Below are 56,621 nucleotides of genomic sequence, written 5' to 3'. Positions count from 1 at the left end.
GGCGAATGGTTGCGCACCGGCTACGGCTGGGAGCGCGTACTCTCTTTTCTTCTAGAATAATTTCCCTTATTCTGTCTCAAATGACCATCTCCGATTGTCATATCGGGTAGAACCGACTTCAGGATAAGAGGTGCTGCATGGAATCCGAACCGAACCTAGCGTCATGGGATCAACTCGTCAAGCTGCATTACCATGCACCGGGGTTCCGCCAACCAAGGCGCTTTCTACTCCCTGGTCGGGCCGATACGCCCGAGTTTCGCCAACCAAGGCACTTTCGACTCCCTGGTCGGGTCGATGCACCGGGTTTCCGCCAACCAAGGCACTTTCAACTCTCTGGTCGGGTCGATGCACCGGGTTTCCGCCAACCAAGGCAATTTTAACTCCCTGGTCGGGTCGATACGCCCGAGTTTCGCCAACCAAGGCACTCTCAACTCCCTGGTTCAGTCGATGCACCGGAGGGCGGCCAACCAAGGCGCTTTCAACTCCCTGGTCGGGTCGATGCACCGGATTTTCGCCAACTAAGGCACTTTCAACTCCCTGGTCGGGTCGATGCACCGGATTTTCGCCAACTAAGGCACTTTCAACTCCCTGGTCGGGTCGATGCCCCGGAGTTTCGCCAACCAAGGCGCTTTCGCTTCCCTGGTCGCGACGAATTGGCCGGAGCGGCTGCTCGACTGCGCAGCCTTCGACCCGACCTGCTTGACCTTCGTCAGCGTGCTCGGCCTCAGCTACTACTTGCCGCAGGAGGCGTTTATCCGTCTGCTGCGGAAGCTGGCGAACCTGCTGCCTGCAGGCAGCGGCCTCGCGTACGACTACCCCGACGAGCTGACCTTCACGCCAAAGGCTGGCGAGCGCGCCCGCAAGCAGGTGATGATGGCGGCGCAGGCCGGCGAGCCGATGGTCTCCTCCTACTCCTCTGCCGAGCTGGAGTCGCTGCTGGAGGAGGCGGGACTGCTCGCGTACGAGCATCTGACGCCTGCTGTCATCGACGCCCGGCTGCTCGCTGCCTGCAACGCTAGCCGGACGGGCGAGCCGCTGGCCGCCTTCGACAACGTCCATTATTGCCTGGCGGTCAAGCGGTCCTGAGTTCTGCCTGATATGCGCCGCAGGCCGATGACGCCCCAACGGCAAAAAAGAGCTGCGGCATCTTGGCAGATGCGGCAGCTCCTTGCGTTGGTCGAGTCTCGCTCATGAAGGGATTGGAGGAGATCTTGTTGGTTATACCGGCGGAATCTGTGGGATCGGTGGGATCGGCGGAATCGGCGGGATCGGTGGAATTGGTGGGATCGGCGGAATCACTGGCGGAACCGTCAGCTCGACTACGCCTGCGCAAGAGGTCTGCTCCAGCACAGCTCCGGAAACATCCTTCCAAGCTCCCGGCTTGAGCGTCACAACGACGGTTTGACCTGATGCAAACGTCGCCTCGGGAAGCTGCACAAGGAAAGTGGAGGTCATGGAATCCCATATTACGAAGCTGGATTGAATCCAGCCCGGAGCCGATTCACCGCCGATGGAGATAGATTCCAGCAAATCAGCGGTATTTGTCAGGGAGGTCGTGTCGGCATGCAGTTCTCCGCTTGCACGAAGGCTCAACTGGCCTACACCGGCATGGAGCGGACCCAAAGTGACCTCAACGGCAGGTTCTGGAATGTAAACCGCCACAGCGTAACGGATAACGCGATTGTCTGCATCGGTGGCCGCCACCAGGATGAGCGGATGCTCTGTGTCGAGGTCAATGTCTTGGCCGGATGCATAATCGACGCCATCGAAAAAGGCTCCCGACGCCGGAGTATACACATTTTCCCCAACTGTGCGGATACGCCATTTCTCTGCGCCTACGCTGCTCGGGTTCACCAGCGTCAGCTTGGCCGTGCCGGGAACGGAACCTGCTGAAACATAGAATTGCGTATGCAGCAGCTGTTCTGCCGCCACACCGATCTGCGCGGCCGTCAGCGCGATGTCGCTGAACCGGACGACTGCGCCGGTGGAGGCGTTGACCTCATAGACGCCGATATGCTCGCCCTCATAGACGCCCCGAATATCGGCGCCCGTCTCATATTCGCTGCCGATCTCGGCCGCGGAGGATCCGACCTTCGGCGTCACGAACGGACCTGGCTGATGGACGAAACGCAGGCCGTTGCCCGAGACCGCTTCGTAGACGAGACGCACCGAGCCGGCTACCGTTCCGGATTCCACCGTAAGCCCCGTGATGGCTGGCGCCGGGGTCGGTGTCGGCGACGCGGTTGGCGTCGGTGTTGCCGTCGGTGTCGACGACGCGGTTGGCGTCGGCTGAACGGTCGGCGTTGCCGTCGATGTCGGCTCCGGCGTCGGCCACACGATAGGCGGCGCTGCGCTCGGCGTCGGGCTTGGACTTGGCGAGGCGCTCGGCGTCGGCGTCAGGCTCGGCGAAGGAGTCGGCGTTGGCGTGGCGCCACGCGGAACGTATTGCTCCTTCGCCTCATAAAGCGCCCAGCACGAGCAGATCGCGGGTCGCGTTGGAGCCTCCGCCGAATTTTCCGTCCGCGCCGTTGCTCAGCAGCTTCAGCTCCAGGGCGAGCTCGACGTAGCCTTTGGCCCAGTCCGAAACGGTCTGGTCGTCCACGCCGGGAGCCGACTTGGCGTCGTCATCCTTGCCAAGGCCCCTCACCAGGAACGTGGCGAGCTGCTCTTTCGTGACCTTTCCTGCCGGGTCGAACCTTCCGCCGCCATATCCTTCCGCGATGCCCGCGTTCTTGAGGGCCTCGATGTAAGGCAACGCATAGCCGTTTCCCTTGTCGTCCGGCTTGACGTCACTGAAGCTGGACATCTTCAGGCCCGAGTCGACCTTCAGGCCGAAAATCAGCGCAGCGACCTTGGCGAACTGGGCGCGGTTCATTTCGCTCTTCAAGTCGAACGTGTCCTGGCTCACGCCGTTGAACACGCCCGCGCTGAGCAGCGCGTCAATCTTCGCTTTCGTCGCGGCATCGAGATCCTGCAAGTCTTTGAAGTCAGCCGATGTTTTGGCCGCGAGCGCAGTCGTTCCCGGCAAGCTCAGCGCCAGGGCGAGCCCCAGGATCAGACTCCTGCTTTTCCTCATTCAGACTATTCCTCCCTTTTTTAAATCAAATCTTTCAAAGGGATCTATCGGCATAGGCCGGAGGTCTTATAAGAGGCGAGGCGAAATCATTCGCCGCCCCGCATCATCCGCCGCGAGCTCGACGACAGCCGGCCCAGATCCGCGGCGAGCATCCGGACCTGCTCGCGGAGCACGGGCGCTTCATCCGTGCCTTCCCAGAAGCGGCTGACGAAGTGCAGGAATACGTCTACTTTGCGGAGCTGCATCAGCAAAGGCACCGCTTCCATCTCCTCGCGGGACAGCCGGACGACGCCGCTGAAGCCGCGCCAGAACGCTTGCGCCGCCGCCTCTTCCTCCGGATGTCCGACGAGGCCGGAAAGAACGACCGCCGGCTCCATCGCCCGCAAGTCCCACGTGCAGAACTCGAAGTCGAGCAGCGCGGCTACCTGCCGGCGATCCGCCTGCCGCAGCAGCAGGTTCGACGCGTTCAGATCTCCGTGCACGAGCTGATGCGGCAGCCGCTCCAGCTCCGCCAGGCGACCGAAGATGTCTCCGCACGCCTCATATAGCGCCCCGAGCTCCGCAGCCAGATGGCGGAAAGGCTCGGGCGGATCGAAGCACAGCTCGCGCAGCGCTTCGTCAGTGCAAAGCGGATAGGCCGCTCTCAGCTCGTAATACGGGCGATACGCCGGAGACAAGCTCGGGCGGACGCCGGCAAGCGCCGCCGACAACAGGCCCGCCGCTTCGCCGAACGACGCCTCGTAGCCCGACTCCTCCTCCGCCGGGGAGTCGCCTTCGATATAGCGGAACAAGCAAGCGAGCTTGGAAGGGTCGTCCTCCGTCTCGGCCACGGTCGCCCCGTTCCGGGCCGGGATCGGCTGCGGCACCTGAAACGGCAAGGAGAGCTCCGCCAGCCGCTTCAGCACCTCGTGCTCGAACTCGATCTTGTCCCGGTCGCGATGCGTCTCGTAGATGCGCAGCACCGCGCGCCCGGCACTGCCTTCAACAAAATACGTGCTGTTGTTCCACCCGCCGCTCCGCCGCCGCAGCGTTCCGCTCCACTCCGGCCACAGCCGGCTCATCCAGGATTCCATCATCCGCATCGTTGTCGCTCCTTCATCCGGTCCGGGAGCCTTCATGCCAGCGCTGGCAGGATCCGGCTGAACGACTGGAAATTCTCCGGGCGGAATCCGGCCAAGCGGCAGAGCCTGAGGTAGCTGTAAGCGTATTTGCCGTAATGCCCGTGCCGGCTGTCCGCAAGGGCTTCTTCCCAATAAGACGGCTCCAGCGGATTACGCGCGCCGGCCACGGCGTTTGAAGCGGATTCCGTCTCTTCCTTTTCGAGCGCATTCGCATAAGCCAACAGGGCTGTTCTTTTGAAAAAAGACTGCTCCAGAATCGGCCCGTGCTCCTCCAGAGCCTCGGCACTCAAGGCCCGCTTCAGCTCCACGACGGCATGTCCGTGCGTCAGCAGATGGCCGAGCTGCATGTCTCCTCTCTCCATCCGTTCCGGTCTGGAGAAAGCATGGAACAGCTCCAGTACGGATGATGGAGCAAGCTCAGGCTGATTTTCCGCTTCCGGCACCTCGCCGGGTTGAACGACCGTATGGATGCCGTTGATCGTGACATAACCGGGACCGGAGTCGGCAAAGCCCTGCAGCATCGTCGCCATCGCGTCGAACAGCTCTTGCGTCGCCGGAATGCCGGAGCGCTCGATCAAGTCGAGCATGTAGGACGCGTAGATGGCATCGTGGCCAAGCGAGTTGTCTTTGCCGCCATTTCGAATCAACACGCGCAGCAGCTCCGGCCGAAAGCCGATCTTCGGCTCCCCTTCATCGTCATAGATGCCCTGGTTTCCCTTCTCCTTGACGATCTGATCGAGATTGCGGCGGACCAAAGGCTCCAGACCCCCGGGCAGAAGCTGCTCGTCCAGCAGCCGGGCCATGGAGAGGACCGCGCACGCCCAGTGGCCGTCCCATAGGTTCGACGAAGCCGACTCAATCATCTTTTGACAGGCCCACCTGCCGTAGAACGCTGACTTTTCCATTCTCCTCCCCCTCCTTAAAGGTTAAGCATAGCGGGAAAGGCGCGATTTGAACATGCCGGCGGCTCGTCCAGCAGGACAGCCAAAAGGCCTGCGCCAGCTGCCCCCTAGGCAGCCGTCACAGACCTCTGTGCTGACCTTCTCATCGACAAGCGTTCGCTGCGGAGCAGAGCCTACAGCGCCTCCACCAGCATGGAGACGCCTTGCCCGCCGCCGATGCAGAGCGAGGCGAGGCCGAGCCGGCCCTCGCGGCGGCGCAGCTCATGCAGCAGCGTGACGAGGATGCGGGCGCCGCTCGCGCCGATCGGATGCCCGAGCGCGATGGCGCCGCCGTTCACGTTGAGCTTCTCCGGCGGCAGCTCGAGCTCGCGGCCGACGGCGATCGCCTGCGCCGCGAACGCCTCGTTCATCTCGAACAAGTCGATGTCGCCCATCGACACTCCTGTCCGCTCCAGCAGCCGGCGCGTCGCGTGCACGGGGCCGAGCCCCATGAAGGCCGGGTCGAGCGCGGCGCTCGCGTAGCCGCGAATGGCGGCGAGCGGCTTCAGGCCGAGCGCGGCCGCCCGCTCCGCCGACATGACGACGAGCGCGGCCGCGCCGTCGTTCAGGCCGGACGCGTTGCCGGCCGTGACAGTGCCGCCCGCGCGGAACGCCGGGCGCAGCCGGCCGAGCGACTCCGCCGTCGTGCCGGCGCGCGGATGCTCGTCGGCGCCGACCGACAGCGGCTCGCCCTTGCGGCGAGGGACGGCCACCGGCACGATCTCCTCGGCGAAGCGGCCGGCCGCGATCGCCGCCTCGGCCTTTTGCTGGCTCCATGCCGCGAACTCGTCCTGCTCCTGGCGGCCGATGCCGTACTTGTCCGCGATGTTCTCGGCCGTCTCCCCCATATGGATGTCGCCCATCGCGCACCAGAGCCCGTCCCGGATCATCGAGTCGACGAGCTTGGCGTCGCCGAGGCGCAGGCCGGTCCGCCCGCCGGGCAGCAGGTAGGGAGACTGGCTCATCGATTCCATGCCGCCGGCCACGACGATCTCGGCGTCGCCGAGCCGGATCGCCTGCGCGGCCAGCATGACGGCCTTGAGGCCGGAGCCGCACACCTTGTTGACGGCCGCCGCTGGCACCGAGGACGAATAGCCGTTTTTCAGCCACGCCTGGCGAGCCGGATTTTGTCCCACTCCCGCCTGCAGCACGTGGCCGAGGATAACCTCGTCCACCTGCTCCTGGCCGACGCCCGCCCGGGCGAGCGCCTCCCGGATCGCCGCCGCGCCCAGCTCGGGCGCCGGCACCTCGGCGAGCGCCCCCTGAAAGCTGCCGATCGGCGTGCGGACGGCGCTGACGATGACCGCTTCATGCAAGCTCGACATCACGCTCTCCCCCTCTCCAATTCCGCTGCGACCGCGTAGCGGGCCTCGGTATGGTCCCGCACCTGCTCCAGCGTCGCGCCCTCCTGCAGCTCCACGAGCACCATTCCCTGCTCGGTGAAGTCGAATACGGCCAAGTCCGTGATGAGCCGGTCGACGACCCGCTGCCCGGTCAGCGGCAGCGTGCAGGCGGCCTTGACCTTGGACTCTCCGTGCTTGCTCATATGCTCCATGACGACGACGACGCGCCGCGCTCCGTGCACGAGATCCATCGCGCCGCCCATGCCCTTGACCATCTTGCCGGGAATCATCCAGTTGGCGAGGTCGCCCTGCTCCGACACCTCCATGCCGCCGAGGATCGCGAGCTCGACGTGGCCGCCCCGGATCATGGCGAACGACTCCGCGCTGTCGAAATAGGACGCGCCCGGCACGGCCGTCACCGTCTCCTTGCCCGCGTTGATGAGGTCGGGATCGGCCTCGCCCTCCAGCGGGTACGGCCCGATGCCGAGCAGCCCGTTCTCCGACTGCAGCAGCACCTGCATGCGGGCCGGAATATGGTTGGCGACCAGCGTCGGCATGCCGATGCCGAGATTGACGACCATGCCGTCCTGAATCTCCTGCACCGCCCGCATGACGATCGCGCTTCGGCTGCCGCTCATCGGCCTTCCCTCCCTTGGACTTGGACGCCTGCGCCGCGCACGGTCAAGCGCTCGATCCGCTTCTCATAGCCGAAGCCCTGGACAACCCGCTGCACGTAGACGCCCGGCGTATGGATCTCGTCCGGATCGAGCGCGCCTGCCGGCACGATCTCCTCGGCCTCCGCGATCGTGATCCGGCCCGCGGCTGCCGCGAGCGGATTGAAGTTGCGCGACGTCTTGCGGTAGACGAGGTTGCCGAGCGTATCCGCCTTCCACGCCTTGACGAGGGCGAAGTCGCCGACGATGCCTCGTTCGAGCAGGTAGGTCCGGCCGTCGAATTCCTTCTGCTCCTTGCCGTCCGCGACGACCGTGCCGACGCCGGTCGGCGTGTAGAAGCCGGGGATGCCCGCCCCTCCGGCGCGGATGCGCTCCGCGAGCGTCCCTTGCGGGACGAGCTCGACCTCCAGCTCCCCGCTCAGGTACTGGCTCTCGAACGTCTTGTTCTCCCCGACATAGGAGGAGACCATCTTGCGGATCTGCTTCGTCCGCAGCAGCAGCCCGAGCCCCCAGTCGTCGACGCCGCAGTTGTTGCTGACGGCCGTGAGGCCGCTCGTCCCCTGCTCGACCAGCGCCTGGATGAGCGTCTCGGGGATGCCGCATAGGCCGAATCCGCCGACGATCAGCGTCGATCCGTCCGGGATATCGCGCACGGCGTCCGCAGCCGAAGCCCATGTCTTGCTCATAAGTTCCATCCTTTCTGTTGTCGCGCCCCGGCCCTCCCGCTCTACTGCGCGGTGTAGCCGCCGTCGATCAGCAGCGTCGCGCCGGTGACGCCGCGCATCCGGTCCCCGGCGATGAGCGAGGCGAAGTCGGCGATCTCCTCCACGGAGAGCAGCCGCTTCTGCGGAATGAGCGAGTACAGCACGTCCTCCAGCACCCGCTCCAGCGGAACGCCGCGCGTGCGGGACAGGTCCTCGAGCTGCCCGCGCACGAGCGGCGTGTCGACGTAGCCCGGGCAGAGCGCGTTCACCGTGATGTTGTGGGCCGCGCCCTCGAGCGCCGCCACCTTGGTCAGGCCGATCAGGCCGTGCTTGGCGCTGTTGTAGGCCGCTTTGCCGGCGAAGCCGATGACGCCGTTGATCGACGCCATGTTGAGGATGCGGCCGTACTGCTGGCGCTTCATGATCGGGAACGCATGCTTGATGCCGATGAACGCCCCCGTCAGCATGACCCGCAGCATGAAGTCGAATTTCTCCACGGGGAATTCCTCGATCGGAGCGACATGCTGCAGGCCGGCGTTGTTGACGAGGATGTCCAGCCGGCCGTAGGCCGCCTCCGCGCGGGCGATCGCCTGCGCGTACTGGCCTTCGTCGGTGACGTCGCAGGCGAGGCCGAGGCACTCTCCGCCTACGTCCTGGAGCGAGGCGGCCGCCTGCTCCGCCGCCTCCCCGCGGATGTCGGTCAGCACGACCGCCGCTCCCTCCGCCGACAGCTTGCGGGCAATCTCGAGTCCGATGCCGCTGGCCGCGCCCGTGACGAGCGCGACCCTTCCTTTCATCTCCGGCTGCATATGGATTCAGGCCTCCATTCCTCTGATGCGATGAAGCGTTCTAGACGATGACGGTCAGCACCGCGGCGAGCGCGAATACGACGACCGTCTTGATGATCGTGATGGCGAAAATGTCCTTGTACGACTGGCGATGCGTCAGGCCGGTAATCGCGAGCAGCGTGATAACGGCGCCGTTATGCGGCAGCGTGTCCATGCCTCCGGACGCCATCGAGGCGATCCGGTGCAGCAGCTCGGGGCTGATGCCCATCGCGTTCGCCGCATCGAGATACGTCTTGCTCATGACCTCCAGCGCGATCGACAGGCCGCCGGAGGCGGAGCCGGTGATGCCGGCGAGCAGGTTGACCGAGACGGCTTCCGACAGCAGCGGCGCCCCGTTCATGCTGTGGATGCCGTTCTGGATCGCCTGGAAGCCGGGCAGCGTCTTGACGACGTTGCCGAAGCCGACCTCGGAGGCGGTGTTGAAGATCGCCAGCAGCGCGCCCATCGCGCCTGCCGTCAGGCCGGCGGCGAGCTTGCCCTTCACCTGGCGGACGTTGATGCAAAGCGCGGCGATGACGCCGACCGTCAGCGCGATGATGAGCGCCCAGATCGAGGAGACGGACTTGACGTTCGCGATGTTGAACGACTGGAGCAGCTCCTCGTCATACCACGTCGTGACGGTCAGCGCGCCGCGGCTCAGCAGGAAGTTCAGCACCAGCACGAGCGCCAGCGGCAGCAGCGCCAGCCACAGCTTCGGATAGTTCGTCTCCTCCGCCGCCTCGGGCTCGTTCTTGTGGTTGTCGCCGTAGCCCTCGCCGGCGAGCTCGGCCTGCTTGCGGCGGCGCTCCAGCCAGTACAGGCCGGCCGCGAAGATGAGCGCGCCGCCGATGATGCCGACGACCGGAGCCGCATAGGCGTCCGTCCCGAAGTAGGCGGTCGGGATGATGTTCTGGATCTGCGGCGTGCCGGGCAGCGCGTCCATCGTGAACGTGAACGCGCCGAGCGCGATCGTGCCGGGGATGAGCCGTTTCGGGATGTTGCCTTCCCGGAAGATGGCCGCCGCGAACGGATACACGGCAAAAGCGACGACGAACAGCGAGACGCCGCCGTACGTCAGCACGGCGCAGGCGAGGACGACCGCCAGCATCGCCCGCTTGCTGCCGAGCGACCTCACGATCGCGTGGGCGATCGACGAGGCCGCTCCGCTCAGCTCCATCGCCTTGCCGAAGATCGCGCCGAGCAGGAAGACCGGGAAATACGTCTTGATGTAGCTGGCCGCGTTGGTCATGTACACCTCGGTGTAGCTCGGCAGCAGCGCCTTGCCCGAGATGACGACAGCCAGCAGCGTGAAGATCGGCGCGAATACGATGACCGGGAACCCTCGATAGGCGAAAAACATGAGCAGGCCAAGCGCGAGCAGGATGGCGAAAACTTCTAGGAACATAGACATGGCTCCTCTGCCTCGGGTTGTAAAACGCTTTCATTTCGTTCCGTCTCAGTTTACAACCTGCTCGGCGAAAAGGTAAAATTCAGACATCGAATCATTGCCATTCCATAATTCTATGAATGGAGCTATTCGGCTTGGAACTTAGACATCTTTCCTACCTGCTGGAGATCGCCAAGCAGCAGAACATGACCAAAGCGGCCGAGACGCTCCATCTGTCCCAGCCGACGCTCAGCAAGATCGTCCGCTCGGTGGAGGACGAGCTCGGCGCTCCGGTGTTCGACCGCTCCGGCAAGCAGCTCAAGCTGACGGACTCCGGCGCCGCCGCCATCCGCCAGATCCCTGCCGTGCTGCGCGCCGTGCAGGATCTGCACACCGCCATGGACGACGTCGCGGAGCTCAAGACGGGCAGCATCGCGATCGGCCTGCCTCCCGTCATCGGCTCCGTCTTTTTCCCCCGCGTCATTCCTCCCTTTCAACGGGAATTCCCCAATGTGAGCTTCCAGGTGACCGAGGAGGGCGCGAAGAAGATCGAGTCGCTGCTGCTGAGCGGGGAGCTCGATATCGGAGTCGTCGTCGGCCCCGTGAACGCGCAGGCGTTCCACTCCGTGCCGTTCATCCGGCAGCGGCTCGCGCTGCTCGTGCACGAGGCGCATCCGCTCGCCGGCCGGGAAGCCGCGTCGATCCGGGAGCTCGAGCAGGAGCCGTTCATCCTGTTCTCGTACGGCTTCGCCGTGCGGCAGCTCGTGCTGCGCGCCTGCCAGGCGGCCGGCTACGAGCCGCAGATCCTTCATTCCAGCTCCCAGTGGGACCTCATGGCGGAGATGGTCGCGGCCGGCGTCGGCATCTCGATCGTGCCCGACGTCATCTGCAGCAAGATCACCGACCCGCGCATCCGCTTCGTTCAGCTGGACGATCCGGTCATTCCCTGGCAGCTGGACGTCATCTGGCCGAGGGACAATTACGTGCCGCATTCCGTGCGTTCGTTCATTAAGTTCATTCGATTGTCGGAAGGAATGAAAGAGTGAATCGGAGGCCCCGCAACCGGGAAAGATGACCAAAAGCGTGTCGAGCCGGCCACAATTGGCGGCGGAATGCGATGATTTTTCGAGGAAGCGAGGGATGTCTACTTGACAGTCATTCTCAACAAAATTAATATTAGATTGTAATCATTATAAAAAAACTCCAAGGAGGAACCATATCATGTCCCTGATCGGAACTGAAGTAAAACCTTTTAGCGCGAAAGCGTACCAGAACGGCAATTTCATCGACGTAACGGAGCAGAACTTCAAAGGCAAATGGAGCGTCGTCTGCTTCTACCCGGCCGACTTCACCTTCGTATGCCCGACCGAGCTCGGCGACCTGCAAGACCAATATGAAACGCTGAAATCGCTCGGCGTGGAAGTATATTCCGTCTCGACCGACACGCACTTCACGCACAAGGCTTGGCATGACAGCTCCGAGACGATCGGCAAGATCACGTACATCATGATCGGCGATCCGACGCACACGATCTCCCGCAACTTCGACGTGCTGATCGAAGCGGACGGCCTGGCCGACCGAGGCACGTTCATCATCGATCCGGACGGCGTCATCCAGACGGTCGAGATCAATGCCGGCGGCATCGGCCGCGACGCGAGCGCGCTCGTCAACAAGATCAAAGCCGCTCAATACGTGCGCAACAATCCAGGCGAAGTCTGCCCTGCGAAATGGCAAGAAGGCGGCACGACGCTGAAGCCTAGCCTTGACCTCGTAGGCAAGATCTAAGGGGCATTTCCAATGGTACTTGACGGAGATATCAAGGCACAGCTAGCCCAATACATGGGACTCATGGAAGGCGACGTGCATATCCAGGTCAGCGCGGGCACCGACGCGGTGTCGCAGGACATGCTCGGCCTGATGGACGAGATCGTCGCCATGAGCCCCCGCATCCGGGTGGAAAAAGCGGAGCTGCCGCGCACGCCGAGCTTCAGCGTGAACCGCCCGGGCGAGGATACGGGAATCGTCTTTGCCGGCATCCCGCTCGGCCATGAATTCACGTCCTTCGTGCTGGCGCTGCTGCAAGTCAGCGGCCGCGCGCCGAAGGTCGACCAGAGCGTCATCGATCTGATCAAGGGCATCAAGGGCGAGTACAAGTTCGAGACGTTCGTCAGCCTGAGCTGCCACAACTGTCCGGATGTCGTCCAAGCCCTCAACGTCATGAGCGTGCTCAATCCGGGCATCTCGCATACGATGATCGACGGCGCGGCGTTCAAGGATGAAGCGGAGGAGCGCGGCGTCATGGCCGTGCCGTCCGTCTACCTGAACGGCGAGGCGTTCGGCGGCGGCCGGATGTCGATCGAGGAGATTCTGGCCAAGATCGTCGAAGCTCCGAGCGCGGAGGAATTCAACGGCAAGGAGCCGTTCGACGTGCTCGTCGTCGGCGGCGGCCCGGCCGGCGCAAGCTCCGCGATCTATGCGGCCCGCAAAGGCATCCGCACCGGCATCGTCGCCGAGCGCTTCGGCGGCCAGATCATGGACACGGTCGGCATCGAGAACTTCATCAGCACGAAGTACACCGAAGGTCCGAAGCTGGCCGCGAGCCTCGAGGAGCATGTGAAGGAGTACAACGTCGACATCATGAAGCTTCAACGGGCGGTCCGCCTGGAGAAGAAGGATTATGTCGAGGTCGAGCTCGAGAACGGCGCCGTGCTGCGCAGCAAGACGGTCATCCTGTCGACCGGAGCGCGCTGGCGCAACGTCGGCGTGCCGGGCGAAGCCGAGTTCAAGAACAAGGGCGTGGCGTACTGCCCGCACTGTGACGGACCTCTGTTCGCCGGCAAGGATGTCGCGGTCATCGGCGGAGGCAACTCCGGCGTCGAAGCGGCGATCGACCTGGCCGGCATCGTGAAGCATGTGACCGTGCTGGAGTTCAACACCGAGCTCAAGGCCGACTCCGTGCTGCAGGACCGCCTGTACTCGCTTCCGAACGTCACGGTCATCACGAATGTCGCGACCAAGGAATTCACCGGCACGGACAAGCTCAGCGGAATCACGTTCACCGACCGCGAGACCGGCGAGGACCGCCACATCGAGCTGCAGGGCGTATTCGTGCAGATCGGCCTCGTGCCGAACACCGAATGGCTCGGAGGCGCGGTGGAGCGCAACCGGATGGGCGAGATCATCGTCGACGCGCGCGGCGCGACGTCGCTGCCCGGCGTGTTCGCGGCAGGCGACTGCACGAACAGCCCGTTCAAGCAGATCATCATCTCGATGGGCTCGGGCGCGACCGCGGCGCTCGGCGCGTTCGACTATCTGATCCGCAACTAATAAGAACCGTTTCTCGGCAGAGGGGAGCCTGATCGCTCCTCTCGACCCGGGGAGCGGTTTTTTTCGTCATGCACGATAAAAGGACAGCACCCAACAGACCCCGTTCCGGTCGGAGACGATGGCCAGCAGGCCGTTGAACGGAGCCTCGTACAGCTCCGTGACGATCGCCCCGCCGGAAGCGAGGGCTCCATAGACGCGGCGGAACTCCTCCTCCGTGCCGAGCTTGAGGAAGATCCGGACATAGTCGCCCTTCTGCACCGGCTTCGCCGCTTGAACGTCGGCGAACTTGAGGGCGACTCCATCTACGTGCAGATCCGCGTTCAGGACCGTCTCCCCCTGCCTTCGCAGAATCTCGACCTCTCCTCCAAAGACGCCTTGATAAAATCGGATTTCCTCCGCGCAATTCTCCACGACGACAAACGGAGCTGCAGCCAGCATCGTCATCCTCCTCCTTGGTTTGAAAAAGCCAGGTTCTTCAGCAGGCGGACCTTCGCCTCTACAGCCCGGTCAAGTTGCCGAGCACCGTCTTCAGCAGACGGATGAACGTGGCGTACTCCGCTTCGTCGATGCCTTCGGCGGTCTTGCTGCGAACGCGGTTCAGCGCTTCCTGAACCTGGGGCGCGACCTCTCGTCCCGCCTCCGTCAAATAAAGCAGCTGAAAGCGCTGATCCGCAGGATCCGCTTCCCTTCGGACATACCCTTCCGCCTCGAGCTTGGCGATCGCCTTGGCCGTCGTCGTCTTGTCGACCAGCAGCTTCTCGCTCAAGGCCTTTTGCGTCAACGGCTCCTGCTGCGCGATCGCCATGAGGAACATGTACTGGCCGCTGCCGATGCGATGCGGCGCCAGCTCGGCGGAGATCAGCACCTGCATGTGACGGTAGATCGCCGAGATATAAGGGCCATGCGATTCCGAGCTGTCCTTGCTTTTGAGCGCCCAGGGCTCGCTCATGGCAATTCCCCTTCCCCTCCAGATATGATGCTATTGCAACTAATTGGAGTTTATCTTAGTTAGAATGCTATTGCAACTAATAAATGGGTTTGCTTGTCCTTTGCAGCCGCCGGCAGCGGCAAGCACGCCGTATCGTCTCTCGGACGATGGAAGCCCAAATAGCCGCAGCTCGTATGAGCTGCAGCCTTTTGAGCTGCTTTACGACGATCAGAGCAGATGCATCTTCGCCTCCGCCTCGTCCCAAGGCACGGCGTACCCGCTGCCTTTGGCGCAAAAGATCGAGGAGGACGTATACAGCGGGTCCGCGTCCTTGCGGTACCCTTTCCGCTGGATCACCTCCGGCGTATTGTGGCACTCGTCGTAGCCTCCGAATACGCAGCGGATGGCGCCCCGCCCATGCGTGAACGAGGCCAGCTCCGCCGCATAGTTCAGAAATGTCGCCACCGGCGCCCGGCCCGTGACGACCGCATGCGCGTCCGTCGTCTGCGGCGGATCGAACTGCCCGCTGGCGCGCTGGATATCGGACAGCACCCGTCCCAGCTCGTCCAAGCCGACCTTGATCTTGAAGGTGTAAAATGGCTCCAGCAGCACGTTGTCGGCCTTTTCCAGCCCCTGCCTGAGCGCGCGGAAGGCGGCTTCGCGGAAGTCGCCTCCATGCGTATATTCCTTGTGCGCGGCGGCCCGCAGCAGCGTAATCTTGAGGTCGGCGACCGGCATGCCCGTCAGCAGGCCGCGATGCTCCCGCTCGTAGAGATGCGTCTTCACGAGGTTCTGGTTGCCGACGCTGAATTCGTTCGGATGGCAGACGCTCGCGAACGCGATTCCGCTGCCCCGCTCGCCCGGCTCCAGCCGCAGATGCACTTCCGCATAATGCCGAAGCGGCTCGAAATGCCCGTATCCGGTGACCGCGGCGCGGATCGTCTCCTTGTACAGAATTTCCGGGCTGCCGAACGAGACGTCCATCCCGAACCGCTCCCGCACCACATGCCCCAGCACCTCCAGTTGAATGAGGCCCATCACATGCACATGAATCTCCTGCAGGCTCTCCTCCCAGACGACGTTCAGCGACGGGTCCTCCGCATTCAGCATCCGAAACGCGCTCAGCACGTCCTTGACGTGAAGCGTCTCCGGGAACGCAACCTTCGTCATCAGCGTCGGCGCCATCTCGTAGGCCGGCTCGTCCCTGCAAGCGCCGAGTCCTTGGCCGGCCTCGACGGCGGACAGTCCGGTCACGGCGATCAGCTCGCCCGCCTCCGCCTGCTCAAGCGCATGCGACCGGCTCCCGTTGAACGCCAGCAGGCGCGTCACCTTCTCCTCCTGCCGCTTGCCGCCGCTCTCGTAGGCCAGCTCGTCCCGGACCCGCAGCGTGCCGGCCAGCAGCTTGATGAAGGTCAGCCGCACGCCGCTTGGATCATGACGGATCTTGGTCACGCGTCCGGCGAACGGCGCCTCCTTGTCATAGGCAGCGGTCGTCAAGCCGTGCAGCAGCTCCAGAAATTCGGTTACGCCGATATCCTGCAGCGCGGAGCCGCTCGCGCACGGGAACAGCCTTCCTTCGCGGACGAGTCCGCGCAGAGCCTCCAGCCAGTAGGCCGGGTCGTCCCGGCCTTCCAGGTACGCCTCCAGCAGCGCCTCGTCCCGCTCGGCCATCCGCTCCCGCAGCGGCTCTCCGACGATGCCGTGCGCAAAGCTGTCCATGACCGGTACTGCGTCCGGCGTCAGATGCAGGCGGATCTCGTCCAGCGTCGCTTCCGCGTCGGCGCCGACGCGATCCGTCTTGTTGATGAAAAAGAACGTCGGAACCCGGTGCTTGCGCAGCAGCTGCCATACCGTCTCCGTATGTCCCTGGACTCCCTCCGCCGCGCTGACGATGACGATCGCGTAGTCCATCGCCAGGACGGCCCGCTCCATCTCCGGCGAGAAGTCGACGTGTCCGGGCGTGTCGATCAGATCATAGGCCGAGCCCTTGTACGACAGCTGCGCTTGATCGGCAAACACCGTAATGCCCCGCGCGCGTTCGATCTCGTGGCTGTCCAGATAGGCGTCCTTATGGTCGACCCGTCCGCGCGACCGGATGCTGCCCGCATGGTAAAGCAGCTGCTCCGCAAACGTCGTCTTGCCCGCGTCCACATGGGCGAACAGGCCGATGGTCATCCTCATGGCGGCATCCCCCTTCCTTATTCGGTCAGCAGCGGACATGCTTCCGCTTGAAGCCGATCCGCCCTTTTTCCAGCTGACTTTGAATCTGCTCGGAGGCGTTCAACAGCTTGCGCTTCGCGCCGCTCCCGCCGATATCCACCGGACCGATCTGCTGCGCGATCCCCACCGCCCGCTCATGCAGCGGCACGTAGGACACGCCGACCGTGTACACGAAGTTGTTCATCGAGATCTTCGCCCGCTTGGGCGCGTCGTGGATCGTCCGCTTGGCTTGGTCCAGCAGGCCGGCCAGCTTCTCTTGCGAAAAGGCGGCGTCCGGACGGTTGCCGAGCAGCCAGCAGTAGCAGCTCCAGCCGGCCGACATGCGCAGCTCGTCGCCGCTCGCGATCCAGCGGTCGGCTACCTCCTGCGCGATGTCCGACTCCGCCAGCGTGACCGCGACCACATAGTCCGACAGCATGTAAAAATAAGCCGTCTCGATCCAGCGATCGAAATCGGCTGCCGACATGGCGTCGGGATCGGCGATGACGCCGGCGAAGTACATGGCGTCATAGTTGCCGGTCGCGTAGAGCTGCTCGGCGAGCGGCTGGTTCCGCTTGATCTTTCGGTAGAGAGGCTTCATCTCGCCCGTAGCCACGCCGAACAAGGGCTCATGCGCGCCGTTGCCCAGGTACATCTTCTTCAGTCGTTCCTTGCCGAGAGCTTCGAGCTCGTGCAGGACGGTTTCCAGATCCATTGGTTTCAGCTCCTTTGCATGGAAATGAACTGGCGATTCCAGCTATAATAAGGCCGTTCCGCTTATTGTTCGTTCGTTGGTTGCAGTCGATTCGAGAGGAGGCAGGCAGAGATGCCGCAATTGATTTTCAGAGGAATTCCAGCCGAGGGCATACGCGCGATCAGCATCCCTCTCGTAGAGGAGATGGCGGCGATATGCCGATGCGGCACCGATAATTTCACCTTGGAGTGCCTGCATGTCACGGCGATCTTCGACGGGAAATATACCGATTCCTACCCGTTCATCGATGTATGGTGGTTCGAGCGCGGGGACGAGATTCGAGACAAGATGGCCGAGGCGATCGACAGGCATGTCCGCTCGCTCGGCATCCCCGATCTGGAAATTTCCTTCCGGGTCGGCCGGGAGGACAATTTCTACATGAACGGCCGCCGGTACGGCTCCTAAAAAGGAGCCGTACGCGTACGGCAACTACTTTTTGCGTACCGCGAACCACAGCTCGATGTAGTTGAGGCCGTCCTTCGTCCCGTTCATCTCGAACTCGATTCCGTCCACCTGCTCGTAGCCCGCCGTTGGGAGCCATTCGGTGTAGAAGCGACGGTAAAGCGTCTCGATCGTCTCTCCGAACTGCTCCCACGGATGCGGCTCCGACGGGAAGATCGCCCATGTATGCGCGGGAATCGTCGCCGTAGCGTAGCCGTCCGTATCGCTGGCCTCATCCTTGAAGGCGCAGAGCATGTAAGGAAACGTATCGGGCCCGGTTTTCCGGTAGCTGCAGACCGCATTCACTGCGTATAGATTGGGGCTCACGAAGGACGGCAGCCCGCCTGCACGCTCTTCAAGCCGCTTCGCCTCTCCGTTCGCATGGCTCTGCTCCCACAGCCGGGCCGGCGTTTGGGGCGCATCCCCGCCTCCATCCGTGCGGAATACGCGTTCCAGGCCGAACACCTCGAACTTTTCCTTCGTCTCGATCCGATAATTCATCGCCTCTGCCCCCTTGATCGTGATGAGGAAGGACAGACGGGGATAGGCTTTGAGCTCCATGCCGCCCTGGCGGGCCATAGCCGGCGTCATTCCATGCAGCGCATGGAACGCCCGCGCGAACGAGACCGGCGAGTCGTACCCGTAGGTCAGCGCGACATCGATGATCTTCGCCGCCCCGCCTTGCTGCAGCTCCAACGCAGCCAGCGTCAGCCGTCTGCGCCGAATGTACTCCGCCAGCGTCACATCCGTAATGAACGAGAACATCCGCTGAAAATGATACGTCGAGCAGCAGGCCCTGCGGGCCGCCTCGCTCAGCTCGATCTCCCCGGTCAGGTTCTCCTCGATGTAGTCCATCGCCCGGTTCATCCGCTCCAGCCACTCCATCTTATCCCTCCTCTCTTGATCCAGTATAGGGGCAGCCGAGATCGGCCTCGCAACGATTCGTGCACCAAGAAGTTGCCTCACTTGAGTTCTTTTTGCTCCTGCCACTTCAAAGCACGCTGTTCCATTTCGCTGACGAAGGATTTGCTATCCTCCATTATACGACGATCCTCGTCCAAGGCATGCGAAAAAACCTTCCGAATCCGCCGGAACGGCGAATCGGAAGGGTGGAATGCCGCGTGCTAGGCTCGCTGGACGGCGCTGAGCGTGCGCAGGCCCGCCGCGTAATCGTCGAGCTTGGCGTAAAAATCGCGAAAGACGGCATCGCGATCGATGAAATAGGCCGATCGGATCAAATGGCGCGACGAATTGAAGCTCCAGGTGACGTTGTCGGTCAGCAGCGGACTGTGCACGATGTGGCTCCATACCGCCTGGGGCTGAGCCAGAAAGGCGACGGCGGACAGATCCCAGATGACGCGAGAGCGGCCGAAATGGTCGTCGCTGCAGCTTTCATAGCGCTCCGCGAGAAAATCGCCGATCGCTCCGCGGCCGCGTACGCGCTCGTTCACTTCAGGCAGCGTGGTCAGAAGCTGCGAGGCGACGCCCATGCACGGCACCAGGACAAACGGAACGCCGCTGTCCAGAAGCACGCGGACCGCATGGACATCCTGCTGCAGATTGAATTCATTCGCATCCGGCCAGTGCAGCGCATGTCCGCCGAGCCAGACGACGACGATCTTGCGGAGGATCGACGGCTCCAGCAAGATCGCCGAAGCGACGTTCGTGATCGCGCCGATCGCCACGACATACAGCGGCTCGTCATCCGGCATCGCCTGCGCGCGCGCGACGAGATCTCTGGCTGCCGGGCTGTCGACCGGCTCCTCCGCGCCCGGCAAATACCGCTCCGACCCGCGAAACGCGTATCCGTCCGTCGGCAAGCCGAACCGGCTCAGGATGCGCTCGATCTCCTCGTAGCTTTTTTCCATCCCGTCCTGCGGTCCGGAGGACAGCTCGTTGAAAAACGGCGCCGCGTACACGGCCTCGAGCGATACCTTCTCCGGCGAAAGCAACGCGTACGCCAGCGCGAACTGATCGTCGATCTCATTGAACGTATCGGTATCAAGCACCATCCTCGCCCTGCCCTGCGGAGCCGCCAAGCGCTCCAGCCGGAACGCTTCCTCTACCTTTGGATATCGACTCATGACGGTCCATCGCCTCCCTGTCATTTTGGCTGCCTCTGCTTCACAATGATTCGAACTTGAGCTAATCTTAACGAATCATGCCTCGGTTACCTATACCGATCTGGCTTTAATCTTGCTTGAAGTGGCTAAGGGAGGACGATGCGGGTGATCGCGCAAACGGTGTTTTTATTTCAAGCCGCCCATGAGGCGGGCAGCTCGGTCGGCATGCATCAGCACGGCTGCTGCGAGCTGGTCTACTATGCGAGCGGGAGCGGAACGACCCGCATCCATGACGTCGCCTACCGCTACGGTCCCGGCTCCTTCGCGGTGATCCGTCCCGGAACGCCGCATGACGAGAAGCGCGCGGCCGATACGAGCGTCGTCTGCGTCGGATTCCAGCTGCCGGACCGGCAGCTGCCCGCACCTCAAGAGGGCTTGTACCAAGACGCTCCGGAGCGGCCGCTCGGCCGGCGTCTGGAAGGAATGCTGGACGAACTGGCGGGCAAGCGCGCCCATTACGCGCTGCAGCTTGACCTGGAGCTGAGCTCGCTGCTCATTCAGCTTGTCCGGAAGCAGCGGGACCCGGCGGCAGCCGTGGCGGACAGCGGGCATTGGCTTGCTTTCGCGCTGCATTATATCGACGAGCATTACCGGGAGCCGATCCGCCTCGAGCAGCTGGCCGCGATGTCCGGCTACAGCTATCATCATTTCCGCCATTGCTTCAAGCAGCGGTTCGCCGTCCCTCCGCTTGCCTACGTGCTCGGAAAAAGACTGGACGAGGCGCGCCGGCTGCTCCTGCATGCCGACCTGTCCGTACTGGAAATCGCCCTGCACTGCGGCTTCTCCAGCGACGCGCAGCTGTGCGCGATGTTCAAGCGCAGATTCGGCATGACGCCGGGGCAGTTCCGGCGCAGCGTCTAAGCCCCTGTCCCGCCAGCCGCCGGACAGGGGTGAATCCGTCTTGCCCGGCCGCTAGCAGGGCGATTGACGCTCGGGGCGGCTACGTCGCGTCGAACAGCAGCCGCTCGGCCTCTCGATGCAGCTCCCAGATATCGCAGGTTTGATTTCCGAGGATGATGCTCGTCGTCTCGGCATCCGGATAATAAGCGAGCATGGCGGCGACGCCTGCGTTCGCTCCGTCCTTATACATGCACACGAGCTTCCCTGCCCCGTCATAGACGAAATGGAAGCCATATCCGTTGACGACCGTGCCTCGTCCGTACGACTTGGCAAGGCGGGCCTGCGGCTTCATGATCGCTTCCGTCCTCTCGCGGGAAAGGAGCCTGCCGCCCGCCAGGGCGCGCATGAACGTATCGAGATCGCCGACCGTCGTATAGGCTCCTCCGTCCGATGTGCCGATCGGCGGGAAGGAATAGACGTTTTTCCTCCATTTGACCTGTCCATATTCGTCATACTCGGCCTCATACCCCTCCGCGACGGCGGCGTCGCCTTCGTCCTTGGCCGCGAATGACGTATCGTCCATGCCGCAGGCGCGGAACACATGACGATCGACATAATCGCGGTAGCCCATGCCCGTGGCCTGCTTGATGGCGAGCCCAAGCAGCACGTAAGCGCAGTTGTTGTAGCTGACATCCGTTCCCGCTTTGAATTTCGGCTTCTTGTAGGCGAATTGCGGAATGAAATCGGCGTTATGGCGGATCGAGTAGTTGGGCTTGCTGACGAACAACGCTTCGTAGCTCTCGCCCAGCTCCTCGTCCGCGTCATCGGCGATGCCGGAAGTATGGGTAAGCAGGTGTGCGAGCGTGACGTCCTCCGGAATGCAAGTGCCGGTCAAGTCGACTCGATCCACGATTCGATCGTCGAGGCCGAGCATTCCGCAATCGACCAGCTGCAAAACCGCGACGGCCGTGAACAGCTTCGTGACGGAGGCCGTATCGAATTTCGTACGCATTCCGTTCGGCACTTTGAACCCCCGATGCGCGTAGCCGCAGGCGCGTTCGAAGAGGGTCGCCTCGCCTCCCCTGATGAGGGCGGTTCCTGAAAAATGATGATCATGAACGTACTGCTCAAATAAAGACTCCAGTTTATCCACCATGCGGAATCGGCCCCTTTTTGTTTTTCTCGATTTTACCATTGCCGGAGCCGTCTTCATGTCCAAAATCGGTTATACCCGTTTTGGCTCACTTCCCCTCCCCGCCTCCGCCTCGTCCCAAGGCGCCGCTGCCCTTGGCGCAAAAGGATTCTCGTCGAGAAAGAGCGAGCGTGCACGACGGGGGCGGACGGACATAGGCAAAAACGGCACGGCGGGGGCGGAATGCCCCTGCCGTGCCGTTTCTTCGTACCTTTTTTCTGTCCGACTCCATGCAGCCGATCCAGCTTGCGGAACTGGCACGGCCAGGGCATTCTTGCCCTTAGCAACGCTAGTTCTGTGCTTCTATAAGCCTCCCGTCACGATCGGAATCTCGCTGTTCTTCACTTTTAGTAAGCACGGCTTTCTTGTCCATCATCAAATAAACGCTCTCGGAATTGTAGCTCAAGCTCCCCTAGACATCGTACCGCCTCGCCTAGTGCATGCCAGTCCCCCCGAACGGCTAGGGAATGACAATGACCGAACATTTCGGACTGCATTAATTTCAACTCGGACAGTCTAGCATTTCCAGGTTGAAAAAACTCGCTATAGTTCAATGCCCGCCTTGCACCTACTGGAAAGGCAAAATGCGTTAAGTGACCTTGCAGTCCCGGGTCAATCTTCTCTCCCTTTAAGTGTTGCTGCAAGGCTGTGAAAGCATCGCCCCCTGTTTTCCAGCCCTGTTTCAAAGCGATGTGATCAGCGTCCAAATACACTTCTCGGAAATAAAGTACGGCTTCGTGGTATATTTCATTCGATGTTCGTTGTCGCAGTCGCATAGGCGATGTCCAATAATGATAGACTAGATCGCTTGGATAAAACCGATACTGCAATCGGTTTGTTTTACTCGCTTGGACCAAGTCGCGAACAGGCAGCTTGGCAAAAGGATATCCCGCTGGATCATGCAATCGTAACCACCCGTCCTCCAGCCCAAAAGCCAGCACATAATGGTCGCAGCCATGTAGATCGTGATGATTTGGCATATAGCTAAGAAAACCCATGTCGAGCGGCCCAATCAAGATCGGATGATCCTTAAGCTCCGCGGATAGTTGATCCATCATTCCAACTTCATCCATCCCTGAACGTTCATTGTATGTAAATCCCAAGATGTCCAGTGCCTTGCTGACTCCCAGATGAGGAATTCCATTAGAGAAGAAAATCATATTATCCTCTTCAAACCAAACTGCCCCTAGCCCAACACCAGTCAACACCTCAATTAGGCTCGCCGAAACCTGTTCTCCGATGCTATCAAGCAGCATCGATGTGGAATTTGCATAGCAATACTGACCGTTTCCGACATAGGCAAACATAACCTCTCATCCTTTCTCGATGGGCAGACAAAAATCAAGGATGACAACCGCTCCTTGCAGCTCCGTATGGTATATCTCGAGACAAGGCCGGTTTGCCAATAAGCAATCGCTATCCGGAAGCCACCGCCCGTACATGTAATCTACAACATGTCCAAGCTGAACAATCACTTCCTCCTCGGAGCTTACATCCGTAAGCCTAATCGTATAAACTGCATACAGGCCTCCCGGAACATCCTGAATATCCACCTCCTCATGACCAAAGTTGTCTGTTAGCCCAGCAGGGATGGTATATGCAGCATCATATCTGCAATTTTCGCTCTCCGTAATATCATGGTTGTCATACGTAATTCCGACTTCCATGGATCTTCGCAGATCCAGATTGTTCTGTCTCAGCCACGCTTGGGTTTTGTTAAAGGACTCGACGATCTCCTTGCTGTATATCCCTTTGCTAAACCCGTATCTGTGTCGGACATAAGCCACATGCAGATCCGGCAACCTCTCGATCCTGACTTGCGCTACATTTATTTGTTGGACATCTACGGCTGATACGTCTTCAGAATAACGTTGTGTATCCAAAACTTCTTGCCCGTTCTTGCGGCAAAATTGACTATTCTTGCGATGTTGTCCGTTTTTGCGATAGTCTCGCGCACTTACTCCGAAATGCTCGGAAAACGCCCGTGAAAAAGTGGATAATGACGTAAAGCCGCAGGCAGAGGCGATCTCAGTTATTGATAAATCGCTGCGGTTCACCAAATACTGCGTGCTTTTCTCCATGCGGATTCGCTTCACATACTCGTTGACGTTCTCACCAACAATCGCTTTAAAAATGCGGTGAAAGTGGAAGGGAGAGAACGCTGCTATTCGTGATAAAGAGGCTAAAGAAAGATTCTCTTCCAAATGATTTTCAATATAGTTCATGACCTTATTGATTCTGCTTACATAGTCTCTACGGTTCATATATTCCCTCGCATCATCGTGGCGTAGAACCGCTGTAGAGGTTCTTACGCTGATATTCCTTCGTAAAATAGTAGTTCGTTTACTTGGTTGCGAGCTCCTACCAAACAAAGTTAAATTGCGCGTCTCGTAGAGACCTTTCTTTTAAACCGTATCTATCGATACCGCCAAGCCAGGGGATGCCGGCAACGCCAGCCAACAGCAGGTGGATTGCTCTGGAGGGCGGTCGGACTCTTGCTCTGCACAGAAGGCTGCGACGACCTGACCCAACCGCCGAACTGCGGCTGGTTCCGTGGTTCCTGCAGCTGCTTTCCTCGAATTCTTGTCTGCAAGCTGTTTGCAGAAAAGCCCAAAGAGGGCTGCAACAGGTCCGCCTCACGGCAACCTGTCACAGCCCCCCAATCCGCGTCCGACGCGGTCTATCGACTCTTACTTATCCTCCGTCGCGATCGGATTCCCCTCATACGAGATCCAATCGCTCCAGCTCCCCGCGTACAGCCTTACGTTCCCGTACCCGGCGGCTTGCAGGGCAAGCACGTTCGGGCAGGCGGTCACGCCAGAGCCGCAGTAGACGATCAGCTCGCGGTCCTGCGGGATGCCGTCCAGCGCGGCGGAGAGCGCGTCGCCGCTCTTCCAGCGGCCGTCCTCGTTCAGGACGCCCTTCCAGAAGCGGTTGACCGCCCCCGGGATATGCCCGGCCGCGCGGTCGATCGGCTCCTCGAGCCCCGCATAGCGGCGCGGCTCGCGCGAGTCGATCAGCAGCGGCGCGCTCTCGGCGGCCGCCGAGCCGCTTTCCGCTCCCGCGCCAGCGGCCGAGGCCCATGCCTCCGGCTCCGCGGTCCGCGAGGCGGCGCGTACGGCGTCCACGTCCGCCAGCAGCTCCGGACGCACGCGCGCACGGAACGCTCCCGGCACGACGACGCGCGTCGCGTCCGTGACCGGATAACCCGCCGCCTGCCAGGCAGAAAACCCCTGGTCCATCACATAAACCGCGTCATGGCCGAGCCAGCGCAGCAGCCACCAAAGGCGCGACGCCATCGCGCCGCCCTGGTCGTCGTAGGCAACGACGCGGCTGTCCGGGCCGATGCCCGCGCGGCGCAGCGCCGCCTCAAGCTCGGCCGGGTCCGGCAGCGGATGGCGGCCGCCATGCTCGCCGACCGGGGCGGACAGGTCCCGCTCCAGGTCCAGGTAGACGGCGCCCGGAACATGCGCCGCCTCGTACGCCTCGCGGCCGGACTCGGGCTTGCCGAGCGCGAACCGGCAGTCCGCGATGACGAGATCGGGCTCGTACATGCGGGCGAGCAGCCATTTCATCGAGACGATCGGATTCGGTTGATTCATCGTGCCTCGCCTCCTGCTTGATGAGATTGAGGATCGGACTTGAGCTTGAACGCCGGGTTCAGGCTTCAGCGCGGCTTAAGCCTCCGCCGCCTGCCGACCCCGCAGCGCCAGCAGCACCAGCAGCAGCACGAGCAGCACCGCCCCCATGACCGCCGTCAGCTGCAGCAGCCGCTGCCAGCCGTGCAGGTCGAACAGCCAGCCGCCCAGCTTGGGGAAGATCGCGCCGCCGAGGCCGCCGCAGGCGACGAGCAGGCTCGTCGTGCGGTCGGTCATGCCCGGCAGCCGCTCGTTGACGTAGATGAGCGCGACCGCGAAGATGCCGGCCATGCAGAAGCCGGCCAGAGCGACGAGCACGAGCGTCCAGGTGAGCGTGCCCGCAGTCGCCAGCAGCACGAGCGCGGCCAGCGTCGAGGCGACGGAGCCGAGCAGATAGACGCGGTAGCCCGCCGCTCGCGTGGCGAAGCCGATCAGCAGCCGTCCGGCGACCATCGTCGCCCAGAACAGGCTGAGCACGGCGGAGGCTTCCGCCTCGCCGATGCCCGACCCCTTCGTCATGATGGACGGCAAATAGTTGGCGAACACCATCTCAAGCCCGACATACAGGAAAAAGAACGCCATGCCGACCGCGAGCAGCGGCCACGAGCCGCGGCCGTAGCCGAGCCAGCCGCGGCCGCCGGCGGGCGCAACCGCCTTGTCGCTCGCCAGCGCGCCGGCGGCCGGCACGGCCGCCGGCCCGTCCAGGCCGGGAGCGACGATCGGCTCGTCCGCCTCGCGCGCGGCCGCGGCAGGCCCGTCCGCAGGCGCAGCCGCCGCCGGCTTCGCCGTCCGCGGCGTATGGGCGACCGCTTCGTCGGCCGGGCCGAACGACAGCGTCATCCAGAGCAGCATCGAGATGCCGGCGAGCGCGGTCAGCACCGGGAAGCTCATCATCCAGATGCCGTCCCGGATGAGCAGCGCCGCCAGGCCCGGCATGGCGAGCGCGCCGGCGCCGAAGGCGACCTCCAGCCAGCCCATGACCGAGGCCTTGCCCCGGGCGAATACGTCCATGATGAGCGCGCCGACGACCGCCTCGGTCATGCCGAAGCCGAAGCCGGCGACCGGCGCGGCGACGAGGATGACGTCCCACGGCGGCAGCATGCTGTAGATCGCCTCGGCCGCCGTGAGGAAGCCGAGCGCCAGCACGAGGCCGCTTCGGCGCCCGATCCGGGACGTGATGGCGGGAGCGGCGAGCACGCCCAGCAAAAAGCCGAGGAATTGATTCGTAATCCATTGGCCGGCCGCGCCGTAGCTGAGGTCATAGTTGGCCATGACCGGCTCCAGCAGCGCCCCTGCGACCACATGGGCCAGGCCGATGACGAAATAGGAGAGACAACCGAGCAGAATCAGTTTGCGCATCGCGGCTCCTTCGATGGATTCGTTGAAGTAGGATGATTCCAGTGCTTCCTATTTTACCATGACCCGGAACCGGAATGGTATAATGGCCCTGTCCGAAGATGGCTATTATGCGAACAAGCGACAGGCGCAAGGCGCCGGAGAGGAGCCCTCATGACCATCGATCCGTTCGATCCCGCCGCCGCGTGGCAGGTCGTCCCCATGACCGAGGCCCATGCCGAGGAGGTATGCCGCTGGCGCTTCGAGCCGCCGTACGACGTGTACAACAACGATCCATGGGACACGCTGAAGAAGCTCGAGATCGAGTTCGGCGATCCCAAGCTTCGCGAGGAGCAGTATGCGGCCGTCATCGATCCGGACGACGGCGAGCTGATGGGCTACGCCCAGTTTTTCCCGATCGTCGGCGTCACCCGTCTCGGTCTGGCGCTGCGGCCGGACCTGTGCGGCGACGGCATCGGCCCGTCGTTCGTCCGGCTGCTCGTGCGGGAGGCGCGCCGCCGCAAGCCCGAGGACGAGATCGACCTCGAGGTGCTGCTGTGGAACGTGCGCGCCCGCCGCGCTTACGAGAAGGCCGGCTTCCGCGTGACCGACCAGTACGAGCGGGGCACGCCGGACGGGCCGAAGCCCTTTTACTGCATGACGTACAAAAAAGGCCGCTGAGCTCCCGGGAGCAGCGGCCTTTCGCTTCCGGCGGCGCCGGCCCTATCGCGTCAGATGAGGCGGACGATGCGGGCTTCCTTGCCGTCGACCATCACTTCGATGACGTGGAACTTCGGCTTGTAGGCGACGACGCCCCCGCCGACATGCAGCACCGGCTCCTCGCCGAGGCCGTAGAACACATCGTCCGCCAGCGCCTCCATCACTTCCCGCTTTTCCTGGTCGCCGAGCTCGCCCCACTCTTCTCCCGTCATCTCGAAAAACGAGTACGAGTCGCGAATCGCGCTCACCGCCTCGGTCAGATCATCCAAAATATCCTTGTATTCCCTCGCATGCCTGACGCCCATCCGTCATCCCTTCCTTCCTTTTCCTTCCGCAGCTTCATGGCTCTATTGTACACGGTTATGCCATCTTCTAACGCAATGTGACTATGGTTCTGCAAAAATTTCTCTAATCTCCCCTCAAGGGGGAGTCGATATATAGGAGAAACGGGACGAAGCAGCGGGAGGGCCTGCCGGCCTGCCGCTCTCCCTCATCTTCAGATTGGACGGGGTGCATTATGGAAAAGTCAACTTTCATCGGTATCGTACTCGGCCTTGCCGCCGTTCTCGTCGGCATGGTGCTCAAGGGAGCGCCGCTCCATAACCTGGCGAATCCGGCCGCCTTCATGATCATCATCGTCGGCACGTTCGCCTCCCTGTTCATCGGCTTCCCGATGAACGAGATCGCCAAATTTCCGACGCTGCTCAAGCTGACGTTCATCAACCCGAAGCTGGTCAGCCGCCAGGACCTCATCACGATGTTCGCGGATTGGGCAAGCATCACGCGCCGCGAAGGCCTGCTCGCCCTGGAGGCGAAGGTCGAGGAGATCGAGGATCCGTTCCTGAAGAACGGCATGCGCATGGTCATCGACGGCAACGATCAGGACTTCGTCCGCGACGTGCTGCTCGAGGACATCAGCGCGATGGAGGAGCGCCACAAAGCCGGCGCCCTGCTGTTCACGCAGGCCGGCACCTACGCGCCGACGCTCGGCGTGCTCGGGGCCGTCGTCGGCCTGATCGCCGCCCTGTCGGACATGAGCGACATGAACAAGCTCGCGCATGCGATCGCAGGCGCCTTCATCGCGACGCTGCTCGGCATTTTCACCGGCTACGTGCTCTGGCATCCGATCGCCAACAAGCTCAAGCGCATCTCCAAGCGCGAATCGCAGGTCAAGCTGATGATGGTCGAAGGCCTGCTCTCGATCCAGTCCGGCGTCTCCACGATCGCCATCAACCAAAAGCTGTCCGTCTACCTCTCGCCTAAAGAGCGCCTCCAAATGCAGGAATCGAAAGAAGGGAAGCTGATTGAGCAAGAAGCATAAGCACGAGGAGCACGAAGAGCATGTGGACGAATCCTGGCTCATCCCTTACGCCGACCTGCTGACGCTGCTGCTGGCGCTGTTCATCGTCCTGTACGCCTCCAGCAGCGTCGACGCCAAGAAGTTCGAGGAGATGAGCCGCGCGTTCAACATCGCTCTGAGCGGCGGCAACGGCGTGCTCGAGAGCTACAAGTCGATCGACAAGGAGGGCATGGTCGCCGACGAGAAGACCAAGGAGCAGAGCTCCAAGGACGCGCAGTCGGAGAGCACGACGACCTCCCAGCAAGTGAATGCCGCGAACCTGGACAAAGCGATGCAGGAGCTCATGCGCCAGGAGCAGGAGGATCTCGAGAAGCTCAAGAAGCAGGTCGACCAGTACATCGAGGACAAGGGCCTCACGACCTCGCTCGAGACGAAGCTCAACCAGTCCCGTCTCATGATCACGATCAGCGACAAAGCGCTGTTCCCGTCCGGCAGCGCCACGATCAAGCCGGAGGCCGAGCAGCTCGGCACGTACATCTCCGGCATCCTGCAGAAGTATCCGAACTACGAGGTGATGGTGTCGGGCCATACGGACAACCAGCCGATCTCCAACGCCCAGTTCCGCTCCAACTGGGATCTGAGCACGATGCGCGCCGTCCGCTTCATGGACGTGCTGCTGCATAACGACAAGCTCGATCCAAAGCGCTTCAGCGCGGTCGGCAACGGCGAGTACGAGCCGGTCGCGAGCAACGACACTGCCGCCGGACGGGCCAAAAACCGCCGCGTCGAGGTGTCGATCATCCGCAACTACGGCCAGCCTTCGGCCGCGCAGATGATTTCCGCCGGCTTCAAATGATCGGCTCGGCAAAAAGCCCCGCTTTTCCTGTCGCACAGGGAAAGCGGGGCTTTGATGCTCGCTTCGCGCGCGTCTTCACGATCGGCGCGGGGAAAATGGCCGGCCGCGCGACCGGTCCGCGAGCGCCACGCCAGCTAGCCGGTTACGTGCCGGGACGCCCGGCAGGCGGCGACGGCTCGTAGCTCAGCTCCGAGAACAGCTCCTGCAGCTCCTCGCGGGTCAGATCGCGCCATTTGCCGGACGGCAGGCTGCCGAGCGTGATGTTCATGATGCGCACGCGCTGCAGCCGGCGCACCCGGTAGCCGAAGGCGCTGCACATGCGCCGGATCTGCCGGTTCTTGCCCTCGGTGAGCACGATGCGGAACACCCGCTCGCTGACGCGCGTCACTTGGCAGGGCAGCGTCATGCCGCCAAGGATGCGCACGCCCTCGCTCATTCCTTTGAGGAAGGACGGCGTCACCGGCCGGTCGATCGTGACGATATATTCCTTTTCATGCTTGCCTTCCGCCCGGAGGACGCGGTTGACGATGTCGCCGTCGTTGGTCATGAGGATGAGGCCCTCGGAGTCCTTGTCCAGCCGTCCGATCGGAAAGATCCGCTCCTGATGCCCGACGAAGTCGACGATATTGCCCTCGACATGCAGCTCCGTCGTCGACGTGATGCCGACCGGCTTGTGCAGGGCGATGTACACATGGCGGCTGTGCGTCGACAGCAGCTCGCCCTTTACCCGCACCTCGTCGCCCGCCTCCACCTGGCTGCCGAGCAGCGCCGTCTCGCCGTTGATCGTGACCTCTCCGCCGCTGACCAGCTTGTCCGCCTCCCGGCGGGAGCAGTAGCCGGTCTCGCTAATCCACTTGTTGATACGCACCTTGCAGACACCCCGTCTTCTACGCGGTCCGGCATCGCCGGCGCCGCTGCTGATGGCTTGATTGTACCATATTTCTACTCCGCTTCACCCTGGTAAGCCGGCAAAAGCACCGTCACCGACGTGCCCTCGCCAAGCTTGCTCGCGATCCGCATGCTTCCCTTATGCGATTGGATGATCCGCTGGCTGACCATGATGCCGAGGCCGGTTCCCGTCTCCTTGGCGGTGAAGAACGGATCGCCGATGCGGGGAATGATGTCCTCGGGTATGCCGATGCCTTCATCGGTGATGCAGATCGCGACCTCTCCTTCATGGGGATGGTCGATGTCGAACGTGACGTTGCCGCCGGCCGGCATCGCTTCGATCGCATTTTTGATGATGTTGATGAACACCTGCTTGAGCTGGTTCTCCTCGCAGGAGACGAGGCATGGCTCGCGGGTGAAGCGGGTGTGGAAGACGGCATTTTTGAGATGGCCCTCGCTGTCGAGCAGCGAGATGACGTCGCCGAGCACGTAGCGCACGTCCTTCACCTGGAACCGCGCCGCCTGCGGCTTGGCCAGGATGAGGAATTCGCCGACGATCAGGTTGATTCGGTCGAGCTCCGCCAGCATGATGTCGTTATGGCGCAGGCTCAACTTGCCCGTCTCCTGCTGCAGCTGGAGGAAGCCGCGCAGCGTCGTGAGCGGATTGCGGATCTCATGCGCCACGCCGGCCGCGAGTTGGCCCACCGTCGTCAGCTTTTCCGAGCGGAGCAGCAGCTCCTCCATCTGCGAGCGGGAGGAGATGTCGCGCACGACGCTCACAAAGCCCCATGCCTCGCCCTGCGCGTCCCGCAGCGCGTTCAGCGAGCAGCTGACGCGGATATACGTGCCGCAGCGATGCCTCCACTCCTCCTCCGCGGGAGGCAGCAGCTCTCCGCTCACGAGCCGGGCGAGCTCCGCCTCCTCGTAGACGCTGTGCTGCGGATGCACGAGCTCGCGGATGTCCTTGCACAGCGCCTCCTCCTCCGTGTAGCCGAACATCTGGCAGAAGGCGCGGTTCACCTTGAGCAGGCGGAAGTCCAGGCCGATGATGACGATCGAATCGGCCGTATTCTGGATGATCGACTCCAGCTGATCCTTGATCCGCTCGTTCTCTTCGGAAGCCGCCCGCAGCTCCCCGGTATGGCGGAGCAGGTTATGGGACATGACCTTGACGCGCCGCGCGAGCTGCGACAGCTCGTCCCGTCCCTCCGCCTCGAGCGGCGTATCGAAGCGGCCTTCGGCCACGTCGCCGACCTTGCGCACGATCGCGCGCAGCGGACGGAGCACGGAACGGATGATGAGCCAAATGAGGCCCATCAGCACGAGGAATATGCCGGCGGCGCCGATCAGCTCGTTGCGGGCATGGATTCCGGACAGATGGTCGATATCGATGCGCTCCACGGCGAGGCTGATCCGGTAGGGGACGCCGTCCAGCGCGAACGGATAGCTGGTGCGCATGATATCCGTGTCCGGCACCTCGGCTTGCGCCATCGCCTGCGCGCTCTCGCGAAGCAAGCGCTTGCCCGTCTCGTCGTCAAAATAGCCGCTGGTCCCTTCGACCAGCAGCGGAGCGCCGCCGTCTTCCATGCGCCAGATGCCGATTTCGAGAATTTGCGGCTCGTATTGGACGATGAGCGGCAGCAGCTCTTCGGGCGTCATGCCCGGGCTGGCCGAAGCGCCTTCCGACCGATAGGTCGAAAAGAGCTTCACGGTCTGATCCGCAACGCTTTTCGTGAAGCGCTCGTATTGGCGCGCCAGCTCCTTGCGGATCAGCACGTCGCTGAAAGCGAGATGAAACAGAAGCATGAGGCCGACCAGCAACGAAATGAACAGGGACAGCTTCGTTTTCAACGTCACCGCCGGATACACATCCTTTGTCGTCCGCGTCTCTTTCGATCATACCATAATTATCGAACCGCCCGATATTCGCCGACAGAAGCAAAAGACTCAAAAGCTAGCGGGACTCCAAACGGCCCTTCCATCCCCATGTGGATGATTTATAAACAGAACTATCCCCAGTCCGAGCAAGTTATCCCCATAATTACGGCGTTTTCCACAGGGGAGTCGTGGATAGATGGAAAGAAGATTCAAACAATTTATCGTTATCCACAATCTTGTGCACAACATGTTAACAAAAGAATGTTTGTTCGGGGCATAATTCGACAAATTATGACGATCCCGATTCGCTCTTGCGGCGCTCGTTTCGAGTCTTGGAAAGCTGGAGAAGGCTTTTCCACAATTGTTGTGCATAATCGGGCGGAGTTGCATTGCGGCTGCGGATCAGGCACAATGGAGCCAAACTTTACGCGGCCGCTGGCGGCCGCATCAAGGCAGGGATGAAAGCTTGCAGCATCGAGAAGAAGACGAGCGCTGGATGAGGGAAGCGATCGCCGAGGCCCGCAAGGCCGAAGCGATCGGAGAAGTGCCGATCGGCGCGGTCGTCGTGCGCGGAGGAGAGATCATCGGCCGGGGCTTCAACCGCCGCGAGACCGGGCTCGATCCGACCGCCCATGCCGAAATGCTGGCGATCCGCGAGGCGAGCGAGGCGCTCGGCGCGTGGCGGCTGCTGGAATGCACGCTGTACGTCACGCTGGAGCCTTGCCCGATGTGCGCCGGAGCGATCGTGCAAGGAAGGGTGCAGCGCGTCGTCTACGGAACGCCGGATCCGAAGGCCGGCTGCGCCGGCACGCTGATGAACCTGCTGCAGGAGCCGCGCTTCAATCATGAGGCGGCGCTCGTGTCGGGCGTCCTGCAGGAAGAATGCGCCTCTCTGCTGACCGATTTTTTCCGGCGGCTGCGCCAAATGAAAAAATCAAGCCCCTCGTAAGCGCAACAAAGGCCTCTGCCGATCCGAGCGACGGAATCCCACCTTCGCTCTCCCCGGTCAGAGGCCTTTTTTCATCTGCTTTTCCAGTCTCTGCTCACGTTGACGCTGCTGGAGTTCCACGATCAAGCCATCCGCTTCCTCGCTGATCGCGAGCACCACCGGATCCGTCAGGCTTCCTTTCGCCTCGGCCGCCTCGTACAGCTTCTTCCTCAGATCCTGCAAGCGCTCCAGCATTTCCTTTTTTTCCATCAATGGCCCAGCTACGCTCCTCGCCTCGGGTCGCCCCTCGTCATGTAGCTCTTATTATACCCCGTATGGCGGAAGCTTGTTTGTAGGAACTTGTCGACGGTTTCCAAGAAAATGAGCGAAATAATCGACAATGGCAGAGGGATTTTCGATCTATTTACCTAATTTATAGGACTTTTATCCCACAACTCTCGGGACCACGATGATCAGAACAATCAGTGCAAGGAGGAACAGCCAAGCAAGCGGATGGGCCCAGTTGAGCGTGAATCCGATGCCGGACCGCTTCTCCACGAACACGGACGCGTCGTTCCGATTCCAGTAAAAGGCGCCGAGCTTCCAGTTGGCGTCCTCGCCGGGAACCGGTGCATCCCGGCGGCCGCGGCCGAGCCGCATCATGCCGAATGCCGAACCGCCGGCGAGCAGCAGCGGCACGAGGCCGATCGCGCCGATCCAGACGCCATCCTGCCCTCCGCTGCCGTACAGCATGAACGCTTGGGTAGCGCCCATGAAGACGAGGATGCCGAGGCCGAGCAGCAGCATGAGCATCGACATGCCGCGGCGGTAGCGGACCTGCTGGTCGCGGTGCTCTTGCGGCGCCCCCGGGGCGAGCCTGAGCCGCGCCGCGCCGATCGTATAGTTCGCGAACAGGAACGCCGCCAGCACGGTGAGCTGCGCGAGATTCAGTCCGAACACCGCCCCCGGAGACTTCGGCTCGATCCGGTCCGGCAAGCCCTGAGCGTTGTAGTGCAGAATGACGGGATCGACGATCCGGTCGTAAAAGAGCGCCGCCGCTCCGGCGGAGATGGCGATGACGAGCAGATGCGGCAGGAACCAAAGCAGCGGATACGCAAGCCGCTGCCGGCTGCGGATCGTCAGGTCGGCCGCCCCCCGGCTCTCCTCCTCCTCCGCCCAGCCCCGCTCCTCCTTGAGCCGCGTCGTCCTGCCGTGGCTGAGCACGAACCAGCCTCCGGCCGCCGCGAGCTGCAGCAGCAGGGCGGCTACCGGCAGCGCGCTCGTCCAGACGCTCAATTCCTCCTCGGACCCGCCGCCGTTCAGCACGGCGAGGGCGGCCGCGATGGCAGCGATGAGCGCCGACAGGCCGAAGACGCCGGAGCGGTAGCTGCGTTTCAAGCGAAGCACCTCGGGATCGCTTTCTCGGCCGGCCGGCAGCGCCACGCCGAACAGGATGTTGCTCGGCGCCAGCGACGGCTGCAGCAGCGTAGCGCCCGTCGTGAGGGCATAAGTCCCCCCCAGCACGAGCCATGCGGCGAGTTCATTCGTCATGATGGATCCTCTCCTTTCAAGCTGCGGTACGCCGAGCGGCATTGCTCGACGAATTCCTCCTCCTCCATGCTGCGGCAGACCGACTCGGCGGCCAAGGAGCGCAGCTGCCGGCTCATCATGGCCCGGAATTCCGGCGTCGCCGGCACGGAACCGAGCGGCTGCACGACTGCGCCCTTCTGGCGATGGATCTGCACGTAGCCTTCCTGCTTGAGCCGCTGGTACGTCTTGTTGACCGTATGCAGATTGATGCTCAGGTCACCGGCGAGGCTGCGCACGGACGGCAGGCTGTCGCCTGAAGTCAGAGAGCCGTCCGCGATGCCCCGTACGATCTCGTCGTACAGCTGGCTATACAGCGGCAGCTCGGACTCGTAGTCGAGCGTGACGATCATCGAGAATCACCCCTCATTCCATTTGTTATATATTAAGTATAACAGATATTCAATGCATACCGCAACCCGTCGTTCTAGCGGCTTGTCCCTCCTCATACAATGGAGCATCGAGCAGAATCGGAAGGAGGAAAGCCGTGACGGATCGGACCAGATCGGGCGGACGCGACCGGCGTCCCGAAGCGGCCGGCAGCTTCGAAGGATGGGTGTATTGCCTGGACAGCGGCCGGCTGCAGCCGGCAGGCGAAGGACATTACGTCTTCCGCACCGGATTCCGCACCTGCGGTGGCGTCGTCTATCCGGTCGCCGTCCGCCGGCGCAGCCTGCGGGGGCCGCATCTCATCCTCTCCTCCTGAAGCCGGCGACGGGGGAGAGAGCGGTGATCGGGGCAGGAGAGGCAGCGCGTTCGGTTGCATCGTCCGGCGGAAGCGTGCTATATTGGTTCTGATGCGCGCCCGTAGCTCAGCAGGATAGAGCAACAGTTTCCTAAACTGCAGGTCGTACGTTCGAATCGTATCGGGCGCGCCATTATATTCGACCTCAAACCCTTGCGGAGCAAGGGTTTTTCTTTTATCACAACCCGCCAGCCCAAAAGTAAAAATTGCTCGTGGGGTCAATCTGGGGTCACTTGCTATTTTCCTTGCCGTCTTATTGCTATACCCTGCTCGGACGGCCACCCCCGTGGAATCCGAACACCGCTCTGCTTTTCAATTATTGCCTTCCAAGCGGCCCTCCTTATGTTGAATTAAAGGACATCAGAACGTCTTTATAAAATGAAAAAAGAGAGCATTCAGCTCTCTTTAATCAAACTTAATCCAAAAACCAAGAATCAGAAAAAATAAACTAAATGAAAACGCAATAATCGCAACATATTTATTGTGATTCCATGTATTAATTCCCTTGATTATAAATAATATAGCTAATGTGGTTGATATAATCACGAAGCTCGGAGATAAGAAAAACATAAGGACATTGAAAATTATGGCAAGTATTATGATTGTTCTAAACCAAATCGGATTTCTCATTAAAGAACCCATAAAGCCCTCCTAAAAAAGAATAAAGACGGATTTTATCCGTCCTTATATTATACCTACATTGCGTTTACGTACAAATATGCTTTTCCAATATTAGATTTAGCGTCTTGATAAGAATTATAGGCTTGTAGGGCTTGAAATCCAGCACCTCCTGCAAATGGAATCCATCCAACTAATGTTTCCAAAGTAGCTGCAGATAAGCCTGACAGGACTAGGAAACTCCCATAATCAAAAACAAAATCATTGTAGTCATTAGTAAACATATCAATGCTTGATTTAGCATCTTGGTAATACATATTAGTCCGCTTAACCGTTTTTTTAGCATGGGAGCCGGCTGGTGCCGCGTAAGCAGTACCACTCCAATCAAGATTGCTGTAGGTAGCAAAAGTATAAGTTTGAAGGTCAGCCGTGCTGTAATAATGCGAGTGAGTAGGTATTCCACCTTTATCGGCTGCTGCTGCAGCTAAAGCAACTCTCGCCGAAGCTTGAACCTGACTCGTAACTTTGCTAGACTCCAGGGACACTTCTTGATTATTTACAATAAACTGATTAGAAGCTGTTATTTCGTAGGTATTGATGTCTGTTCGATCCTTAAAATCTCTTTCATACGCAGGGATACCTTGGTACTCAGGTGCTAACGTATAATCAATTTCTTCAACCATAGTATATTTCACATTTCCGTTATCATCATTTCTTGTGATTGTAACCACTTTCTTTTCAGTACCAAGATATTCCCCATTACTAGAAGTGAGTTGTTTTGTTTCGACGTTTTTAAAGTCAGACTGATTTGCATTTTCATTAATTGCTGCGCTAGCCGGAGCTACAGAGGCCAGAAGGGATGCTGCAATAGATGCTGCTAGAATTTTCTTAACAACCAAGATAATCCACCTCTATGTAATTTATTAGTATGCACACGAATCATATTACTTTTTTAAGGGAAATGAATCATGCAATATACCCATTTATCAACTAGTACTTGGGTTCTATTAATTTAACAGAAAATTCTATATTATTTAAATAATCATTACAGAAGAATCAAGTCAACACCATAGTTTAACATCGGCATTGGTTCTCAAAATAGCTGCTTGCACAGGCCATTCTGACGTTAGCTCTTTCGTAATTCATGTGAGCTATCTCTTTAAATAGAAAAAGGCACCTTTGCAGGTACTTAGACGAATGGTAGGATTTCCTCCGAAATTTAAATCGCAAATCATACGTTGGAGAAGCTCAAGCGTAAACTGCGTAAGATGTTGTTTACGACCTAGGAGACACGCAAGGCCATCCGGGCCCTATGCCAGGAGCGCAGGCATTGGTGCCTCTACTTTATTGGCTCATTCTCGGCGGAATTCGCCGTGACGAGATGCGTGCTTTTCAGTGGTCTCAAGTGAATTCGCTGGAGGTGGGATCTGGATCGTGAAGCAGATCACGTTCGACTAGGTCGGCAAACGTCATTAAGGACGAGGAACGAGCAATTTGACCCCCATCTCCTGGGGTCAATCCGGGGTCAAAACGTTGATTTTCATTGATTAGACATGACTAAAGTTGAACATCCATTGCCGCGAAACCTTGCTAAAACAAAGGGTTCCCGGTAATCTTGAATATAGGCGAAGCGCGATTTGTCAGTTTCCTAAACTGCAGGTCGTACGTTCGAATCGTATCGGGCGCGCCATTCACTAAACTAATTCAATCGGACGGGAGCTGGAGAGCACATGTAGAATTTCTTGCAGTCGGAAAGTCAGCCCGCGTTTTTCGCGTGGTTCTTTTTGACGGGCAAGAAAGCTGCATTCCTCTTCGGCTACCCGTGTCAGCATGGGAGTCGGCCCTTTATGGAGCCGATTCTTTTTTTCTGCATCTTCATGCGGGCTGCGGGAAGGGGAAGGCACCTTTCTTGCAGCCTATTTTTTATGGATGCAGGAGGGTGAACCATTCGATGTCCTTGATTCAGGTTACGAACCTTACTTTCGCCTACGACGGCAGCTACGATCCCATATTCGAAAAGGCCAGCTTCCAGCTCGACACCGACTGGAAGCTCGGCTTCACCGGCCGCAACGGCCGGGGCAAGACGACCTTCCTCCGGCTGCTGCTCGGAGAGCTCGACTACGCCGGCCAGATTTCCGCGGACGTGGAGTTCGACTACTTCCCGTTCCCCGTCGACCAGCCGTCGGATCAGACGCTGGACGTCATCGACCGGCTCGTCCCGGACTATGCCTTCTGGGAGCTGAAGCGCGAGCTGACGCTGCTGCGGGTGGACGAGGACGCGCTTTATCGGCCGTTCGAGACGCTGTCCAGCGGCGAGCAGACCAAGGTGCTGCTGGCGGCGCTTTTCCTCAAGGACAACCGCTTCCTGCTCATCGACGAGCCGACCAACCATCTCGACGCGGAGGGCCGCCAGCTCGTCAGCGACTATCTCCGATCCAAGAAGGGCTTTATCCTCGTCTCCCATGACCGGGCCTTCCTGGACAACTGCATCGACCACGTCCTCTCCATCCAGAAGAACAAGATCGACGTCCAGAAGGGCAGCTTCTCCTCGTGGTGGGAGAACAAGCAGCGCGAGGACCAGTTCGAGCTCGGAGAGAACGAGAAGCTGCAGAAGGAGATCAAGCGGCTGACCGACGCTTCCCGCCGGACGCGGGAATGGTCGCATGCGGTGGAGAAGAGCAAAAACGGCACGACGAACTCCGGCTCCAAGCTCGACAAGGGCTATGTCGGCCACAAGGCCGCCAAGATGATGAAGCGCTCCCTGACGGCGGAACGGCGGCGGCAGTCGTCCGCGGACGAGAAGGCGAAGCTGCTCAAAAACGTCGAGAGCGCCGACAGCCTGAGCCTGTCGCAGCTGAGCTATCATCGCGACCGGCTCGTCGAGGCCGTCGACCTGTCGATCCGCTACGGCGGCCAGGCGGTGTGCTCCGGCGTGCGCTTCGACATCGGGCAGGGGGACCGCGCCGCCATCACAGGCCGCAACGGGTCCGGCAAGTCGAGCCTGCTGCGGCTCGTCTGCGGCGAGCCCGTGCCCCATGAAGGCGCGCTCCGCATCGGCAGCCAGCTGAAGATCTCCTATGTGTCGCAGGACACCTCCCGTCTGCAGGGCGATCTGACGAGCTACGCCCGCTCCTGGGGCATCGACGAGAGCTTGTTCAAGGCGATCCTGCGCAAGCTCGACTTCGCCCGCACGCAGTTCGACAAGGATATCTCGTCCTACAGCGGCGGCCAGAAGAAGAAGGTGCTGATCGCGCGCAGCCTGTGCGAGCCGGCGCATCTGCATGTGTGGGATGAGCCGCTCAACTTCATCGACGTCATCTCCCGCATGCAGATCGAGGAGCTGCTGCTCGAGCATGAGCCGACGCTGCTGTTCGTCGAGCATGACCGCGAGTTCAGCCGGGCGGTCGCGACGAAAACGATCGAGCTGTAAGCTTTTTTCTCCTTGATCTGGAATATCGAGGCGTCCCTTCCGTTATAAGGAGTAGGAAGCATCAACTTGAGAGGAAGTGGCGGCATGGGGTTGTTTGACGGATTGATGGGCAATGCATCCGAGCTGAATCCGGCCGATGTGCAGCGGGAGTTCCAGCATATGCTCGCCCGCAACGAGCGGGTCGAGAAGGGCTACAAGCTGATCCGCGACATGTTCATCTTCACCGATCGTCGGCTCATTCTGGTCGACAAGCAGGGCCTTACCGGCAAAAAGACGGAGTATCACTCGTATGCGTACAAGAGCATCACGCATTTCTCCATCGAGACTGCCGGTCATTTCGATCTGGACGCGGAGCTGAAATTCTGGGTGTCGGGGAACCCGAGCCCCGTCACCAAGACGTTCAACAAATCGCTCAACATTTACGAGCTGCAGAGCGTGCTGGCCGAATTCGTCTGCAAGTGAACGGAGAGCCTCCTTGGCGGGGCTCTTTTTTCTTTACAGCTTTTTCGCGTTGTGATATTATCATTTATGCTAAATTGATGTTTTCGAGACGTGGCTCAGCTTGGTAGAGCGCTTGCTTCGGGAGCAAGAGGTCGCAGGTTCAAATCCTGTCGTCTCGACCATATTTCTTCGATACCGCCCCGCTGTCGCCGACAGCGGGGCTTTTTGCATCCTTTTTCCGCCAGGCGTCGTATGTTCCGGACCGGAAGTTTATAATAGAACCATAGACTCAGCATAGAAAGGCGGACGGATATGGGCATTTTCGACTTTCTCAAAGGGCAATTCATCGAGGTCATCGAGTGGCTGGACGGCACGGGAGACATGGTCTACCGCTTCCCCGTCTACGACAATGCGATCAAAATGGGCGCGAAGCTCGTCGTACGCGAATCCCAGGCCGCGATCTTCGTCAACGAAGGCCAGATCGCCGATGTGTTCGGTCCCGGCACCTACACGCTGAGCACGCAGAACCTGCCGGTGCTGACGGCGCTGCGCTCGTGGAAATACGGCTTCAACTCGCCGTTCAAGGCGGATGTCTACTTCGTCAGCACGCGCAATTTCACCCAGCTCAAGTGGGGCACGACGAATCCGGTGCTGATGCGCGACGCCGAGTTCGGCATGGTGCGCCTGCGCGGCTACGGCACATATGCGCTGCGCGTCGGCGATCCGGCGCTGTTCCTGAAGGAGATCTTCGGCACGCAGGCGAGCTTCTCGGCCGAGTCGATCGCCGGCTACCTCAAGTCGCTCATCGTCTCCGGCGTCAGCGACCTGCTCGGCGAATCCCGCATTCCCGCGATCGACCTCGCCGCCTCCTATGACGAGCTCGGCCAGACGGCCGCCGCGAAGCTGCAGCCCCGCTTCGCCGCCATGGGCCTCAGCCTGACGGCGCTCACGGTCGAGAACCTGTCTCTCCCCGAGGAGGTGGAAAAGGCCGTCGACCGCCGCTCGTCGATGGGCGTCGTCGGCAATCTCGACACCTACCTCAAGTACCAGTCCGCCGAAGCGGTGCGCGAAGCGGCGAACAACCCCGGCGGCGACGCGGGAGCCGGCATCGGCCTCGGCGCCGGCATGGCGATGGGCCAGGCGCTCGGACGGGCGCTCGCCGGACAGGGCGAGCCCGCAGCCGCGGACAACGCGGCGGCCTCCCCGCCAGGCGCAGCCGGAGCGGCCGCGCGCAGCGACGGCCCGCCGTCCGGCGGCCAGCCCGCACGCGGCGGCGAAGCGCCGGCAGGCGGCGCGCCTGCGGACCGCTCCGCCGCCCCGGAGGCGCCGGCCAAGAAGTTCTGCTCCGAATGCGGGCAGCCGCTCGCTCCCGGCGCGAAGTTCTGCTCGAACTGCGGGACCAAGGTGTAGCGCGCCATGGAGGAGCAAGCCATCGCCAAGGACGCGATCCGCTTCCCCTGCTCGAGCTGCGGCGGTCCGATGCTGTTCGACGCCGACACGCAGCAGCTCAAATGCGCCTACTGCGGACGACTGCAGGACATCGAGGCGGACGGTTCGGCGCCGATCGAGCATGCGCTGGACGGCGACGAGGGCGGCGCCTTGACGGACTGGGGCCTCGAGCAGGTCGCGGTGCGCTGCGGCAGCTGCGGCGGCGAGAGCTTGATCCCGGCGCAGCAGACGGCGGCGATCTGTCCGTTCTGCGGCTCGCCCAAGGTGCTCCCGCATGCGCAGGAGCAGCTGATCCGCCCCGAGTCGCTCATTCCCTTCCGCATCGACCGGGACGACGCGGCCGCATCCTTCCGCGCCTGGAAGAAGAAGCGCTGGTTCCTGCCGAACGCCTTCAAAAAAGAAAACACGGCGGTCCAGCTCTCTGGCATCTACATTCCCTACTGGACCTACGACGCCGACACCGCCTCCTCCTACAGCGCGCGGCGCGGCGACTACCATTACCGCCCGGTGACGCGGACGCGGGTCGTCGACGGCAAGACGCAGACGTATACGGAGATGGAGCGCTACACGGTATGGAGGTCGGTCAGCGGCCATTACGACCGCTTCTTCAACGACGTGCTCATTCCCGCATCCGGCCATTATGACGCGCAGCTGCTCGACCGGCTCGGCAACTTCCGGCTGGACGGCCTGCTCGGCTACAAGCCCGACTACTTGAGCGGGTACATCGCCGAGCGCTATTCGGTCGGCCGCGACCAGGGCTGGGAGCGGGCCCGCCGGCGCATCGACGCCATGCTGGAGGACGACATCCGCTCGGAGATCGGCGGCGACGAGATCAGCGGCCTGACCATCGGCACCCAGGTGGCGGGCCGCACCTACAAGCATCTGCTGCTCCCGGTCTGGAACGCCGCCTATACGTACCGCGGCAAGCCGTTCCGCTTCATGGTCAACGGCCAGACCGGCCTCGTCTCCGGCGAGGCGCCGCGCAGCCCGTGGAAGATCGGCTTTTTCACGCTCGCCTGCCTGGCGGTCGCTGCCGCCATCGCGTGGATCGTCATGCAGCAGCAAGGTTAGCTCCGGTTCGAATCGTATCCGGCCTCTTCGTTCCCATTCGGCGCAGCTGCGCCGATCCGCATCCGCTGCGGACCGCAAAAAAGCGCCCGCCCTCTCCGGAGGGCAGGCGCTTCTTTGTGCTTTATTGGGCCAAGGAAGGCTCCGGTTTCGGCTGAACGAACCGGCAACGAACCGGCACCCGCGGATGGCCGATGCCGCTATCAGCGGGTTGGAGGGGCCGCCGCGCCGAGCGCTTCGGCGAGCTTGTCGACCGGCTGCGCGTCCGCCGGAATCTCCTGCGTGAACGCGGCCGGCTCATTCAGCTTGCTGTACGTCGTCGCGCCGCTCAGAACGGCCTTGAACGAGGCCGCGCCCTGCGGATCCGTGTAGGAGACGTTCAGGTCCAGGCTCTGGTAAGCCAGCTTGCCGTCCTTGATCGCTCCGATGAGCTTGACCTGCTCCAGCTTGAGCTGCTCGCGCAGCTGCTTGGACAGCTCGGAGTTCGGATCGGCCAGCTCCTTGCGGCTCGCCTCGGCCTCGGCCCTGTCCAGGCCGAGCGCCTGCAGATAGGCTTCGTTCGCCAGCACGACGTCGAGCACCGCCGGCAGCGCCTGCTCGGCCACGACGGCCATCGCCTGCTCGCCGCTCGCGCCGTCCGCCTGGAACTGCACGATAGAGTCCGCCTCCAGCCCTTGGGGCAGATTCGCTTCCTCCGGCTTCAGGCTCTTGAAGTAGGTCTTCTCCTCGAACGGCTTCATGAAAGCCGCTCCCGCCTCCAGCATGAGCCGCTGCTGGACCGACGGATCGAGCTTCTGCATCGGCTCGCCCTTCTCGCTGGCGAGCTTGTCGGCATCAATGACGACGTACTTGCCGGCCAGCTCCGACGGGATGAGATCCGGCACCTGGATGTATACCTTGTCGCCCGTCATGATCATCGGCAGCGTCAGCTCCATCGGCGCCGACGGCAGCGTCAGCTTGACGGTCGCGTCTGTCCGCATCGGCTCCCGCTGGTAGATGCCGTCCATCTGAATCGTCATCCCCTTGGCCAGCTCCGCCATCAAGCCCGACAGATCCGGCTGGCCCTCCGGCTTCGCCGGCTCATCGGCGGCCGGCTGCGGCAGCTGAAGCTCCTTGAACGTCGCGGTCGACTGGAACGCGTACGAGCCAGCCGCGCTCAGCTCGGCAAGCGCCTGCTCCAGCTCCGCCTTCGGCGAAGCCTCTTCCCCCGTGCAGCCGGCGACCGCGAGCAGCGCGGCAGCGCCGAGCCCGGCAGCGGCAAGCTTCAAGGGGCGTGTCATGAACTTCAATGCATTTCCTCCTCTATCTCATTCCCATGCTCGTGAACCGACTCTCTGTATTCTAGCATCGCCCGCGGCCGTTGAATAAGAGCGAGAACAAGACGGCCTGCTTTTCGCGATACGAATAACGTCCAGTATAGCAAATAAAGCCGCTCCCCTCAAAAGGGAAACGGCTCCAATCCGATCGCGGGGGCCGTCGATCAGCCGCCTTCCGGATTATGATGATCGACATGATTCCGGTTTTTGACCTTCTTGCTGCCGGAAAGAGGCTGCTGCGGCTGTCCATGATCATGCCCCTGGCGGGAGGCCTTGCGGTCCTCGTCGGGGTTCGGGACAGGAATGCTGTCAGGCTTGCTCATGCGCGCGTCTCCTCCTTTCATGCATCGTAAATGGAATCAAACCGAGCGGCTCAGCTCAGCGGATGATCCAGGTCGGTTTCGTTTTCATGGTTCAGATGGTCCTGGTGGCGCCGATCCTCGGTCTGCCGCTGAAGCTGGTTCGCCTGATGAGCGTTGACCGGCTCCTGCTCCAGATCCTTCACGACGTTCTGCAGGTTCTTGTCCACGGCGCTTTTATTTTTGGTCATCGCTCGCTCTCCTCCCGCTACGCTTTGGTCAGGCGATGCAGAGCCTGCGCGCATTCATGCAGATGGCGGCGATAGTCTGCCACCTGCTGCTGCACGAGCTCCTTGCGCTCGTCGATCGTCTTTTTGGCTTCGTCCACATCAATGAGGCTGATCTCCACCTCGCGGCTGTCCACATAGGTCACCTTGAAGTCGTACGAATACATCTGATGCCCGGCCCCGTAAATCGTAACGCGGAGCGAGCGGTCATCCGCCTCGTCCTCGAACACCTCGCAGCGATCGGTCTCGTTCAAGACCGTCGGCAGCGTCTCCCGCCAGGCCTGCGCCAGCCGGGCCTGATCCAGCTTCAGCTCGTCAACTTTGCTCATGGTCGCCTTCCACCTCCATTCCCTAGGGTGCGACCGGATCAAGGTTTCTATGCTTGGCGGGTGCTGGAACCGCCGCTCCATTTACGCAAAAAACCGATCCCTCTTCAGGGATCGGTCGATTTTTCCGTATGGCGGAGAGAGTGGGATTCGCTCCGTCGCACAGCGCCTAACCGGCGCTGATCATGCTCCTATCACGCCTGGGCCTACAAACACGATGTGTTTGCTTTACGGCCCGTTCGAATCCCACCTCGCCCTACGCAAAAAACCGATCCCTCTTCAGGGATCGGTGGATGTTCCGTATGGCGGAGAGAGTGGGATTCGAACCCACGTGGGCTTGCACCCTAACGGTTTTCAAGACCGCCCCGTTATGACCGCTTCGGTATCTCTCCTCAAGGCAGTTACCCGAGCATTGTACCATAGGGCACTTGTCTCAGGCAACCGGCCCCGAACGGAAAGCTAGCCGCGCGGACCGATCTTCTCGATGCCGCCCATGTAAGGACGGAGCACCTCCGGCACGACGATCGTGCCGTCCGCCTGCTGGTAGTTCTCCAGCACGGCTGCGACCGTACGGCCGACCGCGAGGCCCGAGCCGTTGAGCGTATGCACGAACTCCGGCTTGCTCTTGGCGTCGCGGCGGAACCGGATGCCGGCCCGGCGCGCCTGGAAGTCCTCGCAGTTGGAGCACGACGAGATCTCGCGGTACGTGCCGGCGCTCGGCAGCCACACCTCCAGATCGTACGTCTTCGCCGCGGAAAAGCCCATGTCGCCCGTGCACAGCTGCAGCACGCGATAAGGCAGGCCGAGCAGCTGCAGGACGCGCTCGGCGTTTTGCGTCATCGACTCCAGCTCGTCGTACGATTCCTCGGGCTTGGCGAGCTTGACCAGCTCGACCTTATTGAACTGATGCTGGCGGATCAGCCCGCGCGTATCGCGTCCGGCCGCTCCCGCCTCGCTGCGGAAGCAGGCGCTGAACGCGACGAAGCGTTTCGGCAGCTCCTCGGCCGTCAGAATCTCCTCGCGGTGGAGGTTCGTCACCGATACCTCCGCCGTCGGAATGAGGTAGTAGTCACTGTCCGTCAGCTTGAACAGATCCTCCTCGAACTTCGGCAGCTGGCCGGTGCCCACGAGGCTGTCGCGATTGACGATCTGCGGCGGCAGCACTTCGGAATAGCCGTGCTGGTCGCTGTGCAGATCCATCATGAAGTTGAGCAGCGCGCGCTCAAGCCGCGCCCCGAGACCCGTGTAGAACACGAAGCGGGAGCCCGTCACCTTGGCGGCGCGCTCGAAGTCGAGCAGCCCCAGGCTCTCGGCGAGATCCCAGTGAGCCTTCGGCTCGAAGTCCAGCGCTGTCGGCTCCCCATGACGGCGGATCTCGACGTTGTCTTCCTCGCCTCCGCCGACCGGCACCGATTCATGCGGCAGGTTCGGCACGGCCAGCACGATCGCTTCCATCTCCTCGTCGAGAACGCGCAGCTCTTCGTCCAGCTCCTTGATCCGGTCGCCGACCTCGCGCATCTCGATGATCAGCGCTTCGGCGTCGCCGCCGCTTTTCTTGAGCTTGGCCACTTCCTGGGACACCGTGTTGCGGCGGGCCTTGAGCGTTTCGCCTTCCTGGATGATCGAGCGGCGCTTGGCATCCAGCTCGGGGAAGGCGCTGATCAGCTCCAGCGGCTTTTTGCGGTCGTTCAAGGCCTGAGCGACGCGGTCGTATTCGTTGCGAAGCAGTTTGAGATCCAGCACGAGACGTCTCACCTTTCTTTATGGGGAAATAACGGAAGGAAGGGCGGACGGTCAGCCCGTTCGCCCTGTCGCTTCCTTTGTTATGCTTGCGTCTTGGCCGCTGCCGCCTCACGCACCATGTCCGCGAAGTAGGCATGCAGCCGGTAATCGTCGGTCAGCTCCGGATGGAACGACGCTGCGAGCAGCGAGCCTTCGCGGGCCGCGACGATTTCGTCTTTGTACACCGAAAGCACGTCCACGCCAGAGCCGACGCGGCCGATCAGCGGCGCGCGGATGAATACGGCGCGAATCGGCTCGTCGATGCCCTTGATGTCGAGCTCCGTCTCGAAGCTTTCCCGCTGACGGCCGAAGGCGTTACGGACGACCGTCATGTCCATGAGGCCGAGATGGGCCTCCTCGCCGCCTTCGATTTCCTTGGCGAGGACGATCAGCCCCGCGCAGGTGCCGAACAAGGGCTTGCCCTGGGCATGGAACTGCCGGATCGCCTCGATGAAGCCGTACTTGCGCATCAGCTTGCCGATCGTCGTGCTCTCGCCGCCAGGAATGACCAGTCCGTCCAGCGTCTCCAGCTCTTCCGGACGCTTGACCGGAACGGCTACCGCTCCGGCGGACTGAAGGCTGCGGATATGCTCGGCCACAGCGCCTTGCAGCGCCAGGACGCCAATTTTAGGGGCCATGAAGCGATTACCAGCCGCGGTCGGACATGCGCTCATGCGACGCCAGCTTGGAGATCTCGATGCCTTTCATCGGCGCGCCCAGGTTTTTGGACACTTCCGCGATCAGCTTGTAGTCGGTGTAGTGAGTCGTCGCCTCGACGATCGCGCGGGCGAAGCGCTCCGGATTGTCGGACTTGAAGATGCCGGAGCCGACGAAGACGCCGTCTGCGCCCAGATGCATCATGAGGGCGGCATCGGATGGCGTCGCTACGCCGCCAGCGGCGAAGTTGACGACCGGCAGCTTGCCCGTCTCATGCACGTTCAGCAGCAGCTCGTACGGCACGCCGAGATTTTTCGCTTCCGCGTACAGCTCGTCCTTGGACAGGCTTTGCACCTTGCGGATCTGGCCCGTGATCAGGCGCATATGACGCACGGCTTCGACGATGTTGCCCGTTCCCGGCTCGCCCTTCGTGCGCATCATGGACGCGCCTTCCTGGATGCGGCGAAGCGCCTCGCCCAGATCCTTGGCGCCGCATACGAACGGCACGGTGAATTCGCGCTTGTCGATGTGGAACACCTCATCGGCAGGCGTGAGCACTTCGCTCTCGTCGATGTAGTCCGCTCCCAGCGCTTCCAGCACGCGCGCCTCGACGTAGTGGCCGATACGGGCTTTGGCCATGACCGGGATGGAGACGACCTTCATGACTTCCTCAAGGACGGTCGGATCCGCCATGCGGGCGACGCCGCCGGCCGCGCGGATATCGGAAGGCACGCGCTCAAGCGCCATGACCGCCGTAGCGCCGGCCGCCTCCGCGATTTTCGCTTGCTCCGCATTCATGACGTCCATGATGACGCCGCCTTTTTGCATTTCTGCCATGCCGCGCTTGACGCGCGATGTACCTGTCTCCAACATTCCCATTTCCTCCTATAGTCTGATCAATCCGAGCGGATTATCCGAGCATGATTATCCCAAATTCTATCATCATTCCCCTTGGCGGGACAACATCTTAAAACAAATTCACGATGCCTTTGAACAAGCCGGAGAAGAACTCTCCGATGCCGCGCATCATGAGCGAGAACCAGCCCGCCTTCTCGACGTCCTCAGTCGCGACCAGATTGAGCTGCTTCGTCACGACCGAGCCGGACTCCGGATCCTTGAACTCGTACGTGACGGTGCCGATCTTCTGTCCGACCTTGACCGGCGCGACGAGCTCTCCGTCCGCCGGCAGGCTCGTCGAGGACACGACCGCCTGCGGCGTCGAGCCCTTCTTGACCATGAGCGAGAAATCCGATTCGGTCGCGATCGCTACGGTCTTGCTCTTGCCTTTGGCTAGTTTAACCGTTTCGGCCGATTCTACGACGGACTTGGGCTGCACGATCGTCTTGCGCTCCAGGTTGGTGAACGCCCAGTCGTAAAGCTTGCGCGTCTCGAGGAACCGCTTGCCCTTGTTCTTGGTGCCGTATACGACGCTGATCAGACGCGTGTCGCCGCGCTTGACGGTGCCGGTGAAGCAATAGCCGGCCGCGCTCAGGTAGCCCGTCTTCATGCCGTCCACTCCGTCATACGTATACTGGGCAAAGTTCGCATTGCCCTTGTTGCCCTCGAGCATCCAGTCGTTGTTGATCATCGGCTTGTCGTCCCGCTCGCGGAACTTGATGGAAGGAATCTTGGAATAGTCCAGAAACTCCGGATGCTCCTTGAGGATCGTCATCGCCAGCTTGGCCGTGTCCTTGGCTGCGATCAGAGTCGTATCGAGCAGGCCGGTCGAGCTGGTGAAGGTCGCCGTCGTCAGTCCGATCTCCTGCGCCGTGGCGTTCATCATCTCCACGAAGCCCGCCTCGCTGCCGCCGAGCTGCGTCGCCAGCGCGACCGTAGCATCGTTGGCCGAAGCGACGGACATCGCCGTATAAAGCTCCTTGACCGTATGCGTATCGCCTTCGGCCAGGTAGATCTGCGAGCCGTCTGCCGGCGTGCTTGCCGCTTCCTTGCTGACGGAAACCTCCTGCTCCCAGCTGAGCTTGCCTTCCTTGATCGCCTTGAGCACCATGTACTCGGTCATCATCTTGGTCATGCTCGCCGGCGGGAGCGGCTTGTCGATGTTGTAGCTGTACAGCAGCTGCCCCGTGTCCGCGTCGATGACGATCGCGGCGCTCACCGCCAGATCAAGCGGATTCGAGCTCGGGTTCTTGTCCGGATAGCTTGGAATCGTTGCAGGCGCGGTGGCTGCGGGCGCATCGGCTGCGGACGCCGCGTTCGTTGCCGTATTGGTAGTCGCTGCCGCATAGGCAGCTGGAATCGTCGAAGTCGCCGCGCAGGATCCTGCGAGCAGGGAGGCCGCCATGATAGCGGAGATGACCGGCTTTGCGAGCGCCGGAGCCAATCTTGCTTTCAACGTTTATTCTCTCCTTCACATGGGTTTGTCCAGCCCTTATTGTACCATACCGTCAACGAGACAGGGGATGTTTTTGCTTCGCCCTACGGCCCCTCGATCCCGCAAGACGCAAAAAAACAGGCCGCGCTGGCGGCCTGCCTTTGTAGAAGAAGCGGTTCCGGCGAGCTTCCTCTCGCTTAGAGCGAGTAGTTCGGAGCTTCCTTGGTGATCTGGACATCATGCGGATGGCTCTCGCGCAGACCGGCGCCCGTGATGCGGATGAACGACGTGTCGTTCTTCAGCTCCTCGATCGTCGCCGTACCGCAATAGCCCATGCCCGCGCGCAGGCCGCCGATCAGCTGATGGACCGTATCGGCAAGAGGTCCCTTGTATGGGAGACGCCCTTCGATGCCTTCCGGCACGAGCTTGTTCTCGTTCTCTTGGAAATAGCGGTCCTTGCTGCCTTCCTTCATCGCGCCGAGCGAGCCCATGCCGCGATAGACCTTGAACCGGCGGCCTTGATAAATCTCCGATTCGCCTGGGCTTTCTTCCGTTCCGGCGAACAGGCTGCCGATCATGATCGCGCTCGCTCCAGCGGCGATCGCCTTGGTGATGTCGCCGGAATATTTGATGCCGCCGTCTGCGATGACCGGCACTCCATATTCGCGGGCAACCGTCGCGCAGTCATAGATCGCCGTGATCTGCGGCACGCCGATGCCGGCGATGACGCGGGTCGTGCAGATCGAGCCGGGTCCGATGCCGACCTTGACGACAGAGGCGCCTGCCTCGATCAGATCGCGCGTCGCCTCGCCGGTCGCCACGTTGCCCGCGATGATCGTCAGGTCCGGATAGTGGCCTCTGAGCGTGCGGACCATCTCGATGATATTGATATGATGGCCGTGCGCGGAGTCCACGACCAGCACGTCGATCCCCGCCTTGACAAGGGCTTCGGCGCGCTCCAGCGAATCCTTGGATACGCCGATCGCGGCTCCGCAGAGCAGCCGTCCCTGCTTGTCCTTTGCCGCTTTCGGGAACTGGATCGCCTTTTCGATGTCTTTGATCGTGATGAGGCCCTTGAGCGTGTTCGTCTCGTCGACGAGCGGCAGCTTCTCGATCTTATGCTTCTGCAGCAGCACCTCGGCCTCCTGCAGCGTCGTGCCGACCGGAGCGGTGACCAGCTCCTCGCGCGTCATGACGTCGCTGATCTTCATGGAGTAATCGTGTACGAATCGAAGGTCGCGGTTCGTCAGGATGCCGACCAGCTTGCCTGCATCATCGACGATAGGAACGCCCGAGATCCGGTATTTGCCCATAAGCTCCTCGGCGTCATAGACATGATGCTCCGGCGTCAGGGAGAACGGATTGGTGATGACGCCGCTCTCGGACCGCTTGACCCGATCGACCTCTTCCGCCTGCTGGGCCACGCTCATGTTCTTATGAATGATGCCGATGCCGCCCTCGCGAGCCAGCGCGATCGCGAGCGCCGCCTCCGTCACGGTGTCCATGCCCGCGCTGATGAGCGGAATGTTGAGCTTGACCGACTCGCTTAGTCGCGTACCGATCTCCACTTCCCGAGGAAGCACTTCCGAGCGGCGGGGGACAAGCAGAACATCGTCGAAGGTAAGGCCTTCCTTAGCGAATTTCGTTTCCCACACGAATGATTTCCTCCTAATTCTTATGGCTTGCCGAATATATTATTGACCATCTTAGCAGAGGGGTCTAGGGCTGTCAAGGCAAGGAAAATCCTGCTTTCATAAGGATTTTCAAGCCTTTCCGGCACCGATTCGGACCGTTTTCGCGAGCCTTTAGGAGGAGGCTCCGGCCGGCTTGGCCGGCATCGGATACAGGCATTTCGGACTCCAGAGCAGATACTCCTTGACGCCCGCATCCTCCGCTGCGCGAATCTGCTCCCGCAGCTCCGCCTCTCCGTACACCCGGTGCGGATGAAGCCAGGTCGCCGTAAAGCTCTGCAGCCAAGGACGGATCGCAGCCGGCTGCGTCCCTCCTTGCAGCAGATGGCGGTTGCGCGCCGAAGCATCCGTCATCGCTTTATGAATGACTTCGAATGGACTCAGGTCCGGCTCTGCGATGCCGTACATCCCCGGCGAATAGTGGGAAGGATACACCATCGGCGAGATCGAGTCCACGCGCGAAGCGACGGTACGCCAGGACTGGCCGATGCCCATATCGTCCGGGGAAGAGGTCACGAGTCCAAAAACATCGGCCGAAACCTTCGCTCCTGTGCGATGGATCGCATCCGCGGCTTGTCCGAGAAAAGCGCCGATCGCCTCGCTCTTCGCTCCCGCGCCGGCTCCGTAGTCGAGCTTCGCCTCCGTCGCAGCGCCGTTGGCGGGGAAGCGGACATAGTCGAACTGAATTTCGTCGAATCCAAGCTCGGCCGCTTCCTTGGCGATAGCGATGTTGTAGCTCCATACTTCCTTGCGGTGAGGATTGATCCAAGCCTTGCGCTTCGCGTCCCGCCACACTTTCCCGTTCTTCTGGTGAATCGCCCAATCGGGCACTTTGCTCGCCAGCAGCGCGTCCTTGAATACGACCTGCCGCCCGATGACATACACGCCGGCTCGATGGAGCTGCTCGACCAATGCTTTCGGATCGTCGATCAACGGCCTGCTGTCGGTGCCCAGCCGCTTCGCCAGCTTGACCTGGGAAGCATAGGTCATCAAGCCGTAGTCATCCTTGATGTCGATGACCATCGCATTCAGCTCGGTGCGGGCGACCAGCTCCATCAAACGCCCCATCGCCCGTCTGCTGCCTGCGGCGTAGCCGGACACATAGATGCCTCTTACCGGCTCTTCCCGCTTTGTCGCAGAAGCTCGGGCCGGCGTCTCGACCGCTGCCGCCAGCTCTACGTCCGCCGGGGGCGAAGCTCGCCAGACGCCAGGCAACGAAGAAGATACGGCCGCACCTGGAGCTTTCCGTTCCAGAGCGGACGGCACGCTCTTTGGCTGGCTCTGCTCTCTCTCAGGACTGGTTCCCTCCAGCCCCCCTTGCGAGCAGCTGGCCATCAGCAGCGATGCTGCAGCGGCGGCTGCCAGTCCAATCTCCCGGCCTTTCCTGCGGCCCTTTTGCATGACGCTCCCTCCTTGAACCCATCGGTGAACGTAGTATGGACTTTATTCCCTTTAAAAACCCCATTGCTCCAGCTCCAGAAAATGATGGCAACAAGTTCAGGTCGGAACGAAGGCATGCTTGGTTCGTCCCGTTCCGGTTTATGCCCCAAATGCAAAAAGCCGCCGCATCCGAAGATGCGGCGGCTCGTGATTGCAAGTGCTTGGCGACGTCCTACTCTCCCAGGACCCTGCGGTCCAAGTACCATCGGCGCTGGAAGGCTTAACGGTCGTGTTCGGGATGGGTACGCGTGGTTCCCTTCCGCCATCGCCACCAAACGTCCTGCTTGCTCAAGGCGTAGGCTTGCGCCCTGAAAACTGGATCGAACGAAATGCCGTGCTGACCGGCTGTTCTTGCTTGAATAGGATAAGCCCTCGACCGATTAGTACTCGTCAGCTGCACACGTTGCCGCGCTTCCACCTCGAGCCTATCGACCTGGTCGTCTTCCAGGGGTCTTACATACTGGGAAATCTCATCTTGAGGGGGGCTTCGCGCTTAGATGCTTTCAGCGCTTATCCCGTCCGTACGTAGCTACCCAGCGGTGCTCCTGGCGGAACAACTGGTACACCAGCGGTACGTCCATCCCGGTCCTCTCGTACTAAGGACAGCTCCTCTCAAATTTCCTGCGCCCACGACAGATAGGGACCGAACTGTCTCACGACGTTCTGAACCCAGCTCGCGTACCGCTTTAATGGGCGAACAGCCCAACCCTTGGGACCTACTTCAGCCCCAGGATGCGATGAGCCGACATCGAGGTGCCAAACCTCCCCGTCGATGTGGACTCTTGGGGGAGATAAGCCTGTTATCCCCAGGGTAGCTTTTATCCGTTGAGCGATGGCCCTTCCATTCGGTACCACCGGATCACTAAGCCCGACTTTCGTCCCTGCTCGACTTGTTGGTCTCGCAGTCAAGCTCCCTTATGCCTTTGCACGCTTCGAATGATTTCCAACCATTCTGAGGGAACCTTTGGGCGCCTCCGTTACATTTTAGGAGGCGACCGCCCCAGTCAAACTGCCCGCCTGACACGGTCCCTTCACCGGTTTCACGGTGACAGGTTAGAACTCCGATACGATCAGGGTGGTATCCCAACGGCGCCTCCACCGAAGCTGGCGCTCCGGCTTCCTAGGCTCCCACCTATCCTGTACAGATCGTACCAAAGTCCAATATCAAGCTGCAGTAAAGCTCCATGGGGTCTTTCCGTCTTGTCGCGGGTAACCTGCATCTTCACAGGTAGTAAAATTTCACCGGATCTCTCGTTGAGACAGCGCCCAAGTCGTTACGCCATTCGTGCGGGTCAGAATTTACCTGACAAGGAATTTCGCTACCTTAGGACCGTTATAGTTACGGCCGCCGTTTACTGGGGCTTCGGTTCACAGCTTCGGGTTGCCCCTAACCGCTCCCCTTAACCTTCCAGCACCGGGCAGGCGTCAGCCCGTATACTTCGCCTTACGGCTTCGCACAGACCTGTGTTTTTGCTAAACAGTCGCTTGGGCCTTTTCACTGCGGCCCCCTCGGGCTATTCACCCTACCGAGGCACCCCTTCTCCCGAAGTTACGGGGTCATGTTGCCGAGTTCCTTAACGAGAGTTACTCCGCGCGCCTTAGCATGCTCTGCTCGCCTACCTGTGTCGGTTTGCGGTACGGGCACCTTCGCCTGGCTAGAAGCTTTTCTTGGCAGCTGGAGATCATGACCTTCGGTACTGTAAATTTCCCTCCCCATCACAGCCCAGCCTTACGGTTTGCGGATTTGCCAACAAACCAGCCTCACTGCTTGGACGGACACATCCATCGGTCCGCGTCACTACCCTTCTGCGTCACTCCATTGCTCATAACGGCTTACGGTGGTACAGGAATATCAACCTGTTGTCCTTCGACTACGCCTTTCGGCCTCGCCTTAGGTCCCGACTTACCCTGAGCGGACGAACCTTCCTCAGGAACCCTTAGGCTTACGGCGGATCAGATTCTCACTGATCTTTTCGTTACTCATACCGGCATTCTCACTTGTGTACTGTCCACCAGTCCTTGCGGTCTGACTTCAACCTATACACAACGCTCCCCTACCCAATGCTGCCAAGCTTGCGCTTGCAGCTTTGCCATAGCTTCGGTGGTGTGTTTAGCCCCGTTACATTTTCGGCGCAGAGTCACTCGACCAGTGAGCTATTACGCACTCTTTAAATGGTGGCTGCTTCTAAGCCAACATCCTGGTTGTCTGGGCAACTCCACATCCTTTCCCACTTAACACACACTTGGGGACCTTAGCTGATGATCTGGGCTGTTTCCCTCTTGACGATGGATCTTAGCACTCACCGTCTGACTCCCGGTTATACATGACTGGCATTCGGAGTTTGACTGGACTTGGTAACCCTTGGCGGGCCCCGCACCCAATCAGTGCTCTACCTCCAGCATGCTCGACACCGAGGCTAGCCCTAAAGCTATTTCGGGGGAGAACCAGCTATTTCCGAGTTCGATTGGAATTTCTCCGCTACCCCCACCTCATCCCCGAATTTTTCAACATTCGTGGGTTCGGGCCTCCAGTGCGTGTTACCGCACCTTCACCCTGGACAGGGGTAGATCACCCGGTTTCGGGTCTACACCCACGTACTAAAGGCGCCCTATTCAGACTCGCTTTCGCTGCGGCTCCGTCTTCCCGACTTAACCTTGCACGTGAACGTAACTCGCCGGTTCATTCTACAAAAGGCACGCCATCACCCCTATAACGGGCTCTGACTTTTTGTAAGCGCACGGTTTCAGGTTCTATTTCACTCCGCTCCCGCGGTGCTTTTCACCTTTCCCTCACGGTACTGCTTCACTATCGGTCGCCAGAGAGTATTTAGCCTTGGCAGATGGTCCTGCCGGATTCCCACGAGGTTTCACGTGTCTCGCGGTACTCGGGATCCGTCTCGGAGGGAGCAGGCTTTGAGCTACAGGGCTTTTACCTGCTATGGCGGGCCTTTCCAGACCTCTTCGCCTAACCTGCTCCTTTGTAACTCCGTGTGAGACGTCCCACAACCCCAGGGGGCAAGCCCCCTGGTTTGGGCTAATCCGCGTTCGCTCGCCGCTACTGACGGAATCACTATTGTTTTCTCTTCCTCAGGGTACTTAGATGTTTCAGTTCCCCTGGTATGCCTCACGCAGCGCTATGAATTCACGCTGCAGTAACTGGGCATTACCCCAGCTGGGTTTCCCCATTCGGAAATCCCCGGATCAACGCTTGCTTACAGCTCCCCGAGGCCTATCGTGGTTCGCCACGTCCTTCATCGGCTTCTGGCGCCTAGGCATCCTCCGTGCGCTCTTAGTAGCTTAACCATCACCGATCCGTAGATCAGCGTCAGCTAAGAAACAGCTATCGGATGTTTCAGCATTTCATTTCGTTCGTATCCAGTTTTCAAGGAACAAGTGGTTGAAACTTTTGTTGGTGGAGCCAAGGAGGATCGAACTCCTGACCTCCTGCTTGCAAGGCAGGCGCTCTCCCAGCTGAGCTATGGCCCCGTATAAGGTTCCGTCTCCAAAGAGACAAATGGTGGGCCTTAGTGGACTCGAACCACCGACCTCACCCTTATCAGGGGTGCGCTCTAACCAGCTGAGCTAAAGGCCCTCGTCGATATGGACTTGGATCACCATGGAGTTCATCTCGGCGCTTCCATCAGGAAGAACGTCGAAAACTCCTCTAGAAAGAGGTTTGCTCTTTCAAAACTGACAACGAGTGAGGGACAAGCCGGTTGTGAAGTCTTGCGAC

General features: G+C 61.0%; 52 protein-coding genes, 5 tRNA genes and 2 rRNA genes. 17 read left to right on the top strand and 42 right to left on the bottom strand.

The window, feature by feature from the left end; translation table 11 throughout:
* The first annotated feature begins 600 nt into the window (after positions 1-600).
* Positions 601-1,086, top strand: a complete 486-nt coding sequence (locus tag GE073_RS00820; RefSeq protein ID WP_101808312.1) for a class I SAM-dependent methyltransferase — start codon at positions 601-603, stop codon at positions 1,084-1,086.
* 132 nt (positions 1,087-1,218) lie between these two features.
* Here the strand turns inward: GE073_RS00820 and GE073_RS00815 are convergent, their stop codons facing one another.
* From GE073_RS00815 to GE073_RS00775, 9 genes are all read right to left on the bottom strand, one after another.
* Positions 1,219-2,196, bottom strand: a complete 978-nt coding sequence (locus GE073_RS00815) for a hypothetical protein (protein ID WP_153782546.1) — start codon at positions 2,194-2,196, stop codon at positions 1,219-1,221.
* 262 nt (positions 2,197-2,458) lie between these two features.
* Positions 2,459-3,076 carry an S-layer homology domain-containing protein gene (locus GE073_RS00810; protein ID WP_153782545.1) on the bottom strand — a complete coding sequence of 206 codons (618 nt, stop codon included), beginning with the start codon at positions 3,074-3,076 and terminating at the stop codon, positions 2,459-2,461.
* Positions 3,077-3,162: 86 nt separating this feature from the next.
* Complete coding sequence (locus tag GE073_RS00805; protein WP_228551219.1) at positions 3,163-4,158, bottom strand: phosphotransferase; 996 nt, start codon at positions 4,156-4,158, stop codon at positions 3,163-3,165.
* A gap of 32 nt (positions 4,159-4,190) precedes the next feature.
* Positions 4,191-5,102 (bottom strand): hypothetical protein, encoded by a 912-nt coding sequence (locus GE073_RS00800; RefSeq protein ID WP_028600697.1) that lies wholly within the window; start codon positions 5,100-5,102, stop codon positions 4,191-4,193.
* 170 nt (positions 5,103-5,272) lie between these two features.
* Positions 5,273-6,463, bottom strand: a complete 1,191-nt coding sequence (locus GE073_RS00795) for an acetyl-CoA C-acetyltransferase (RefSeq protein ID WP_043112061.1) — start codon at positions 6,461-6,463, stop codon at positions 5,273-5,275.
* A complete protein-coding gene (locus tag GE073_RS00790) occupies positions 6,463-7,119 on the bottom strand; it encodes a 3-oxoacid CoA-transferase subunit B (RefSeq protein WP_028600699.1) in 657 nt (218 codons plus the stop codon). Before GE073_RS00790 ends, GE073_RS00795 begins: the two co-directional genes overlap by 1 nt.
* The gene (locus GE073_RS00785; protein ID WP_028600700.1) at positions 7,116-7,841 is read right to left on the bottom strand and encodes a CoA transferase subunit A; all 726 of its coding nucleotides are present in this window, start codon (positions 7,839-7,841) and stop codon (positions 7,116-7,118) included. Before GE073_RS00785 ends, GE073_RS00790 begins: the two co-directional genes overlap by 4 nt.
* A gap of 41 nt (positions 7,842-7,882) precedes the next feature.
* Positions 7,883-8,668: a 3-hydroxybutyrate dehydrogenase gene (locus tag GE073_RS00780; RefSeq protein ID WP_028600701.1), complete on the bottom strand. Its 786-nt coding sequence runs from the start codon at positions 8,666-8,668 to the stop codon at positions 7,883-7,885.
* A 40-nt stretch (positions 8,669-8,708) separates the two neighbouring features.
* Positions 8,709-10,091 (bottom strand): GntP family permease, encoded by a 1,383-nt coding sequence (locus GE073_RS00775; RefSeq protein ID WP_153782544.1) that lies wholly within the window; start codon positions 10,089-10,091, stop codon positions 8,709-8,711.
* A gap of 137 nt (positions 10,092-10,228) precedes the next feature.
* Between GE073_RS00775 and GE073_RS00770 the strand changes: the two genes are divergently transcribed.
* The 3 genes from GE073_RS00770 to ahpF all read left to right on the top strand — a co-directional run bounded on the left by GE073_RS00770 (position 10,229) and on the right by ahpF (position 13,400).
* A complete protein-coding gene (locus GE073_RS00770) occupies positions 10,229-11,119 on the top strand; it encodes a LysR family transcriptional regulator (protein WP_028600703.1) in 891 nt (296 codons plus the stop codon).
* Between the two features lie 175 nt (positions 11,120-11,294).
* Positions 11,295-11,858, top strand: coding sequence for an alkyl hydroperoxide reductase subunit C (ahpC, locus tag GE073_RS00765; protein WP_028600704.1), 564 nt, complete (start codon positions 11,295-11,297; stop codon positions 11,856-11,858).
* A 12-nt stretch (positions 11,859-11,870) separates the two neighbouring features.
* Positions 11,871-13,400 carry an alkyl hydroperoxide reductase subunit F gene (ahpF, locus tag GE073_RS00760; RefSeq protein WP_028600705.1) on the top strand — a complete coding sequence of 510 codons (1,530 nt, stop codon included), beginning with the start codon at positions 11,871-11,873 and terminating at the stop codon, positions 13,398-13,400.
* A 66-nt stretch (positions 13,401-13,466) separates the two neighbouring features.
* On the opposite strand, the gene GE073_RS00755 is transcribed toward ahpF, so the two are convergent.
* From GE073_RS00755 to GE073_RS00740, 4 genes are all read right to left on the bottom strand, one after another.
* Positions 13,467-13,838 (bottom strand): VOC family protein, encoded by a 372-nt coding sequence (locus GE073_RS00755; RefSeq protein WP_228551218.1) that lies wholly within the window; start codon positions 13,836-13,838, stop codon positions 13,467-13,469.
* Positions 13,839-13,896: 58 nt separating this feature from the next.
* Positions 13,897-14,349: a MarR family winged helix-turn-helix transcriptional regulator gene (locus GE073_RS00750; protein WP_101808306.1), complete on the bottom strand. Its 453-nt coding sequence runs from the start codon at positions 14,347-14,349 to the stop codon at positions 13,897-13,899.
* 207 nt (positions 14,350-14,556) lie between these two features.
* Entirely contained in the window at positions 14,557-16,509 is a 1,953-nt protein-coding gene (locus GE073_RS00745) for an elongation factor G (RefSeq protein WP_028600708.1), read from the bottom strand.
* 25 nt (positions 16,510-16,534) lie between these two features.
* Complete coding sequence (locus GE073_RS00740) at positions 16,535-17,242, bottom strand: DNA alkylation repair protein (RefSeq protein WP_028600709.1); 708 nt, start codon at positions 17,240-17,242, stop codon at positions 16,535-16,537.
* Between the two features lie 111 nt (positions 17,243-17,353).
* Between GE073_RS00740 and GE073_RS00735 the strand changes: the two genes are divergently transcribed.
* On the top strand, positions 17,354-17,686 hold the full coding sequence (locus GE073_RS00735; RefSeq protein ID WP_028600710.1) for a DUF1904 family protein: 333 nt from the start codon (positions 17,354-17,356) through the stop codon (positions 17,684-17,686).
* A gap of 24 nt (positions 17,687-17,710) precedes the next feature.
* On the opposite strand, the gene GE073_RS00730 is transcribed toward GE073_RS00735, so the two are convergent.
* Complete coding sequence (locus tag GE073_RS00730; RefSeq protein WP_028600711.1) at positions 17,711-18,607, bottom strand: AraC family transcriptional regulator; 897 nt, start codon at positions 18,605-18,607, stop codon at positions 17,711-17,713.
* Positions 18,608-18,846: 239 nt separating this feature from the next.
* Positions 18,847-19,806, bottom strand: a complete 960-nt coding sequence (locus GE073_RS00725; protein WP_052333660.1) for a nucleoside hydrolase — start codon at positions 19,804-19,806, stop codon at positions 18,847-18,849.
* A gap of 144 nt (positions 19,807-19,950) precedes the next feature.
* Between GE073_RS00725 and GE073_RS00720 the strand changes: the two genes are divergently transcribed.
* Positions 19,951-20,706, top strand: coding sequence for a helix-turn-helix transcriptional regulator (locus tag GE073_RS00720; RefSeq protein ID WP_028600712.1), 756 nt, complete (start codon positions 19,951-19,953; stop codon positions 20,704-20,706).
* 79 nt (positions 20,707-20,785) lie between these two features.
* Here GE073_RS00720 and GE073_RS00715 read toward each other — a convergent pair whose 3' ends face one another.
* The 5 genes from GE073_RS00715 to GE073_RS00695 all read right to left on the bottom strand — a co-directional run bounded on the left by GE073_RS00715 (position 20,786) and on the right by GE073_RS00695 (position 26,874).
* Positions 20,786-21,841 carry a serine hydrolase domain-containing protein gene (locus GE073_RS00715; protein WP_028600713.1) on the bottom strand — a complete coding sequence of 352 codons (1,056 nt, stop codon included), beginning with the start codon at positions 21,839-21,841 and terminating at the stop codon, positions 20,786-20,788.
* A 383-nt stretch (positions 21,842-22,224) separates the two neighbouring features.
* Positions 22,225-23,184 (bottom strand): cysteine peptidase family C39 domain-containing protein, encoded by a 960-nt coding sequence (locus GE073_RS00710; protein WP_028600714.1) that lies wholly within the window; start codon positions 23,182-23,184, stop codon positions 22,225-22,227.
* A 6-nt stretch (positions 23,185-23,190) separates the two neighbouring features.
* Positions 23,191-24,102, bottom strand: a complete 912-nt coding sequence (locus GE073_RS00705) for an AraC family transcriptional regulator (RefSeq protein WP_164820125.1) — start codon at positions 24,100-24,102, stop codon at positions 23,191-23,193.
* A 465-nt stretch (positions 24,103-24,567) separates the two neighbouring features.
* Positions 24,568-25,479: a sulfurtransferase gene (locus tag GE073_RS00700; protein WP_153782543.1), complete on the bottom strand. Its 912-nt coding sequence runs from the start codon at positions 25,477-25,479 to the stop codon at positions 24,568-24,570.
* 75 nt (positions 25,480-25,554) lie between these two features.
* Positions 25,555-26,874 carry an MFS transporter gene (locus GE073_RS00695; protein WP_153782542.1) on the bottom strand — a complete coding sequence of 440 codons (1,320 nt, stop codon included), beginning with the start codon at positions 26,872-26,874 and terminating at the stop codon, positions 25,555-25,557.
* Between the two features lie 150 nt (positions 26,875-27,024).
* On the opposite strand from GE073_RS00695, the gene GE073_RS00690 reads away from it, so the two are divergent.
* Complete coding sequence (locus tag GE073_RS00690; protein WP_028600717.1) at positions 27,025-27,531, top strand: GNAT family N-acetyltransferase; 507 nt, start codon at positions 27,025-27,027, stop codon at positions 27,529-27,531.
* A gap of 50 nt (positions 27,532-27,581) precedes the next feature.
* Here GE073_RS00690 and GE073_RS00685 read toward each other — a convergent pair whose 3' ends face one another.
* A complete protein-coding gene (locus tag GE073_RS00685) occupies positions 27,582-27,875 on the bottom strand; it encodes a hypothetical protein (protein ID WP_028600718.1) in 294 nt (97 codons plus the stop codon).
* Positions 27,876-28,087: 212 nt separating this feature from the next.
* On the opposite strand from GE073_RS00685, the gene motA reads away from it, so the two are divergent.
* Positions 28,088-28,891 (top strand): flagellar motor stator protein MotA, encoded by an 804-nt coding sequence (gene motA / locus GE073_RS00680; protein ID WP_028600719.1) that lies wholly within the window; start codon positions 28,088-28,090, stop codon positions 28,889-28,891.
* Positions 28,875-29,726 (top strand): flagellar motor protein MotB, encoded by an 852-nt coding sequence (motB, locus tag GE073_RS00675; protein WP_028600720.1) that lies wholly within the window; start codon positions 28,875-28,877, stop codon positions 29,724-29,726. The genes motA and motB overlap by 17 nt, the downstream gene beginning before the upstream one ends.
* 142 nt (positions 29,727-29,868) lie before the next feature.
* Here motB and rluF read toward each other — a convergent pair whose 3' ends face one another.
* Together rluF and GE073_RS00665 are read right to left on the bottom strand one after the other, a co-directional pair.
* Entirely contained in the window at positions 29,869-30,594 is a 726-nt protein-coding gene (gene rluF / locus GE073_RS00670; protein WP_028600721.1) for a 23S rRNA pseudouridine(2604) synthase RluF, read from the bottom strand.
* Between the two features lie 74 nt (positions 30,595-30,668).
* Entirely contained in the window at positions 30,669-32,471 is a 1,803-nt protein-coding gene (locus tag GE073_RS00665) for an ATP-binding protein (protein ID WP_153782541.1), read from the bottom strand.
* Positions 32,472-32,958: 487 nt separating this feature from the next.
* Between GE073_RS00665 and tadA the strand changes: the two genes are divergently transcribed.
* On the top strand, positions 32,959-33,441 hold the full coding sequence (gene tadA, locus GE073_RS00660; RefSeq protein ID WP_153782540.1) for a tRNA adenosine(34) deaminase TadA: 483 nt from the start codon (positions 32,959-32,961) through the stop codon (positions 33,439-33,441).
* Positions 33,442-33,498: 57 nt separating this feature from the next.
* Here the strand turns inward: tadA and GE073_RS00655 are convergent, their stop codons facing one another.
* The 3 genes from GE073_RS00655 to GE073_RS00645 all read right to left on the bottom strand — a co-directional run bounded on the left by GE073_RS00655 (position 33,499) and on the right by GE073_RS00645 (position 35,360).
* Positions 33,499-33,690 carry an aspartyl-phosphate phosphatase Spo0E family protein gene (locus tag GE073_RS00655; RefSeq protein ID WP_028600724.1) on the bottom strand — a complete coding sequence of 64 codons (192 nt, stop codon included), beginning with the start codon at positions 33,688-33,690 and terminating at the stop codon, positions 33,499-33,501.
* A gap of 174 nt (positions 33,691-33,864) precedes the next feature.
* The gene (locus tag GE073_RS00650) at positions 33,865-34,971 is read right to left on the bottom strand and encodes a DUF5808 domain-containing protein (protein ID WP_028600725.1); all 1,107 of its coding nucleotides are present in this window, start codon (positions 34,969-34,971) and stop codon (positions 33,865-33,867) included.
* Positions 34,968-35,360: a GntR family transcriptional regulator gene (locus GE073_RS00645; RefSeq protein ID WP_028600726.1), complete on the bottom strand. Its 393-nt coding sequence runs from the start codon at positions 35,358-35,360 to the stop codon at positions 34,968-34,970. Before GE073_RS00645 ends, GE073_RS00650 begins: the two co-directional genes overlap by 4 nt.
* A gap of 134 nt (positions 35,361-35,494) precedes the next feature.
* Here GE073_RS00645 and GE073_RS00640 point away from each other — a divergent pair, with 134 nt between their 5' ends.
* Positions 35,495-35,713: a hypothetical protein gene (locus GE073_RS00640; RefSeq protein WP_028600727.1), complete on the top strand. Its 219-nt coding sequence runs from the start codon at positions 35,495-35,497 to the stop codon at positions 35,711-35,713.
* Positions 35,714-35,808: 95 nt separating this feature from the next.
* Positions 35,809-35,885: transfer RNA gene (locus GE073_RS00635), tRNA-Arg, on the top strand.
* A gap of 562 nt (positions 35,886-36,447) precedes the next feature.
* On the opposite strand, the gene GE073_RS00630 is transcribed toward GE073_RS00635, so the two are convergent.
* On the bottom strand, positions 36,448-37,269 hold the full coding sequence (locus GE073_RS00630) for a hypothetical protein (RefSeq protein WP_153782539.1): 822 nt from the start codon (positions 37,267-37,269) through the stop codon (positions 36,448-36,450).
* A 1,052-nt stretch (positions 37,270-38,321) separates the two neighbouring features.
* Here GE073_RS00630 and abc-f point away from each other — a divergent pair.
* The 5 genes from abc-f (at position 38,322) to GE073_RS00605 (ending at position 42,761) form a co-directional block, all read left to right on the top strand.
* On the top strand, positions 38,322-39,800 hold the full coding sequence (gene abc-f / locus GE073_RS00625; RefSeq protein ID WP_101808297.1) for a ribosomal protection-like ABC-F family protein: 1,479 nt from the start codon (positions 38,322-38,324) through the stop codon (positions 39,798-39,800).
* Positions 39,801-39,884: 84 nt separating this feature from the next.
* Entirely contained in the window at positions 39,885-40,262 is a 378-nt protein-coding gene (locus GE073_RS00620; RefSeq protein WP_028600729.1) for a PH domain-containing protein, read from the top strand.
* An 84-nt stretch (positions 40,263-40,346) separates the two neighbouring features.
* A tRNA-Pro gene (locus GE073_RS00615) sits at positions 40,347-40,423 on the top strand.
* Positions 40,424-40,553: 130 nt separating this feature from the next.
* Positions 40,554-41,651: an SPFH domain-containing protein gene (locus GE073_RS00610; RefSeq protein ID WP_101808296.1), complete on the top strand. Its 1,098-nt coding sequence runs from the start codon at positions 40,554-40,556 to the stop codon at positions 41,649-41,651.
* 6 nt (positions 41,652-41,657) lie between these two features.
* Positions 41,658-42,761, top strand: a complete 1,104-nt coding sequence (locus tag GE073_RS00605; RefSeq protein ID WP_101808295.1) for a hypothetical protein — start codon at positions 41,658-41,660, stop codon at positions 42,759-42,761.
* Between the two features lie 200 nt (positions 42,762-42,961).
* Here the strand turns inward: GE073_RS00605 and GE073_RS00600 are convergent, their stop codons facing one another.
* The 15 genes from GE073_RS00600 to GE073_RS00535 form a co-directional block, all read right to left on the bottom strand.
* Positions 42,962-44,047: a hypothetical protein gene (locus GE073_RS00600; RefSeq protein ID WP_146000478.1), complete on the bottom strand. Its 1,086-nt coding sequence runs from the start codon at positions 44,045-44,047 to the stop codon at positions 42,962-42,964.
* Between the two features lie 191 nt (positions 44,048-44,238).
* Positions 44,239-44,397 carry a small acid-soluble spore protein P gene (locus GE073_RS00595; protein ID WP_028600732.1) on the bottom strand — a complete coding sequence of 53 codons (159 nt, stop codon included), beginning with the start codon at positions 44,395-44,397 and terminating at the stop codon, positions 44,239-44,241.
* 50 nt (positions 44,398-44,447) lie between these two features.
* Positions 44,448-44,624, bottom strand: coding sequence for a hypothetical protein (locus GE073_RS24940; RefSeq protein ID WP_180968417.1), 177 nt, complete (start codon positions 44,622-44,624; stop codon positions 44,448-44,450).
* Between the two features lie 17 nt (positions 44,625-44,641).
* Positions 44,642-44,989: a hypothetical protein gene (locus GE073_RS00590; RefSeq protein ID WP_028600733.1), complete on the bottom strand. Its 348-nt coding sequence runs from the start codon at positions 44,987-44,989 to the stop codon at positions 44,642-44,644.
* Positions 44,990-45,289: 300 nt separating this feature from the next.
* Positions 45,290-45,378, bottom strand: a tRNA-Ser gene (locus GE073_RS00585).
* Positions 45,379-45,445: 67 nt separating this feature from the next.
* Positions 45,446-46,729: a serine--tRNA ligase gene (gene serS / locus GE073_RS00580; RefSeq protein ID WP_101808293.1), complete on the bottom strand. Its 1,284-nt coding sequence runs from the start codon at positions 46,727-46,729 to the stop codon at positions 45,446-45,448.
* A gap of 80 nt (positions 46,730-46,809) precedes the next feature.
* Positions 46,810-47,406 carry a pyridoxal 5'-phosphate synthase glutaminase subunit PdxT gene (gene pdxT / locus GE073_RS00575; protein ID WP_101808292.1) on the bottom strand — a complete coding sequence of 199 codons (597 nt, stop codon included), beginning with the start codon at positions 47,404-47,406 and terminating at the stop codon, positions 46,810-46,812.
* Positions 47,407-47,413: 7 nt separating this feature from the next.
* On the bottom strand, positions 47,414-48,298 hold the full coding sequence (gene pdxS / locus GE073_RS00570) for a pyridoxal 5'-phosphate synthase lyase subunit PdxS (protein WP_205621437.1): 885 nt from the start codon (positions 48,296-48,298) through the stop codon (positions 47,414-47,416).
* Between the two features lie 94 nt (positions 48,299-48,392).
* Complete coding sequence (locus GE073_RS00565; protein ID WP_028600737.1) at positions 48,393-49,778, bottom strand: D-alanyl-D-alanine carboxypeptidase family protein; 1,386 nt, start codon at positions 49,776-49,778, stop codon at positions 48,393-48,395.
* A gap of 176 nt (positions 49,779-49,954) precedes the next feature.
* Positions 49,955-51,412, bottom strand: coding sequence for an IMP dehydrogenase (gene guaB / locus GE073_RS00560; RefSeq protein WP_153782538.1), 1,458 nt, complete (start codon positions 51,410-51,412; stop codon positions 49,955-49,957).
* Between the two features lie 150 nt (positions 51,413-51,562).
* Positions 51,563-52,849, bottom strand: a complete 1,287-nt coding sequence (locus tag GE073_RS00555) for a putative glycoside hydrolase (RefSeq protein ID WP_101808291.1) — start codon at positions 52,847-52,849, stop codon at positions 51,563-51,565.
* A gap of 198 nt (positions 52,850-53,047) precedes the next feature.
* A 5S ribosomal RNA gene (gene rrf / locus GE073_RS00550) occupies positions 53,048-53,164 on the bottom strand.
* A gap of 84 nt (positions 53,165-53,248) precedes the next feature.
* Positions 53,249-56,191 (bottom strand): 23S ribosomal RNA (locus tag GE073_RS00545).
* 107 nt (positions 56,192-56,298) lie between these two features.
* Positions 56,299-56,374: transfer RNA gene (locus GE073_RS00540), tRNA-Ala, on the bottom strand.
* Between the two features lie 29 nt (positions 56,375-56,403).
* Positions 56,404-56,480 (bottom strand) — tRNA-Ile (locus GE073_RS00535).
* Positions 56,481-56,621: the final 141 nt, after the last annotated feature.

Origin of the sequence: Paenibacillus sp. B01 (genome assembly GCF_009649995.1) — a bacterium.
Lineage (GTDB): Bacteria > Bacillota > Bacilli > Paenibacillales > Paenibacillaceae > Paenibacillus_O > Paenibacillus_O pasadenensis.
Note: the sequence above shows the minus strand (reverse complement) of the source record. Positions and strands in the feature narration are given on the sequence as shown.

Bases quoted from the DNA above. Each gene is read 5' to 3' on its own strand.
- GE073_RS00820 (WP_101808312.1), top strand. From the start codon at position 601: ATGCCCCGGAGTTTCGCCAACCAAGGCGCTTTCGCTTCCCTGGTCGCG.
- GE073_RS00810 (WP_153782545.1), bottom strand. From the start codon at position 3,076: ATGAGGAAAAGCAGGAGTCTGATCCTGGGGCTCGCCCTGGCGCTGAGC.
- GE073_RS00805 (WP_228551219.1), bottom strand. From the start codon at position 4,158: ATGCGGATGATGGAATCCTGGATGAGCCGGCTGTGGCCGGAGTGGAGC.
- GE073_RS00800 (WP_028600697.1), bottom strand. From the start codon at position 5,102: ATGGAAAAGTCAGCGTTCTACGGCAGGTGGGCCTGTCAAAAGATGATT.
- GE073_RS00795 (WP_043112061.1), bottom strand. From the start codon at position 6,463: ATGTCGAGCTTGCATGAAGCGGTCATCGTCAGCGCCGTCCGCACGCCG.
- GE073_RS00790 (WP_028600699.1), bottom strand. From the start codon at position 7,119: ATGAGCGGCAGCCGAAGCGCGATCGTCATGCGGGCGGTGCAGGAGATT.
- GE073_RS00785 (WP_028600700.1), bottom strand. From the start codon at position 7,841: ATGAGCAAGACATGGGCTTCGGCTGCGGACGCCGTGCGCGATATCCCG.
- GE073_RS00780 (WP_028600701.1), bottom strand. From the start codon at position 8,668: ATGCAGCCGGAGATGAAAGGAAGGGTCGCGCTCGTCACGGGCGCGGCC.
- GE073_RS00775 (WP_153782544.1), bottom strand. From the start codon at position 10,091: ATGTTCCTAGAAGTTTTCGCCATCCTGCTCGCGCTTGGCCTGCTCATG.
- ahpC (WP_028600704.1), top strand. From the start codon at position 11,295: ATGTCCCTGATCGGAACTGAAGTAAAACCTTTTAGCGCGAAAGCGTAC.
- ahpF (WP_028600705.1), top strand. From the start codon at position 11,871: ATGGTACTTGACGGAGATATCAAGGCACAGCTAGCCCAATACATGGGA.
- GE073_RS00755 (WP_228551218.1), bottom strand. From the start codon at position 13,838: ATGCTGGCTGCAGCTCCGTTTGTCGTCGTGGAGAATTGCGCGGAGGAA.
- GE073_RS00750 (WP_101808306.1), bottom strand. From the start codon at position 14,349: ATGAGCGAGCCCTGGGCGCTCAAAAGCAAGGACAGCTCGGAATCGCAT.
- GE073_RS00745 (WP_028600708.1), bottom strand. From the start codon at position 16,509: ATGAGGATGACCATCGGCCTGTTCGCCCATGTGGACGCGGGCAAGACG.
- GE073_RS00740 (WP_028600709.1), bottom strand. From the start codon at position 17,242: ATGGATCTGGAAACCGTCCTGCACGAGCTCGAAGCTCTCGGCAAGGAA.
- GE073_RS00735 (WP_028600710.1), top strand. From the start codon at position 17,354: ATGCCGCAATTGATTTTCAGAGGAATTCCAGCCGAGGGCATACGCGCG.
- GE073_RS00730 (WP_028600711.1), bottom strand. From the start codon at position 18,607: ATGGAGTGGCTGGAGCGGATGAACCGGGCGATGGACTACATCGAGGAG.
- GE073_RS00725 (WP_052333660.1), bottom strand. From the start codon at position 19,806: ATGAGTCGATATCCAAAGGTAGAGGAAGCGTTCCGGCTGGAGCGCTTG.
- GE073_RS00715 (WP_028600713.1), bottom strand. From the start codon at position 21,841: ATGGTGGATAAACTGGAGTCTTTATTTGAGCAGTACGTTCATGATCAT.
- GE073_RS00710 (WP_028600714.1), bottom strand. From the start codon at position 23,184: ATGTTTGCCTATGTCGGAAACGGTCAGTATTGCTATGCAAATTCCACA.
- GE073_RS00705 (WP_164820125.1), bottom strand. From the start codon at position 24,102: ATGAACTATATTGAAAATCATTTGGAAGAGAATCTTTCTTTAGCCTCT.
- GE073_RS00700 (WP_153782543.1), bottom strand. From the start codon at position 25,479: ATGAATCAACCGAATCCGATCGTCTCGATGAAATGGCTGCTCGCCCGC.
- GE073_RS00695 (WP_153782542.1), bottom strand. From the start codon at position 26,874: ATGCGCAAACTGATTCTGCTCGGTTGTCTCTCCTATTTCGTCATCGGC.
- GE073_RS00690 (WP_028600717.1), top strand. From the start codon at position 27,025: ATGACCATCGATCCGTTCGATCCCGCCGCCGCGTGGCAGGTCGTCCCC.
- GE073_RS00685 (WP_028600718.1), bottom strand. From the start codon at position 27,875: ATGGGCGTCAGGCATGCGAGGGAATACAAGGATATTTTGGATGATCTG.
- motA (WP_028600719.1), top strand. From the start codon at position 28,088: ATGGAAAAGTCAACTTTCATCGGTATCGTACTCGGCCTTGCCGCCGTT.
- GE073_RS00655 (WP_028600724.1), bottom strand. From the start codon at position 33,690: ATGGAAAAAAAGGAAATGCTGGAGCGCTTGCAGGATCTGAGGAAGAAG.
- GE073_RS00650 (WP_028600725.1), bottom strand. From the start codon at position 34,971: ATGACGAATGAACTCGCCGCATGGCTCGTGCTGGGGGGGACTTATGCC.
- GE073_RS00645 (WP_028600726.1), bottom strand. From the start codon at position 35,360: ATGATCGTCACGCTCGACTACGAGTCCGAGCTGCCGCTGTATAGCCAG.
- abc-f (WP_101808297.1), top strand. From the start codon at position 38,322: ATGTCCTTGATTCAGGTTACGAACCTTACTTTCGCCTACGACGGCAGC.
- GE073_RS00620 (WP_028600729.1), top strand. From the start codon at position 39,885: ATGGGGTTGTTTGACGGATTGATGGGCAATGCATCCGAGCTGAATCCG.
- GE073_RS00610 (WP_101808296.1), top strand. From the start codon at position 40,554: ATGGGCATTTTCGACTTTCTCAAAGGGCAATTCATCGAGGTCATCGAG.
- GE073_RS00605 (WP_101808295.1), top strand. From the start codon at position 41,658: ATGGAGGAGCAAGCCATCGCCAAGGACGCGATCCGCTTCCCCTGCTCG.
- GE073_RS00595 (WP_028600732.1), bottom strand. From the start codon at position 44,397: ATGAGCAAGCCTGACAGCATTCCTGTCCCGAACCCCGACGAGGACCGC.
- GE073_RS24940 (WP_180968417.1), bottom strand. From the start codon at position 44,624: ATGACCAAAAATAAAAGCGCCGTGGACAAGAACCTGCAGAACGTCGTG.
- GE073_RS00590 (WP_028600733.1), bottom strand. From the start codon at position 44,989: ATGAGCAAAGTTGACGAGCTGAAGCTGGATCAGGCCCGGCTGGCGCAG.
- pdxT (WP_101808292.1), bottom strand. From the start codon at position 47,406: ATGGCCCCTAAAATTGGCGTCCTGGCGCTGCAAGGCGCTGTGGCCGAG.
- pdxS (WP_205621437.1), bottom strand. From the start codon at position 48,298: ATGTTGGAGACAGGTACATCGCGCGTCAAGCGCGGCATGGCAGAAATG.
- GE073_RS00555 (WP_101808291.1), bottom strand. From the start codon at position 52,849: ATGCAAAAGGGCCGCAGGAAAGGCCGGGAGATTGGACTGGCAGCCGCC.